Source organism: Roseburia sp. OM02-15 (genome assembly GCF_003481835.1).
Taxonomy (GTDB): domain Bacteria; phylum Bacillota; class Clostridia; order Lachnospirales; family Lachnospiraceae; genus Eubacterium_I; species Eubacterium_I ramulus_A.
Genome location: NZ_QULX01000002.1, coordinates 1 through 57,671, shown reverse-complemented (window position 1 = coordinate 57,671; position 57,671 = coordinate 1). Strand labels below are relative to the sequence as shown.

At 42.0% G+C, this 57,671-nt stretch carries 53 protein-coding genes (1 of these 53 running past the window's edge); 8 read left to right on the top strand and 45 right to left on the bottom strand.

Annotated features, from left to right (window positions below; genetic code table 11):
• The 4 genes from DXB15_RS02445 to DXB15_RS02430 all read right to left on the bottom strand — a co-directional run.
• A protein-coding gene (locus DXB15_RS02445) for a TIGR03943 family putative permease subunit (protein ID WP_118702034.1) crosses the window boundary here: on the bottom strand, nt 1-414 show its 5' portion. Its footprint begins 537 nt before the window's first position; 414 of the gene's 951 nt are visible here — the first part of the coding sequence; it begins with the start codon at nt 412-414; its stop codon lies off the left edge, out of view.
• Between the two features lie 102 nt (nt 415-516).
• Nucleotides 517-1,635 (bottom strand): CobW family GTP-binding protein, encoded by a 1,119-nt coding sequence (locus DXB15_RS02440; protein ID WP_118701924.1) that lies wholly within the window; start codon nt 1,633-1,635, stop codon nt 517-519.
• Nucleotides 1,636-1,698: 63 nt separating this feature from the next.
• A complete protein-coding gene (locus DXB15_RS02435) occupies nt 1,699-2,610 on the bottom strand; it encodes a DUF2156 domain-containing protein (RefSeq protein ID WP_118701923.1) in 912 nt (303 codons plus the stop codon).
• Between the two features lie 138 nt (nt 2,611-2,748).
• Entirely contained in the window at nt 2,749-4,485 is a 1,737-nt protein-coding gene (locus DXB15_RS02430; RefSeq protein WP_118701922.1) for an ABC transporter ATP-binding protein, read from the bottom strand.
• Between the two features lie 242 nt (nt 4,486-4,727).
• Here DXB15_RS02430 and DXB15_RS02425 point away from each other — a divergent pair, with 242 nt between their 5' ends.
• Nucleotides 4,728-5,366 carry a lactate utilization protein gene (locus tag DXB15_RS02425; protein WP_118701921.1) on the top strand — a complete coding sequence of 213 codons (639 nt, stop codon included), beginning with the start codon at nt 4,728-4,730 and terminating at the stop codon, nt 5,364-5,366.
• A 201-nt stretch (nt 5,367-5,567) separates the two neighbouring features.
• Here the strand turns inward: DXB15_RS02425 and DXB15_RS02420 are convergent, their stop codons facing one another.
• The 7 genes from DXB15_RS02420 to DXB15_RS02390 form a co-directional block, all read right to left on the bottom strand.
• Nucleotides 5,568-7,277 carry a lysozyme inhibitor LprI family protein gene (locus DXB15_RS02420; RefSeq protein ID WP_118701920.1) on the bottom strand — a complete coding sequence of 570 codons (1,710 nt, stop codon included), beginning with the start codon at nt 7,275-7,277 and terminating at the stop codon, nt 5,568-5,570.
• A 57-nt stretch (nt 7,278-7,334) separates the two neighbouring features.
• Nucleotides 7,335-8,018, bottom strand: a complete 684-nt coding sequence (locus tag DXB15_RS02415; RefSeq protein ID WP_158582177.1) for a zinc ribbon domain-containing protein — start codon at nt 8,016-8,018, stop codon at nt 7,335-7,337.
• A gap of 77 nt (nt 8,019-8,095) precedes the next feature.
• Complete coding sequence (locus DXB15_RS02410; protein ID WP_118702033.1) at nt 8,096-8,806, bottom strand: YARHG domain-containing protein; 711 nt, start codon at nt 8,804-8,806, stop codon at nt 8,096-8,098.
• A 14-nt stretch (nt 8,807-8,820) separates the two neighbouring features.
• Nucleotides 8,821-9,570: a zinc ribbon domain-containing protein gene (locus DXB15_RS02405; protein ID WP_158582176.1), complete on the bottom strand. Its 750-nt coding sequence runs from the start codon at nt 9,568-9,570 to the stop codon at nt 8,821-8,823.
• A gap of 1 nt (nt 9,571) precedes the next feature.
• Nucleotides 9,572-10,309: a zinc ribbon domain-containing protein gene (locus DXB15_RS02400; protein ID WP_118701917.1), complete on the bottom strand. Its 738-nt coding sequence runs from the start codon at nt 10,307-10,309 to the stop codon at nt 9,572-9,574.
• A gap of 19 nt (nt 10,310-10,328) precedes the next feature.
• Nucleotides 10,329-10,832 (bottom strand): zinc ribbon domain-containing protein, encoded by a 504-nt coding sequence (locus DXB15_RS02395; RefSeq protein WP_158582175.1) that lies wholly within the window; start codon nt 10,830-10,832, stop codon nt 10,329-10,331.
• Nucleotides 10,833-10,869: 37 nt separating this feature from the next.
• Nucleotides 10,870-11,553 (bottom strand): zinc ribbon domain-containing protein, encoded by a 684-nt coding sequence (locus DXB15_RS02390; protein WP_118701915.1) that lies wholly within the window; start codon nt 11,551-11,553, stop codon nt 10,870-10,872.
• Between the two features lie 228 nt (nt 11,554-11,781).
• Here DXB15_RS02390 and DXB15_RS02385 point away from each other — a divergent pair, with 228 nt between their 5' ends.
• On the top strand, nt 11,782-12,033 hold the full coding sequence (locus DXB15_RS02385) for a helix-turn-helix domain-containing protein (RefSeq protein WP_118701914.1): 252 nt from the start codon (nt 11,782-11,784) through the stop codon (nt 12,031-12,033).
• A 97-nt stretch (nt 12,034-12,130) separates the two neighbouring features.
• Here the strand turns inward: DXB15_RS02385 and DXB15_RS02380 are convergent, their stop codons facing one another.
• Both DXB15_RS02380 and argS read right to left on the bottom strand, forming a co-directional pair.
• Nucleotides 12,131-13,501 (bottom strand): diguanylate cyclase domain-containing protein, encoded by a 1,371-nt coding sequence (locus DXB15_RS02380; protein ID WP_118701913.1) that lies wholly within the window; start codon nt 13,499-13,501, stop codon nt 12,131-12,133.
• A gap of 113 nt (nt 13,502-13,614) precedes the next feature.
• Nucleotides 13,615-15,381 carry an arginine--tRNA ligase gene (gene argS / locus DXB15_RS02375; RefSeq protein WP_118701912.1) on the bottom strand — a complete coding sequence of 589 codons (1,767 nt, stop codon included), beginning with the start codon at nt 15,379-15,381 and terminating at the stop codon, nt 13,615-13,617.
• Between the two features lie 334 nt (nt 15,382-15,715).
• On the opposite strand from argS, the gene sigG reads away from it, so the two are divergent.
• Nucleotides 15,716-16,498 (top strand): RNA polymerase sporulation sigma factor SigG, encoded by a 783-nt coding sequence (gene sigG, locus DXB15_RS02365; protein WP_118701911.1) that lies wholly within the window; start codon nt 15,716-15,718, stop codon nt 16,496-16,498.
• A gap of 163 nt (nt 16,499-16,661) precedes the next feature.
• Here the strand turns inward: sigG and srtB are convergent, their stop codons facing one another.
• The 20 genes from srtB to DXB15_RS02265 form a co-directional block, all read right to left on the bottom strand.
• Nucleotides 16,662-17,456 carry a class B sortase gene (gene srtB, locus DXB15_RS02360; RefSeq protein WP_118701910.1) on the bottom strand — a complete coding sequence of 265 codons (795 nt, stop codon included), beginning with the start codon at nt 17,454-17,456 and terminating at the stop codon, nt 16,662-16,664.
• Nucleotides 17,457-17,805: 349 nt separating this feature from the next.
• Nucleotides 17,806-19,299, bottom strand: a complete 1,494-nt coding sequence (locus tag DXB15_RS02355) for a L,D-transpeptidase family protein (protein ID WP_109215490.1) — start codon at nt 19,297-19,299, stop codon at nt 17,806-17,808.
• 60 nt (nt 19,300-19,359) lie between these two features.
• A complete protein-coding gene (gene sigE, locus DXB15_RS02350) occupies nt 19,360-20,100 on the bottom strand; it encodes an RNA polymerase sporulation sigma factor SigE (RefSeq protein WP_109215489.1) in 741 nt (246 codons plus the stop codon).
• Between the two features lie 176 nt (nt 20,101-20,276).
• A complete protein-coding gene (locus DXB15_RS02345; RefSeq protein ID WP_118701909.1) occupies nt 20,277-21,047 on the bottom strand; it encodes a sigma-E processing peptidase SpoIIGA in 771 nt (256 codons plus the stop codon).
• 91 nt (nt 21,048-21,138) lie between these two features.
• Complete coding sequence (gene ftsZ / locus DXB15_RS02340; protein WP_109215518.1) at nt 21,139-22,293, bottom strand: cell division protein FtsZ; 1,155 nt, start codon at nt 22,291-22,293, stop codon at nt 21,139-21,141.
• Between the two features lie 249 nt (nt 22,294-22,542).
• Nucleotides 22,543-23,358, bottom strand: coding sequence for a cell division protein FtsQ/DivIB (locus DXB15_RS02335; RefSeq protein WP_109215487.1), 816 nt, complete (start codon nt 23,356-23,358; stop codon nt 22,543-22,545).
• A gap of 150 nt (nt 23,359-23,508) precedes the next feature.
• Nucleotides 23,509-24,648 carry a putative lipid II flippase FtsW gene (gene ftsW / locus DXB15_RS02330; RefSeq protein ID WP_109215486.1) on the bottom strand — a complete coding sequence of 380 codons (1,140 nt, stop codon included), beginning with the start codon at nt 24,646-24,648 and terminating at the stop codon, nt 23,509-23,511.
• A gap of 6 nt (nt 24,649-24,654) precedes the next feature.
• Nucleotides 24,655-26,016: a UDP-N-acetylmuramoyl-L-alanine--D-glutamate ligase gene (murD, locus tag DXB15_RS02325; RefSeq protein WP_109215485.1), complete on the bottom strand. Its 1,362-nt coding sequence runs from the start codon at nt 26,014-26,016 to the stop codon at nt 24,655-24,657.
• Nucleotides 26,017-26,061: 45 nt separating this feature from the next.
• Nucleotides 26,062-27,012 (bottom strand): phospho-N-acetylmuramoyl-pentapeptide-transferase, encoded by a 951-nt coding sequence (gene mraY, locus DXB15_RS02320; RefSeq protein ID WP_109215484.1) that lies wholly within the window; start codon nt 27,010-27,012, stop codon nt 26,062-26,064.
• A 116-nt stretch (nt 27,013-27,128) separates the two neighbouring features.
• Nucleotides 27,129-28,886, bottom strand: coding sequence for a peptidoglycan D,D-transpeptidase FtsI family protein (locus DXB15_RS02315; protein WP_118701908.1), 1,758 nt, complete (start codon nt 28,884-28,886; stop codon nt 27,129-27,131).
• 128 nt (nt 28,887-29,014) lie between these two features.
• A complete protein-coding gene (locus DXB15_RS02310) occupies nt 29,015-31,021 on the bottom strand; it encodes a peptidoglycan D,D-transpeptidase FtsI family protein (RefSeq protein WP_243115587.1) in 2,007 nt (668 codons plus the stop codon).
• Nucleotides 31,022-31,123: 102 nt separating this feature from the next.
• On the bottom strand, nt 31,124-31,615 hold the full coding sequence (locus tag DXB15_RS02305) for a hypothetical protein (protein WP_109215482.1): 492 nt from the start codon (nt 31,613-31,615) through the stop codon (nt 31,124-31,126).
• Nucleotides 31,616-31,644: 29 nt separating this feature from the next.
• The gene (gene rsmH / locus DXB15_RS02300; RefSeq protein ID WP_109215481.1) at nt 31,645-32,583 is read right to left on the bottom strand and encodes a 16S rRNA (cytosine(1402)-N(4))-methyltransferase RsmH; all 939 of its coding nucleotides are present in this window, start codon (nt 32,581-32,583) and stop codon (nt 31,645-31,647) included.
• A 25-nt stretch (nt 32,584-32,608) separates the two neighbouring features.
• The gene (gene mraZ, locus DXB15_RS02295) at nt 32,609-33,049 is read right to left on the bottom strand and encodes a division/cell wall cluster transcriptional repressor MraZ (RefSeq protein ID WP_109215480.1); all 441 of its coding nucleotides are present in this window, start codon (nt 33,047-33,049) and stop codon (nt 32,609-32,611) included.
• 263 nt (nt 33,050-33,312) lie between these two features.
• Nucleotides 33,313-33,462 (bottom strand): aspartyl-phosphate phosphatase Spo0E family protein, encoded by a 150-nt coding sequence (locus DXB15_RS02290; protein WP_158582174.1) that lies wholly within the window; start codon nt 33,460-33,462, stop codon nt 33,313-33,315.
• A 137-nt stretch (nt 33,463-33,599) separates the two neighbouring features.
• Nucleotides 33,600-33,914 (bottom strand): DUF1540 domain-containing protein, encoded by a 315-nt coding sequence (locus DXB15_RS02285; RefSeq protein ID WP_109215478.1) that lies wholly within the window; start codon nt 33,912-33,914, stop codon nt 33,600-33,602.
• Nucleotides 33,915-34,134: 220 nt separating this feature from the next.
• The gene (locus tag DXB15_RS02280; RefSeq protein ID WP_118701907.1) at nt 34,135-34,638 is read right to left on the bottom strand and encodes an SEC-C metal-binding domain-containing protein; all 504 of its coding nucleotides are present in this window, start codon (nt 34,636-34,638) and stop codon (nt 34,135-34,137) included.
• A 303-nt stretch (nt 34,639-34,941) separates the two neighbouring features.
• On the bottom strand, nt 34,942-36,441 hold the full coding sequence (gene araA, locus DXB15_RS02275) for an L-arabinose isomerase (RefSeq protein ID WP_118701906.1): 1,500 nt from the start codon (nt 36,439-36,441) through the stop codon (nt 34,942-34,944).
• 51 nt (nt 36,442-36,492) lie between these two features.
• Nucleotides 36,493-37,191 carry an L-ribulose-5-phosphate 4-epimerase gene (locus DXB15_RS02270; RefSeq protein WP_118701905.1) on the bottom strand — a complete coding sequence of 233 codons (699 nt, stop codon included), beginning with the start codon at nt 37,189-37,191 and terminating at the stop codon, nt 36,493-36,495.
• A gap of 300 nt (nt 37,192-37,491) precedes the next feature.
• On the bottom strand, nt 37,492-39,093 hold the full coding sequence (locus tag DXB15_RS02265; protein WP_118701904.1) for a xylulokinase: 1,602 nt from the start codon (nt 39,091-39,093) through the stop codon (nt 37,492-37,494).
• 369 nt (nt 39,094-39,462) lie between these two features.
• Between DXB15_RS02265 and DXB15_RS02260 the strand changes: the two genes are divergently transcribed.
• Both DXB15_RS02260 and DXB15_RS02255 read left to right on the top strand, forming a co-directional pair.
• On the top strand, nt 39,463-40,350 hold the full coding sequence (locus DXB15_RS02260; RefSeq protein ID WP_109214501.1) for a helix-turn-helix transcriptional regulator: 888 nt from the start codon (nt 39,463-39,465) through the stop codon (nt 40,348-40,350).
• A gap of 36 nt (nt 40,351-40,386) precedes the next feature.
• A complete protein-coding gene (locus DXB15_RS02255) occupies nt 40,387-40,611 on the top strand; it encodes a hypothetical protein (protein WP_109214502.1) in 225 nt (74 codons plus the stop codon).
• 243 nt (nt 40,612-40,854) lie between these two features.
• Here the strand turns inward: DXB15_RS02255 and DXB15_RS02250 are convergent, their stop codons facing one another.
• The 6 genes from DXB15_RS02250 to cysK all read right to left on the bottom strand — a co-directional run bounded on the left by DXB15_RS02250 (nt 40,855) and on the right by cysK (nt 47,972).
• Nucleotides 40,855-41,463 carry a DUF4340 domain-containing protein gene (locus DXB15_RS02250; RefSeq protein ID WP_158582173.1) on the bottom strand — a complete coding sequence of 203 codons (609 nt, stop codon included), beginning with the start codon at nt 41,461-41,463 and terminating at the stop codon, nt 40,855-40,857.
• 97 nt (nt 41,464-41,560) lie between these two features.
• A complete protein-coding gene (locus tag DXB15_RS02245; protein ID WP_118701902.1) occupies nt 41,561-43,663 on the bottom strand; it encodes a Gldg family protein in 2,103 nt (700 codons plus the stop codon).
• Nucleotides 43,660-44,808: an ABC transporter ATP-binding protein gene (locus tag DXB15_RS02240; RefSeq protein WP_118701901.1), complete on the bottom strand. Its 1,149-nt coding sequence runs from the start codon at nt 44,806-44,808 to the stop codon at nt 43,660-43,662. Before DXB15_RS02240 ends, DXB15_RS02245 begins: the two co-directional genes overlap by 4 nt.
• Before the next feature lie 154 nt (nt 44,809-44,962).
• The gene (locus DXB15_RS02235) at nt 44,963-45,409 is read right to left on the bottom strand and encodes an RrF2 family transcriptional regulator (protein WP_118701900.1); all 447 of its coding nucleotides are present in this window, start codon (nt 45,407-45,409) and stop codon (nt 44,963-44,965) included.
• 210 nt (nt 45,410-45,619) lie between these two features.
• The gene (locus DXB15_RS02230) at nt 45,620-46,930 is read right to left on the bottom strand and encodes an O-acetylhomoserine aminocarboxypropyltransferase/cysteine synthase family protein (protein ID WP_118701899.1); all 1,311 of its coding nucleotides are present in this window, start codon (nt 46,928-46,930) and stop codon (nt 45,620-45,622) included.
• A gap of 106 nt (nt 46,931-47,036) precedes the next feature.
• On the bottom strand, nt 47,037-47,972 hold the full coding sequence (gene cysK, locus DXB15_RS02225; protein WP_118701898.1) for a cysteine synthase A: 936 nt from the start codon (nt 47,970-47,972) through the stop codon (nt 47,037-47,039).
• Nucleotides 47,973-48,179: 207 nt separating this feature from the next.
• On the opposite strand from cysK, the gene DXB15_RS02220 reads away from it, so the two are divergent.
• Entirely contained in the window at nt 48,180-48,488 is a 309-nt protein-coding gene (locus tag DXB15_RS02220; protein WP_118701897.1) for a hypothetical protein, read from the top strand.
• A gap of 101 nt (nt 48,489-48,589) precedes the next feature.
• Here DXB15_RS02220 and DXB15_RS02215 read toward each other — a convergent pair whose 3' ends face one another.
• The 6 genes from DXB15_RS02215 to glgB all read right to left on the bottom strand — a co-directional run bounded on the left by DXB15_RS02215 (nt 48,590) and on the right by glgB (nt 56,636).
• A complete protein-coding gene (locus tag DXB15_RS02215; protein WP_330427446.1) occupies nt 48,590-49,405 on the bottom strand; it encodes a helix-turn-helix domain-containing protein in 816 nt (271 codons plus the stop codon).
• Between the two features lie 389 nt (nt 49,406-49,794).
• The gene (locus tag DXB15_RS02210) at nt 49,795-50,967 is read right to left on the bottom strand and encodes an ATP-binding protein (RefSeq protein WP_177957001.1); all 1,173 of its coding nucleotides are present in this window, start codon (nt 50,965-50,967) and stop codon (nt 49,795-49,797) included.
• A 90-nt stretch (nt 50,968-51,057) separates the two neighbouring features.
• Nucleotides 51,058-51,819, bottom strand: a complete 762-nt coding sequence (locus DXB15_RS02205) for a tRNA threonylcarbamoyladenosine dehydratase (protein WP_118702031.1) — start codon at nt 51,817-51,819, stop codon at nt 51,058-51,060.
• Nucleotides 51,820-52,190: 371 nt separating this feature from the next.
• On the bottom strand, nt 52,191-54,284 hold the full coding sequence (locus tag DXB15_RS02200; RefSeq protein WP_118701895.1) for a heavy metal translocating P-type ATPase: 2,094 nt from the start codon (nt 54,282-54,284) through the stop codon (nt 52,191-52,193).
• The gene (locus DXB15_RS02195; RefSeq protein WP_109214512.1) at nt 54,284-54,589 is read right to left on the bottom strand and encodes a DUF6110 family protein; all 306 of its coding nucleotides are present in this window, start codon (nt 54,587-54,589) and stop codon (nt 54,284-54,286) included. The genes DXB15_RS02200 and DXB15_RS02195 overlap by 1 nt, the downstream gene beginning before the upstream one ends.
• Nucleotides 54,590-54,842: 253 nt before the next feature.
• Nucleotides 54,843-56,636: a 1,4-alpha-glucan branching protein GlgB gene (gene glgB / locus DXB15_RS02190; protein WP_118701894.1), complete on the bottom strand. Its 1,794-nt coding sequence runs from the start codon at nt 56,634-56,636 to the stop codon at nt 54,843-54,845.
• 217 nt (nt 56,637-56,853) lie between these two features.
• Here glgB and DXB15_RS02185 point away from each other — a divergent pair, with 217 nt between their 5' ends.
• The gene (locus DXB15_RS02185) at nt 56,854-57,384 is read left to right on the top strand and encodes a TetR/AcrR family transcriptional regulator (RefSeq protein WP_109214514.1); all 531 of its coding nucleotides are present in this window, start codon (nt 56,854-56,856) and stop codon (nt 57,382-57,384) included.
• Between the two features lie 99 nt (nt 57,385-57,483).
• The coding region (locus DXB15_RS17660) for a transposase zinc-binding domain-containing protein (RefSeq protein WP_187119636.1) at nt 57,484-57,671 on the top strand (188 nt) is incomplete at its 3' end.

Here is a 57,671-nt window from a genome sequence, read left to right as displayed (position 1 = left end):
CACCTGCTCCATCATCATGGCACGCATGTTTGTCAGGTACAGTTCAAATGTAGAAGCATCTACGGTGGCCAGAGACTGAACGATTTCCCATCCTTTCGGGAGTTTCATTTCCAGAATTTTGGCTGATTCCCAAGTACCGTTATACTCGATAAATACCTGATCCGGCTTAATGGTATCGTCACACTCTTTCAGATATTCCTCGGTAAATTCTTCTTCGGACTCTACTGCCACAACCGTAATTTTGTCTTTTGCCAGTGCTTCTTCATCGTATTCTTCATCGCCGTCTTCGCAGGCAATGATCAGACTGTGGGAGCCGATGCCAAAATCATTCTCCTGAAGGGTTTGAGTGATCAGGGAAGTCTTTCCACTGTCCATAAAACCGGTAAATAAATATACTGGTATATCCATAATTATTCGTTTCTCTCTTTTCTGTAATTTTTGCTTTCTGCGTGGTTTCAAAAGAAAACTTTTTCCGATATAGCAATGCTGACCGCACTGCCATATCGGAATCCGTTTTTAGTTCAGTTCAAATAATTCTTCTAACTTATGCTCGTCGATATCTGTACCGATGACACAGAGACGTCCGGTATAATCCGGCTCACCGTCACGCAGCTCATACTCGCCCGGAACCATATCGAAATAGATCCATGTGCCGTCTTCTGCCGGAACCATTCCTTTTGCACGTAAAATTGTGCCGTAGTCTTCGGTATCGCAGAATGTTTTCAGGATAGACTCAATCTTCTCTTTTGTATATTTATGAGGAGTCTCTTTGCCCCAGCTGATAAATACTTCATCTGCATCATGGTCATGATGGTGATGATCATGGTCGTGGCATCCGCAGGTGCATCCTTCGCCGTGGTCGTGATCATGGTCATGGTGGTGTTCATGCTCGTGGTCATGGTCGTGATGATGCTCATGCTCGTGATCGTGGTCATGATCGTGATGATGCTCATGATCGTGGTCATGGTCGTGATGATGTTCATGCTCGTGATCATGATGATGCTCTTCGTACTCTTTCATCATTTCCTGCATCAAAGAATCCTGCTGCTCGATTACTTTCAGGATCTGCTCTCCGGAAATAGAATCCCAAGGTGTTGTAATAATAGCAGCCTTCGGATTTAATTTCTGAATCTCTTTTACGCAAAGCTCCAGTTTTTCCTCTTTCATATTCTGAGTTCTGCTTAAAACAACAGTTGTTGCATTTTCAATCTGGTTGTTGAAGAACTCACCGAATGCTTTCATCTGTTTGGTTGCTTTCATTGCATTTGCAACCGTTACCAGTGCATTTAATTTTACATCATGATTTTTCTCCATGTCTTTTACAGAAGACATAACATCAGAAAGTTTGCCAACTCCGGACGGCTCGATAAGGATACGATCCGGATGATAAGTCTCGATTACTTCATTTAAGCTGCGGTTGAAATCACCAACCAGAGAGCAGCAGATACAGCCGGAATTCAGCTCTTTGATCTCGATACCGGAATCCTTTAAGAATCCGCCATCGATACCAACTTCACCGTACTCATTCTCAACCAGAACTACTTTCTCACCGGAGAAAACTTCTTCCAGCATTTTTTTAATAAAAGTTGTTTTTCCGGCTCCAAGGAATCCGGAAATAATGTCTATCTTTGTCATTTTATATCATCCTTTCTTAGCTTTTAAATTTCCACCCTTTGACAGATTATTTTAAGTCTGAAATCAGGAATTGTCAAGGTGTGTCACATATCCCTTCAATCCCATAAACGCAGGGTGATAGGACTCTTTTGCCCGGCGCAGACCTTCTACACCGCTGTCATCCTCACGGTTGACATACTGATACCCCTCTGCCGCATGCTCTGCGAACTGCTGGTTGATCATCGGATAAGCCCCCGGCACATCCGCAAAAGCCTTTTCGATATGCACCACATACATATCTTTATTTAATTCTTCGCCAATGGCAAAAGCTACCACATCGCCATCCGGCTCCAACCGCAGCAAACCACCGGTCAGATGAAGTTCTTTCATCAGACGCAACGCATTGAACGTCACACACAGTTCGTCCAGTTTTTCTTCATCCTCTTCACAGTCGTTGATTCTGCGCCATTCCAGTCCCATCTGAAAACAGTCTTCCACATTTTCATCAGTGATCGGCTCATACACCCAGTTCGGATACAGATTTTTAAATTTATTCACATGGTTCTTTTTGCCGTGATATTTCTTGCCGGATAATGCCACAAGTTTTTCCCTCTCATACACATAATCCGCCAGATCACGCTCATACTCCACCTGATATTTTCCCGGAAACCATTCTTCCAACTGCTCCACATCCTTTGGTGTTGTCAGATGCAGTGCAAACGGCTTTCCATCTTCCGCAAAATATTCTTCCAGCGTCAGAATCGCCTGTTTTACTTTTTCCGGATCGCCAAGAGGCATGGATACACTGGTAAAATCCGTCAGATCCGCAAAAATCAGACAGTCATTGACCAGTGCATAACCCGTTTTATATTTTCTGCCCCAGAGATAGATGTTTGCAAAACACATGTCACATCCTTTGTCCTGTTTTGCATCCAGATAAGCATCCATCCACTCCTTATCGGACAGTTGTACCTTTTTCACTTTCAGTCTGCTCATATATAATAACATTTCCTTTCCAGACTTACACAAAATATGATGCTTCCATCTGATTTCATTTATGAAATCATTGAACTATGTTTTCTGAACTTATTGATAAAATCATATCGATACGTGTCTTTTATTATCTTAATCGCCTTATGCCAGATTTGCCATTTCACACAGCTTCTGATAAATACCGCCTTTTGCCACAAGCTCCTCATGAGTACCGCTCTCTTCAATGCCATTTTCTGTCAACACCAGAATACGTTCTGCATTACGGATCGTAGACAGACGATGTGCAATTACAAAAGTAGTACGTCCTTTTGCAAGGATTTCCAGAGATTCCTGCACGACTTTTTCACTTTCATTATCCAATGCAGAAGTCGCCTCATCAAAAATCAGGATCGGCGGATTTTTCAAAAATACACGGGCAATCGACAGACGCTGCTTCTGACCACCGGATAATTTCACGCCTCGCTGTCCGATATCCGTATCATATCCATCCGGGAAACTCATGATAAATTCATGGGCATTGGCTTCTTTTGCCGCTTTGATAACCTCTTCCCTGCTGGCATCCGGTTTTCCATAGCGAATATTTTCCAGAATCGTCCCCGCAAATAAATACACGTCCTGCTGCACGATTCCGATATGGTTGCGCAGATCCGACAATTTGATCTTGCGGATATCCTGACCATCCACCCGGACCGTACCGCCTGTCACATCATAAAATCGCGGAATCAGACTGCACAGCGTACTTTTTCCTGCACCGGAGCTTCCAACCAACGCCACATACTCTCCCGCCGGAACTTCCAGATTTACATGGTTCAGCACCATCTGATCACTGTCTGCATAATGAAAGGACACATTTTCAAAACTGATTTCACCTTTCACTTCCTGCATCGGCTGCGCATCCGGCGCATCTTTGATATCAGGCACCACAGAGATCATCTCCATAAAACGCTCAAATCCGGAATAACCATTCTGGAATTGTTCCGTAAAATCAATCAGCGTTTTTATCGGCTCAGTGAATACATTAATATACAGCAAAAATGTGATCAGATCCGTGATATTTCCTTTTCCACGGGCAATCATCACACCGCCAGACAACATGACAACAACGGTAATTGCTGTTGTAAACGCAGTCAAGCCGGCATTGTAACCGCCCATATACCGATAACTGTTTTTCTTTGCATCCAGAAATCCGTCATTGCCCTTTTTGAACTTTTTATTTTCAATTTCCTCATTGGCAAAGGATTTTACCACACGGATTCCAGACAGATTATCCTCAATCTGACTGTTAATATCTGCAATTTTCACACGGTTCATACGGAAGGCGCGCTTCATTTTTTTGTTGAACACATAAGCGTACACCAGCATAAACGGCACCAGTGCAAATGCTGCCACTGTCAGCCGTGGACTGATATTTACCATAATAATGAAAGCACCGATGATACGGATCAGCGAAATCACGATATTTTCCGGTCCGTGATGCAATAGCTCCGTGATGTCAAACAGATCCGATGTAATGCGTGACATTAACTGGCCGACTTTCTGATCATCATAGAATCGGAAAGACAGTTTCTGATAATGTGAAAAAATCTCCGCACGCATGTCATACTCGATTTTTGCGCCCATGACATGTCCGTAATTCGATATAAAATAGTTGCAGTAACACTGAACAGCGATCAGCACCAGCATGATCACTCCCAGTCGTAAAATTGTGTGCAGCGCCTGACTGCTTTCCCAATGAACAACCTCAGATGTGATATAACGCACCACTAACGGAATCACCAGCGATACCGCCGCTGCGCCAAATGCAAAAAACATATCTGCAATAAAAATTCCCATATACGGCTTGTAATATGAGAACAATTTCTTTAAATTTTTCCTCATTTGCTTTCCCCTTATCATTTAAACTGTAGTCTAATATACTACACCCATACAAAAAAAGTCAAACCGCTGGTGATCACATTACATGACTTTTTGCAAAAAGTTTGGCTTTTCTAACACTTCTCACATCACTTGACTTTCTCTCCTGATTGGTTCACTATACTTTTATACATAATGTAATGTCTCAATGATTTTAAAAATTTTCACTTTCAATCATTGCTACATTTCAGCAAGGAGGTTATTTTATGACACCAAAACAAAAATATTATAAAGTTGCCGCAGAAACGATTTTGAAAAGCATCGAGCGACGCGGTTACGAGGGATGCTACTGCGAAACCAGTGAGGAAGCGGTAAAAAAGGCTCTTTCTTATGTAACACCGGGTTCCAGCGTATCTTTCGGCGGTTCCATGACTATGAACGAATGTGGTCTGATGGATGCTCTGCAAAAAAGAGAGGATATCACCTTACTGGATCGTTCCAAAGCCTGTTCCCCTGAAGAAATCAAAGAGGTTTACCACAAGGCTCTGTCCTGCGATTATTATTTTATGAGTACAAATGCTATCACATTAGATGGTCAGTTAGTTAATACAGACGGCACCGGAAATCGTGTAGCTGCTTTGATCTATGGACCGGAAAATGTAATCATCATCGCCGGTATGAATAAAGTTGCTGCCACACTGGAAGAAGCAGAATCCAGAGTAAAAAATATCGCTTCTCCGCCAAATGCCATCCGTCTGGACCGTAACACACCATGTGCACTGACCGGAAGCTGCCATGACTGTTTTGCAGAAGGATGTATCTGCAGCCATACAGTTATCACACGTAGAAGTGCTATCGAAGGACGTATTAAGCTGATTCTGATTGGCGAAGAACTGGGATACTAATAAATATATCATAAACACTATTTCAAAAAGCTGGAATCATTTTTCTCAACAAGACCTTTCTCGTCTAAAGAAAAATAATTCCAGCTTTTTATTATACACTTAGAATCTTATTTACCGACTTTTCTTCATATTCTATTTTTTACAAATTCATCTTTATCGCCAGCTTAATAAAAACGAATCATTTATATCTAATGTTCTACCTTACAAATAATTTTTTAATACATAAACTCTATCCCGCGTCAAGTCTGCTCCTGTCATATTTTCTTCCATAGGGCGCATTGAACCACCTTCATATTCCTGTCCTACTTTTTCAATTTCACTGTCTTTATATTTTATCCAATCATTTTCCTCATTTTTCAATTGTTCCATCGCATCAGCATCCAGACTTGTTTTCAAACGTGACCAGATAGAGTTCAATTCATCATCCCATAACTTTCGCAGTTCCGCTGAAGTCTGATTCATTGTTGTCTGATCCATCGCATTAGAAAGTCTTTCTTCTATTTCCGCTGCTTTTTCTTCTATCTCGGTCAATTCGCGATCAATGTCTGTCCCGGTCGTTGATGTATCTGTAGAATCTGATACATTCTCCTGCACATTTACTTCTGAAACCTTTACATCTTTTAATCGCTGTATAACATCATCTTCCTTCGTATCCACCTGAATATTCAACCGTTTTCTCAAAGTTTCATAAACATTTTTCAGTTCCTCTATAGATGTGATGATTGACTCTGTGCCGTAATCAGACAGCGCATAGTTTTGAATTTTGTCAGAATCCAGCCATTTCTCGCATGCGCTTGTATAGGTACTCTCACTTACCGTTCTATCATCCACAGAATACACTGCGTCAAATCCGGTAGTTCCTATTGTTTTTAATTTTTCAAAAGAATCATTTTGATATCCATATATAATATCTTTTTCATACAGATCAATAATTTTTCCATCAATCAAATAAAATTGATCATCTTTAGATAAAACAGAGATTTTTGTCGTATCATGAACACCAGCTGTAACAAATCCATCTCCGAATAGCAGTTTATGTACTTCATCTTCTTCATATCCATAAACTTCTTCCACATATTTACTACCATCCGACATTTGATAAGCCACAACTAATTCTTCCTGACCATCATTATTGAAATCTACTAATTTAGCAAAGCACAGACCGGAACAGGAGATAAATGTTCCCATCTCATCTGTTTCTGACGTAAAATCAGCTTCTCCCTGAGATTTTTCCAATTCCTGAAGTTTATTATAATATCCCCAGTTCATCAAGTAAAAATCTCTTAATTGTTCCACTTCATTTTTGTCCTTCGCATCATCTAACATTCCAACTACTTCATCGGCTGCTGTTTTAATCTTTTCCGTATCTCCTGTTTTTCCATAATAATCAATCTTATCTTTATAGACATCCTTTGTCCCATCCAATACTGCTCCTGTATTCTTGTATTCCTGAACAATAATACCAGTTACTGTATCATAGGTTTCTTCAACTGCATCCGAATTTTCTGTTGCAATATAAGCTTTTGCTAACTGACGATATGGTTCGACCTGCTTTGGATCAATAGAAATAGCCTGCTTATATTTTGCAATTGCCTGATCGTAATTTTCTTCTTCCATATATTTTTGAGCTGTTTTTAATGTTTTTTCATATCGTTTTTCAGGATGTGACATTACTGACAGATATGCAGCTATTGCAACTGCTATTAATACACAAACACTCAGCAGTAATATCGCAATCTTTTTCCCCTTTTTCTTTGCAGGCTGCATTGATTCTGTGCTATTTTTTCTTCTGTTTTTTGTTTCTTCTTTTTTCTTTCTTCCTTCAGTATGATTTACCATTAAATCCAATCCACATTTTCCGCAAAATCTTGCTCCTTGTGGATTTTCATAACCACAATTTGTACACTTCATTTTAACTCCTCCATATCCCGTATCTACGATTATGTGCAGATATATAGTGCTTTCTTTTTATAAACGTTGTCCGCACTTTGTACAGAATTTTGCATTCTCCGGTAATTCATTTCCACACTGTGGGCATAAATGTTTCTGATTTTCCAGTTTCTGTTGCTGTACCGGTATCTGAAGTTTGTCCTGATATTGTCTCTGTATTGACTTAACCGGCTGTTCCGAATAAATAATACGAGTATCTTTTTTTCTTTTTTTATCCGGCAATGCAATTGCCAGCAGTGAAACCGCTATATTTACTACAAAAATACCGATCCAGATATACACAAGATTTCTGTTAATTTCAAAACTTTCACCTAAAGTTTTATTTAATTTCAGTACCTGCTCCATCTGACCCATTTTTTGTTTCATAAACAATACAGAAAAAACAATCACGATATTAATCAATACAGACAATATCACTGTTGCAAAATATGGTGCATCTTTTTTCAATAGCACTGACAAAACAGCTCCCACTAACGCTGCAAACATCGCCCCCAGTATCACATATCCCAACAACGACATCTGGCTCTGCGGTAAATTATCAACAATCCGAGAAATCTCCTCTGTTCGTTTATTGCCAAATCCGATCTGAACCAGATCAAACAATCTCAACTGTAACCTCTCCCATCCCATAAATGGGACAAAATACATCACGACAGATGCAAGAAAAAGAATTGCCGTCAGATATTTCGCTTTTGTTTTCATTATCATTCTCCCATTTTTATTCCTTCTAAAAATTGCTTTTTCCTATGAAATATAAACCCTATTACTGACAATATTTATTATGATTTTCTCCAGCCTTTAGAAACTTCATATTTCACGATCAGATCAACATTTGCTTTTTCTATTTTTGAAAGTGTATCATCCGTCGGCTGATATGCAGCATCCGGTTGATACCAGCTTTTAGCCGAAAAATAATTCTGATAATCTTGATTCTGGAATACATACCCATGACGCGCATAGACTTCATTTCTTGCTAGTGCTACTTCTTCCTGCGTCAATCCCCACAAATCAGATTCACTGATATACTGTGTATCTGTCGGTAAAATATATTCATCTGTGGATATCACCTCGTTTTGATCTCCCTGCGTAACATTATCCTGCGGTACATTCTGTTGCTTATTCTGTAATGTTGTATCTGTATCTTGAGTTGATACATCTGTTTTCGTCTTTGTTTCCTTATTTTCAGAATCAGCAGATACTTCTTCCTGACTATTTTTTATTGTTGCTACAGAATTATCATTGTTGTTTTGCTGAAATATCCCTGCTTTCCATATAATTCCTGCTGCAAATGCAATCACAAGAACTACTATTGCTGTCTTAAATTTTTTTCCTTTTTTTGTTTCTCTCATGTACTCATCTGTATCATCCTGATCATCAGTCCAGACAGTTCTATTCTTGAGCTGTTTATTCTGAATCTGTTCTTTTCCACATATTGTACAAAACTTCGCATTTTCCGAAATCTCATGCCCACAATAAATACAAAACTTCATTTTATCCAAGCTCCTTAAAACCGATGTCCACAATTAACGCAGAACAACATATCATACTCTACTGCCGCTCCACACTCCGGACAACACTTCTTTTCTTCCTGTCCGCCTGCAAAATCAGTCGTTTCTTCTTCCCATTCAACGTTCTGTGGCTGCATCACACTTTGTTCCTGCTCTACATTCTGATTTTCCTGTGATTCCACCTTAGTTCCACAACTCATGCAAAATATTGCACCTGCCTGTAATTCTGCTCCACATTCTCTGCAAAACTGTTTTTCCTCAACTGGCATACTCGGTTCCTGTATCTGTAGTTCCATTTTATGACCGCACCGGGTACAAAAAAGCTGCCCCTCATCCACAGGACTTCCACACTCTGAGCACACATTACCAGAATATGTCATCTGTGCTACCGGAATTAACCTGACTCCACAACTTTTACAAAATGCCGCATTTGCATCTACATCCATTCCACAATTCGGGCATGAAACCACACCTTTTAAAATTCTGATTTGTTTTTTATTAGCTTCGATCTGGCGCATACTTTCTTCAATTCGATTAAATAAAACTGCAAACTCTTCGTCAGGAAATGCCTGCGCATATTTTTGGAAATAACTTCTTCCGATTTCTGTATAAATTGCCACAATTCCTTTTTCTAATTCTGTGATTGAAGAATTTAATCTTGTGATTTCTGCAAATTCTTTTGTCTTCTGGATTGCTCCCTGTCCTGTTTTTGAAATTTTCTTTCCTAATTCATCATAAAATGCCATTTTACTTGTACTCCTCATTTGCTATAAAAAGATTTGCATACACACCTATTTGCTTATCCATTGATTTTGGTTTTTCCATCGTAAGACGCCACTCACCATCTATCTGTGCAATATATATCGTTTCATCATAATCCTTTTCATGTGTCTCTCCATCAACCGTCTCATAAGTAATATCCGTATGCACATCTACTTTCACCATCCTCTTGATGTTTATTTCTAATCCATAGTTTTCATATGAATCTTCTACCTCATTAATATCTTCTCTGTCTCCAGTGTTTTCATCATCAATGATTACATCAACGGAACAATCATCTATATTTTCAAACTCTGCTAATACCTTCTTTTTGTTTGTGTGCTCTGATGATCTAAATTCATCTGGATCAGTTTTTCCATCCGAAATATCTTCTGAAAGGACTTCATAATATTCATCTATCCATAAATCTGAAAGGACTTTCCAATCCATTTTTTCTGTACCATTTATATACTGTTTTATAACTTTTTTATATCCAAATTTAATATCGTATACGTGACTTCCAACCAAAAATACTCCGATAACCACCACAATTGCAATTATGGCTTTCCACAACTTTTTCTTTCCTTTATTTTTCACAGCGCCAGTCATTGAATTAATTTCCGTATTGAACGGACTGCCTTTTGTATCCTGTCTGACCGGCGTTCCACATTTGCCACAAAACATAGCATTATTTTCTAGTTCGTTTCCGCAATTTTTACAAAACATATTTTCATACTCTCTCTTTCTATTTCATCATTTTATTTCCACATTTCGGGCAAAAAACAGCATCCTCATCTGCGGGGCTCCCGCACATACCACAAAATATTTTATTATTATTTTTAGAAGAAATACTATCCGACTTTTCTGTATCTATAGAACTGCCACACTGTGGACAATTTTTTGTAGTAGCCATCAGGCGCACTCCACATTTAGGGCAGTTTACAAAACCACCATTCATTGATTCTAAATTCATATTTTGCATTGGGACTTGAACCCCAGCATTTTGATTCATACTATTTTTGACAAAGTTTCCTACCAAACCAATGGCAGAACTGATAATAAAAGCTATTCCGCACCATTTAATTATTAAAATCTTCCACTCATAATCAGTATAAGGCGGACGCCATGTGTACCCCCAAGAACTTGCCCGCTCATCCTGTGCATATAAAATCATAACAATCCCAACTACAATAAAAATCGTTGCCCAACAAATACTTCCCATATTAATTTTACTATTATTGTTGTTCATCTTTCTCTCCTCTGCAAACACACTATAAACGTTATTACTATAAACTTGATAACCCCGGACGGTGAACATACCATCTTGTTCCAATTTTCACACAGGCAATTGTCGCCGAGTATGTAGTCTCACTTTCTGAACCACTGGCATCCATTGATACTTTAATAAGTTTTGCTGCCTTCACTGATTCTCCATCATAACCATATTCATGTTTTAATTCATACTGTACCTGTGCAATCGTATCTGTATCACTCTCTGCCTCTACTTTTGCAGAATATTTTATTTTAAATTTCTTTCCACATTGATTTTCAATATCTTTCCGGTGATCTTTTGCAAAATCTAGCAAATCCTCTTTAAATCCAGCATCCGTGGAATACCAGCCATTAGAGCCTACCATGTAATCAATATAATCCGGTGCCAACACTTTGTAATAAGCATCCATATCACATTCTACTGTCGCTTTGCATGCCTTTATTGCCACTTTTTCAGCTGAATTCCTATTTTTTAATAAAACAATAAGCAATACAATTACAATGACAATGATCAGAATACCTAATATTTTTTTAATACCAACATTTTTGTTTTTTACAATCTGGTTATTCTTTCCATCCCAGGAATAACCACCTTTTCCATAAGAAATACTCGATGTTTTCTTTTCTATTGGTGCTCCACAATTACCACAGAATATAGCACCTTCCTTAACTTCTTTTCCACATTTTCCGCAAAACATATTTCTCCCCTCTCTCGTGTTTATTTCATGATTTTACTCATATTCAGAACAATCATTTTTCTCTTTTGTCTCTCCGAATTACCATTTCATGAATTTATGTACTTAGTTACCCGTGTACGGGTATATTTTATCATTATCTATTTATTTTTTCAACCCGTATACGGGTAAAACATATTTTTATCCCTGTTAACATATCCTTAACAAAAATAAATAATGGGGAACAATTGAATGGAGTACTCAAACTTATATGTAATGCGAATAAAAACTCTTTGTAAACAACGGGGCATCAGCATAAACAAATTAGCTACAATGAGTGGCGTAAAGCAATCTACTTTAGATAATATTATTCGTGGTCAAACACATAATCCCAAAGCCAGAACGCTTCACAAAATTGCCATCGCTTTTAATATGACATTAGCAGAATTTCTCGATTTTCCAGAATTGAATGCCTATTGTTTTGAAGATGATTCTGAAGATTAAAAAATATTTATATGCACAAAAAAAGTTTTACACATCTGTTTTCATAAAACGTTGTGTAAAACTTTTTTCATCTAAAACTATCGTTTTTACTTTTTTATTAATCAACGGACGGCTCATTCAAACCATCATCAATGCAAAAACAAGCTCTTCCATTTGCTTTTGCCTCATACAGCACACGATCCGTCTCTGTAAGTAACGTCTTTATCTCTTCCGGGAATTTGAAATGATAGGCACCGATACTGCTGCTCACTTTGACATTCTCCCAGATTCCGGAAATATCCTGTAAAAACTGTGTCAGCTTCTGTTCCAGCATTTTTCTCGGCATATCCTCTTTCAGTATCATCGCAAATTCATCACCACCGACTCGTCCAACCGCACCATAATCCTGAAATGTACGTTGCAAATGCTGTGCAAATTTTCGCAAGATCTCATCTCCTGCAGAATGTCCCATACTGTCATTGATATGTTTAAAGTAATCCAGATCTAAAAACAGGAACCATCCATATTTTCCCTCTTCTGTTTTCTGGCATTGGGTACAGTAATGCAAAAAGAGACGTCTCCCCATAATTCCAGTCAGAGCATCAATTTCTCCTGTATATTCCCGATACTTCATATAACGATAAACCATAGCAATTACCAGCAGCAAAATGAAGTACAATGCAAGCATAGACATCAAAAACTGCGCCTGTAAATGCATAATATCTGATTGAATGACTGCTGTCACATCGACTTCATGCACATTTAGCATGTATGTCATACGATTTGCAAAATAGACCGTTGACAGCACTGCCATACACAAGACAAAAGCGCCAATAATCCCCAGAATCCGATTCACCTTTGATGACCAGTACGGATTATTTTCCGATTCGTTCACAGCATCTTTGTATTTTCCAACGAAACTGCTGTTATAAAACCGATCCGCCAGTAACACGAGTACCATACATAAAACAGCAACGATACAATCATTTCTCTCAATCTTAAATGTACTGTTTCCTGAAAATACATACTCCCTGAAAAACAATCCCATTGCACTGTATACAATGATTCCATGCATTTTACCCGCAATCAGTGCAGCCACACCTTTCCAGATCATCGGATGTTTTCCGTTTTTTGCCAAATGGAATACGCACCCAATCAGAAATCCAAATAACACTCGCGTTCCCACGCTTAAAATCAGACTTCCCAACGGATTTGTACTCTGAAACGGCGAAAAAATCATATCCATCGGCATGACATAAGACGAGGATGCTTTATACATGCTTCCCAGTCCGAAAACCAGACCTGACACCGTTGACTCCCCGATTCCAAACAGACATGCAATTATCACGATCGGAATATATGCTGTCGTAACAGAAATCGGCTCCACGTGAATATAACCAAGGAACGTAAAGGACATGATAATTTCCAGGGCAATTAATAATCCGAATATGTATCTTTCAAATTTCATATATTTCCAGTTCTTTTTCATTTTCAGTTCCTTACTTTAAGCAAAAATCCCCGTGTTCTCCTAAAAGTCCACGGGGAATATCTACGTAAAAATATAGTAATCACAAGTTTATCAGCTTGTCAGAATGATTGTACTTACATCTTCTCCGGTGCATCGAATCCAAGAACATCGATACATGTCTCAAGAACATCTCTGGTCAGCTCTAACAGACGGATATAACCAGCCTGCACAGCCGCATCCTCTTCTACCATAATCTTTGTTTCATGATAGAAATGGTTCAACGCATTTGCCAGTCCGTAAATATATGCACAGATCTTGTGCGGTGCAAGTTCCTCTGCTGCATTTGTCATTACTTCATTAAAACGTGCCAGCTCCAGCATCAGGTTCTTCTCGCTTGCAGAATGTGCTGCCTGAATGGTGTAATCTGCTGCTGATTTTCCGCTCTCTGCGTATTTTTTCAAAATAGATTTGATACGCACGATGGTATACAGGATATATGGACCTGTATTTCCCTCGAAGGAGATAAATCGGTCAATATCAAAGATATAATCTTTGGAAGCCTGATTGGACAGATCTCCGTATTTGATAGCAGATAATGCAACCTGTTTTGCAGTCTTTTCTGCTTCTTCTTTTTCCATGGTGTTGTTCTCGGCAATTTTCTGATACATCTCATTCTGGATGTCCCCAACCAGTTTTTCCAGACGCATAACGCCACCCTCACGGGTTTTAAACGGTTTGCCGTCTTTGCCATTCATGGTACCAAAGCCGATAAATTTCAGTTCTGTGTTGTCATCTACCAGACCTGTTTTCTTTGCACAGCGGAATACCTGTACAAAATGAAGCTCCTGACGTTTGTCTGCCAGATATACCATCTGATCCGGATGATAATCTTTCATACGCCATACGATAGTTGCAAGGTCTGTGGTTGTATACAGAGATGCTCCGTCTGATTTTAAGATCATACATGGCGGGATCTCTTTTGCATCGGTCTCCTCGCTGACATCAACAACCAGTGCGCCCTCGCTCATATATGCAAAACCATCTTTCTTCATCTGTTCAGCCATTGGTGCGATGTATGGATCTGCATCGGACTCGCCTTTCCAGAGGTCGAAAGAAACGTTTAAGCTGTCATAGTTTTTCTTCAGATCCGCGATGGATACAGACAGAATGTGTTTCCACAGTGCGATGTAACCTCTTCTGCCTTTCTGAAGTTCAAAAGTAGCCTGCATTGCTGCTTCTTTGTAAGCTGCATCTTCTTTTGATTTTCCACTTGCAGTCGGATAAATCTCCTCTAACTCAGAGATGGTAAACGGTGCTTCCTCCGGATATTCTCCTTCGTATGCCTCGTCAAAATAAACCAGCTCCGGTTTACGCTCATGAAGCTCTGTAATGATGAGTCCCATCTGAAGTCCCCAGTCACCAAGGTGAACATCACCGATGACATTGTGACCGATGTAACGGCTCATACGTTTTACGCTCTCACCGATAACTGCGGAACGAAGATGTCCGACATGCAGCGGTTTTGCTACATTTGCTCCACCGTAATCCACGATGATGGTCTTCGGCTCTGCTGTCTTCTCGCAGCCGTAACGCTCATCTGCCTGCATTTCACGCAGATACTCTGCCAGATATTCCTCAGATAATTTCAGGTTCAGGAATCCCGGTTTTACAGACTCTACCGATGCAAACATCTCCACATCCTGCAGACGTGCTGCCACGTCATCTGCAATCATAAACGGTGCTTTTTTATACTGTTTTGCAGCAGCCATGGCTCCGTTACACTGGAACTCACACAGATCCGGTCTGTTAGACAATGTAACTTTGCCGAATTTTTCTTCGTATCCGGCTTCCACAAAAGCTTTTGTTACCTCAGCGGTAATATTATCTAATAATTTTTTCATGTGTACCTCCCGGTTTCAATCTTTCTAATTGACAATTGTTTTTATTCTAACATCATTTTTAATGTTGTGCAACGACCTGAGCCACATTTTTAAACCTGAACCGCATTTTGTAACTAAGATCACATTCCATCCCAAACAACCGTTGCAAATCACTTTTGTACCCATTAGCATTCTCACAAAAAACAACTGTATTCTTTTTCCCAATTTTACCATTCTTTGTTTTTCCATCTTCGGAATAATTTTTCTGTTTTGGTGCAAGCTGTTAATACATCAGATGTAAAATGCCAAGGGCATTCTTGAATTTGCATCAAACAATTCCGGAGGTAACCCATACATGCCAGCATACAAAGTCGAAATCTGTGGTGTCAACACATCCACGCTCCCTGTTTTGAATGAAAACCAGAAAAAAGAACTATTTACCCGCATCCGGCAGGGTGACCAACAGGCTCGGGAAGAATACATCCGCGGTAATCTCCGCCTTGTTTTAAGTGTGATCCGCCGTTTTTCCGTCTCCAACGAAAATGTGGATGATCTGTTTCAAATTGGCTGCATCGGGCTGATCAAATCCATCGACAATTTCGATCCTACTATGGAGGTAAAATTTTCCACCTATGCCGTTCCCATGATCATCGGGGAAATCCGACGCTATCTCAGAGACAACAACAGCCTGCGTGTCAGCCGCTCCCTGCGAGATACCGCCTACAAAGCCATTCATGCCAGAGAGCTTATGACCAAAAAAAACAATCGGGAACCCACACTGGATGAAATCTCCAAAGAAATTGATATTTCCAAAGAGGACATCACCTATGCACTGGATGCCATCCAAACACCGGTCAGTCTCTATGATCCCGTTTATACAGACGGCGGTGAACCACTTTACGTCATGGATCAGATCAGCGACAAGAAAAACAAAGAAGATCGCTGGGTGGAAAATCTCTCACTCAGCGATGCAATGAAACGTTTGAATAAACGCGAAAAACATATTATAGATCTGCGCTTTTTTGAGGGTAAAACCCAGATGGAAGTAGCTAAAGAAATTCATATTTCTCAGGCACAGGTCAGCCGACTCGAAAAATCCGCGTTAAAAACCATGCGAAATTACCTCATGACAACCTAAGTGCTCTATGGTGGCGCAAAAATTTACGAAAAGCTCTGTGTAAAACAAGAACTTCTGCAATTTTTTTCAAGGAGCGATTGTTAGCGACTGAAACAAATTGCAGAAGTTCTTTCAAAAAATTAAATTGTAAATTTTAAGCCACCCTAAAAGTCCCAAAAAACTTTTAATGTGTTTTCACATCGACCAGTGCTCCATGAACCACGAAACGTTTGGTCTCCCCAGCCTTACTACAGGTAGACAGCGTCACCACTTTATCCTCCTTGGTCGGATGAATCCCCGTATCTTTCATAGAGGAAGCAACCATCTTATCGATCATTGCCTGCCAGCTGTCATCTGCACCGTAACCAACAGTATAGATATCACTGTCCTCATCCACATCATAGTAGGAGAAAATCTGATACCGGTACACTTTATCCGCGGTATAAACATTAAAAAACTGATTTTTTTCATAAAATCCTTCATCGTTTTTATAACGCTTAAGGTCACCGAACATCGTGGTATTTCTCATATTATGTCCGTAAATAATGGAATGATAATCGGAAAAATCCGGATTATTCAGTCCCTCCAGGAAAATACAGCCCGCAATATGATAGTTTCCGTAAATATCGCTTCTCAGATATTTGGAATCATCCCCGGAATACAATACCGGATAGCTGATATGTACATCATCGAAATTGTCAAACCGCAGCCATGCCATAATATCCGGATTTTCTTTTTTCAGCGCATCAAACTGGATTCTGGTATCATCATTCCAGTCATCCTCTGTCACGGAGCTTCCATCCGGATTGACCACATAGGTTTCTTCCAGTTTTTCAAATGTCTGCTCGGATTCCTGATAGTCCTTGTAGATCTGAGCAATTTTGAAAAGTGCAAATGCCATGACTGCCAGTGCGATCACAATAATCACCAGTGTCAGCTTTCCACCTTTCTTTTTCTTCGGATTTTCTGCTTTTTTCATACGTTCTCCTTACATTCCAAAACCTCTGTTTATCATACATCAAAGCCCGAAGTCCATATCAGGTAGAAGTTCAAGTCGAACGCACGTGAGACTTGGTGCGTGATTCTGGTCAGCGCAAGCTGACATCTTCTTTTCAGAATCACTGCACTCTACACTCCGTTCCGGTCGGCGCAAAACCATTGTCTCCCAGACAATGTGCGCCCTCGCGGAGCATTTATCTCAGTCGGAGATTGAACTCCCACTGAGAAACACTTGTTACTACTCACCACTTGCAGAAGTGGGAGTCTCAACTCAGACTGAGATGAATCTCTTCCACTGACATAAACTTGTTTTCCACATCTGATGGAAATTAATAAACTACAACCGGATAACCAATTTTGACATTCTCATAAATGGTTTTCATGGCACTGTACGGTGTATTGACACAACCATGAGAACCACGTGTCTTATAAATACTTCCACCAAACTCACTTCTCCATGAAGCATCATGGATTCCGACATCTCCATTAAACGGGAGCCAGAAAGAGACTTCTGAATTATAATCCTGACCCTTAAGAGTATAGTTTGTCATACGCGCATCAATTGCCCATACACCGCCGGACGGTGTGCTGTGTCCGGCTGATACATTTCCGGTTACAACCGGTGTGGATACAATACATTCCCCGTCTTTGTACAGCCACATGGTCTGTGCCGCAATGCTTACCTCAATATAAGTACTGCCAAGGTCATTCGTATCACGGCAGACACCACTATACAGATATACAGGCTCTACCGTCTCTTTTGCCCCCTGCAAAACCAGTTCCTTTAACTGCGCAACCGTTTTCTTTTTATTGATACACCAGCCATAATCACCGCCTTTCAGTGTGATTGTCTGACCATCATGTGTTTTGAACTGTCTGCTCAAACCAAACGTATCATATTTCAATCCAAGCTGATGTACATATTCCGTAATTTTATCCTCATCCAAATCAAAGGTATAATCATCACCAAATGTAATCCAGTCTGCGATTACGGAGCTATCCACCACCTCTGTCCGATCGCCAAAATCATAGGTAATCTCTGCGACAAGCATTTTATTTGCATCATCGCATTCCTGTTTTAATTTTTCATCATCCTTGTATACACTCGGTTTTACATAACAATCCTGGTTATCCAATGAAACCTCAGATGCTCCCTCACTGACAGCGGTCTCGATCACCTGCTCTGCCTTATTGACATCCAGCTGATTTCCATGTGTCTCATCCACGATCTTGAATTCCCCATCGGAATATTCCAGATGTGCATCTGTCGGAGCTGTCATGTTCTCATCCTGCATGCAGGAAAGTTTCTGGATCTCATCATCCAATTTCTGCTCATCTACGGAAATATCCAGATCAATTTCTTCCTCTGAAGTCGCTGCCATCAAAAACCACAAAAATGGTTTTTCTTTTTTAAACAAATCATCCAGTTCCTTTTTGTCATCATATTTCAGTCCGATATCCGATGCATTGATGGTCTCCTCCCCATCTCTGGCGGATACCGTAAGTGTGTAGGCATTCATTTTTTCTTCGATTTTTTCCTTGACAGATGCCACACTTTCATTGCGCAGAGCAATTCCGAACGCTGTTCCCTTTGAATAAAAATGTTTGCTGTAATACACGGTTCCTGCAATGTAGATCACGATTGCAGCCGCAATAATCAGATATAAAATTCTGCGGAAACGTTTCTGACTTGTTCTCTGTCTTTTTAATTCCTGTCTTAATTTTGTCTTTTGCACGATTCTTACTTCCTTTGTATCTAATTTCAATTTACCCTGTCTTTTTGGCTTAATCATCTCATATTGTAACTCATTTTTATTTTTCATCAACCTTTCCGGCAAAACTTAATAAAATTGTAACCTTTTCTTCTTATTTACCCAAGTGGGTTATTCATAACGGGTAATTTCTTTTTTCAACCGCTTCATGATCTTTTTTTCCAGACGTGAGATATAAGACTGGGAAATATTCATCTGATCTGCCACTTCTTTTTGTGTATACTCTCTGCCACCGGGTGTCAGACCATAGCGAAGTTCAATGATATTCTTTTCCCTTGGAGAAAGCTTGTCGATGGCACGTTTTAACAGCTTTTTCTCCACCTCTACTTCCATATCTTTATAAATAATATCATCCTCTGTTCCAAGAATATCAGAAAGCAGCAGCTCATTGCCGTCCCAGTCGACATTTAACGGTTCATCAAAAGAAACTTCCATCTTCATCTTGCTCGTCCGGCGAAGATACATGAGAATCTCATTTTCAATACAGCGTGACGCATAGGTGGCAAGTTTGATATTTTTTCCCGGATTATACGTGTTGATGGATTTGATCAGCCCGATCGTGCCAATGGAGATCAGATCCTCCACCCCGATTCCCGTGTTATCAAACTTCTTTGCTATGTATACAACCAGGCGCAGATTATGCTCAATCAGCCGTTTTCTGGCTTCCTCGCCGCCCTCCTCCGTTCCAAGCAGCATGATACACTCATTCTCATCCTCCCGTTCTAACGGTGCCGGAAGCACATCCGTGCCACCGATATAATGAATATCATTTGACTGCAAAAACAGCAGATTCTGCACAGTTGGTATTAATTTCAGTTGGAATTTTCCAGGTACGGAAACTTTTAAATACATACTTATAGATCCTTTCCATGCTCTTTTCTTTTTCTCCTCTTCTCTTACTTCCAGAGTGCCTCTGCACTCCGGTTGAAAACTATATCCGTTCAAGTCGAACGCACGTAAGACTTAGTGCGTGATTTTGGTCAGCGTAAACTGACATATTCTTCTCAGAATCACTGTAATCTGCCCTCTCATCTGATATAGCCTGCATGTAAAAGCATTTGTACCTTCGGATTCTGCATAATCTCCCCGGTATGCAGACCAATCTCCGGCTCCTTTATCTCCGTTACCGTACCTTTCTGATAAATCTTCATTTTATCCAACATCACAATTTTCAGTTTTTCTTTTTCTGTGCCGATCGTGTGACAGGAAATCTCTTTTTGTATTGTTCGGTCAGCAGCAAATTGCGCTAACACTTCCTGTTGCAAAATACAGACCGGCCTTCCCGTCAGTGGATCTCTCAGCAGATTTCCGGTATCGCAATAAGCATCTACCGTGACATGTTCTGTCCCTGCCCACAGTTCCACCCGACAGATCTGCTGGATGACACGCCGTCGGATCTGATAGATACAAAACAAAAGTGCCGCTGCCATCCCGGACAACAGGATTTCCAATGTACTGCTTCCAAGCAACACCCCAATACTGTTCTGCACCCCACCCATCACAAACAAAATCAGATAAATGGTCAAAAGCGTGCGTAAAAACCGCCCTCGGTCTTTTGCCCCAAATACCCCAAACGTCATCAGCGGATGGATTACCATATGTAAAATGATACTGTAGACCAGATATTTTTTCAGCAGTATCAGCAACACTGTGGAGCCTGTCACCCCTGCCACACAGACTGCCAGACAACGTCCCAACCGTAGTCTGTCGTTGAGCAAAAGCGCCGCGGCAAACATGGCACTCACATCCATCAACAGGTTTGTTAAAAGAAAAACATCTGCATACCATTCATACTCCACTTGTCACCTCCCTGAACAGTATACAAAAAACTCCGCGATTTTTTTGTCGAAATCGCGGAGTTTATTACCATAATATTCTATTTTCGAATGATTAGCGTTTTGTATTTTTCAGGAATTCCGGAATCTTGATGTCACGCGGAGCAACGGTTGGTGTTGGTTTCTGCGGACGCTGGATTCCATTGAACTGTGGCTGAACCGGAGTTGTGCCTGTCTGTGCCGGTTTTACGCTGCCAGCAGTACGTGCCATGTTCAAAGTATTGCCACCATTAAATTTCATGCCCGGTAAAATAGACGGTGCCGGTGCTGCGGCATTCTCCAGACCTGTTGCAATAACAGTGATGGTTGCTGCATCCGGAATAGACTCGTCGTATTTTGCACCAAAGATGATATTTGCATCATCACCGGCAAGATCCTGTACATAGCTTGCTGCATCATTTGCATCCATAAGAGAAATATCACCGGAAATGTTGATGATAACATGGGATGCACCATTGATGGTTGTCTCAAGCAACGGACTTGCAACAGCCATTTTAACTGCCTCGATGGCTTTATCATCACCGGTAGCTCCACCGATACCGATATGTGCCAGACCTTTGTCTTTCATAACAGTCTGAACGTCAGCAAAGTCAAGGTTGATCAGAGCAGGTACATTGATCAGGTCTGTGATTCCCTGTACTGCCTGCTGTAATACTTCATCTGCTTTCTTCAGAGCATCCGGCATCGTGGTTCTTCTGTCAACGATCTCAAGCAGTTTATCATTCGGGATCACGATCAGCGTATCTACGCTCTCTTTCAGATTCTCGATTCCATGTACTGCATTTGTCATACGTGTTTTTGCTTCAAATTTGAAAGGTTTTGTAACAACACCTACGGTAAGGATTCCCATATCTTTTGCAATCTTCGCAACAACTGGTGCTGCACCAGTTCCTGTTCCGCCACCCATACCACAGGTAACAAATACCATATCTGCGCCTTCGATTGCTGCTGTCAGTTCTTCTGCGCTTTCCTCTGCAGCTTTCTGACCGATCTCCGGCTGTGCACCTGCGCCAAGTCCTTTGGTGAGTTTCTCTCCAATCTGAATCAAAGTCGGTGCTTTACATAAAGTAAGTGCCTGCTTGTCTGTATTTACTCCAACAAACTCTACACCACCGATTTTTTCATCTATCATTCGGTTTACGGCATTGTTTCCAGCGCCGCCTACTCCGATTACAATAATTTTTGCGCTGGACTCAGCCCCTATTGACATGATTTCAACCACGATATTCCTCCTTTTATTCCTCCCACGGAATATATTTATACTATCTTTAACGACATTCCTGCCACTATTTTTATTATCTCTTCTATAATATCTGTTTTTGCAAAAATAATCAACCTCTAAATCATATTTAATCTGAATTTTCCAGAATTCATTCCATTATAAGAAGAAGTAATCCATTTTCTGAATTCATTTTCTTATAAAGAAATGTGATTCATCCTCAAAAAAGAGGATACGATCCTACTGACTACCATCCGCAGATCCATCTGACGCTTCCGGAACAGTCTGCACATCATTCGGGATCTCCATCAGTTCCCCGTTTCGGAAATAAATATCCGTATTGTTCTCCGACCAAGTTTCCACATGCAGCGTTCCACTCATTCCGTCAAGCTGTGGCAGAATCTGATCCATTCGAAGGATCTTCTCATTCAGATCCGTTCCTCCACCAAGGTTTACCTGAATCTGACCATAGATCAGATAAACATTGCCATCTTTGATATAGATCATTTCCGGCACTCGGTCATATTTCTTCAAAAGCTGTGTCACATTTAACAGGGTACGAAGCAGTTTGCTGTTATCACCGATGGAAAGTTTTTTGTAAAGTTCTGCACTTTCCACAGATAAACCGTTGATCTTGGTCACACCATCGATCACCTGAGAGGAAAGTTCCACCACAAATCCATCTTTGTCAAAATATGCATTTTTTCCCAGTGACGGAATGTACAGATATCCAAGGATTCCCTTTTCCACCACTGTGATCTCCAGCTTCTGCGGCGATTTCAACCGGATCTGCAGAGAATCCACAAAGGGGATCTCCTCGGTTTTATTCAGTTTGTTTTCAAAATAAACATACAGTGAATTCCAGGAATATTTTTCATCCAAAACCCAGTCCTCAATCTGCTTGTCCGTATAGATCTCATTTCCTTTTACGGAAACATCTTTTACCACAAATACTTTCCATATCAAAACTGCTCCCAATGCAGCTACAAATGCAGCTACAAGAAGAGCAGTCAGAATGATACGTAAATTTTTCTTTTTTCGTCTCTTTCTACGCATACAGTTCTCCACATTTTATCTCAGTCTGAGTTGAGAATCTTACCAAAGTGCTGAATCATATTAACACTTTCCCAATCTAATTTGAGACTTTTTCTTCTGAATCATTCCAATTTTTTCAATGATCCTCTGTCTTTTTACTGTCAGATCACATCACTCGATCGGATGATTGGAATCAAATTTGATCCGACGCGACACATTCAGTACCAAGCCCATCTCCGTGATCAAAATCAGGATCGACGTACCTCCGTAACTGAAAAACGGCAGGATAATACCTGTATTTGGCATCCAGTTTGTAACAACCATGATATTTAACACTACCTGCAATGCGATATGTGACATAACACCCACCACCAGCAGGGAAGAAAACAGATCCGGTGCATTATTTGCGATCACCATGCAGCGCCAGAGCAACAAGACAAATAATAAAATAACACAGATTGCACCAAACAGTCCCAATTCTTCACAGATAATGGTAAAAATAAAGTCGTTTTGCGCCTCCGGTACATAACCAAGTTTCTGTACACTGGCACCAAGTCCCTTTCCGAACAAACCGCCGGAACCGATGGCATACATTCCCTGCAGCGTTTGATACACCTCATCCGGATAGTCTTCCGGATGCAGCCATGCAGCAATACGTGTCACACGATAACCACCCATTTTTACACCGATGGCTCCCAATGCGACCAGACCTGCTCCAAGAACGAAAAATTCCTTTGTCTTCGGACTGACCACAAAGATCATAAGTACGGCAATACCACCGACAATGATTGCGGTACTCAAGTTGCTAACTGCGATCACACCTACCATCGGCAGAACAAAAAGCAGTACCTTGATAATGGATTTCAGATCTTTGACCTGTTTTGGAATCCTGCTTAAAAGCGCTGCCATAAAAATGATCACTGCTATTTTTGCAATCTCAGACGGCTGCAACTGAATCGGTCCGATCTTCAGCCAACGGGTAGAACCGTTCGAACCTTTTCCGACTACAATAACCGCCGCACACATCAGAAATGACAGCACATAACTCGGAAAACTCAGCTTTTTCCACCATTCGCATGGAATCACACTGACGATAAACATACCGATGAATCCAAGAAATGCGCAGCCTGCCTGTCGTTTCAGGTAGTGAAATGGATCATTGAACACATCCTGACCTTCATAAGCACTGACACTGTAGAGCATCACCAGTCCAAACAGCACCAGAAAAATGATAATAAACAGCAGACTGTAATCAAAATATTTGGTTGTTCCCGCATCCGCAGTATTCTTATGATATTTGCGGTTACCCATGTAACATTACTCCTTTAAGGCATGAACCATTTCTTTAAACATTTTTCCCCTTACTTCATAGTTCGGGAACATTCCCCAGCTTGCACAAGCCGGAGAAAGTAATACGGCATCACCATTTTCCGCATTTTCATAGCAGATATCAACTGCCTCCTGAAGACTGTCGGCAAATACATAATCGTAGAAGCCACATTTTTCTGCTTCCTCGGCAATCTTCTCTCTTGTCTGACCGATCAAAACCAGTTTCTTTACTTTACCGTCAAAACTGTTGATCCACTCGGTATACTCAGACTGTTTATCATAACCGCCGCCGATCAGACAGGTCGGACGATCCATCGCCTGAATCCCTTTGATAGCAGCATCCGGGTTGGTTCCCTTGGAATCATTATAGAAACGGACACCGCGTTTCTCTGTCACATACTCAATTCTGTGCTCTACTGCCTGAAATGTACGCAGAGCCTGACGGATATGCTCCACCGGGACATCATAACTCATAGCCATAGCAGTCGCTGCCATCGCATTTTCATGATTGTGGCGTCCAAGGATATTCAACTCATCTGTAGATATAATTTCCTCAATCTGACCGTCATGTGCATACACGATCTTGTCACCTTCCAGATAGAAGCCTTCCTCTAATTTGGAAAGACTGCTGAAGAAAACAACCTTTGCCGAAAGATGTTTTGCCTGCTCTCTGAGCACTTCATCTTCATAATTTAATACACAGGTCTGCTCCGGTCCCTGATTTTTTGCAATGCTCATTTTTGCCGCGATGTAATTATCCATCGTATGGTGGCGGTTCAGATGATCCGGTGTAATATTTAAGATTGCGGATACTTCCGGACAGAAAGTATCAATCGTCTCTAACTGAAAGCTGCTGATCTCTGCTACCGTCACGGTATCATCCGTATCTTCTGCAACCAGACCAGTGTAAGGAATTCCGATATTTCCTACCACATGCACCTGCGGATACGTTGTTTTCATGATCTCTCCAAGCAGTGCAGTGGTCGTTGTCTTTCCGTTTGTTCCGGTAATCGCAAGTACATCGCCTTTTTTACATCGATATGCCAGTTCGATCTCGCCCCAGATTGGAAGTCCCGCATCTCGCAGTTCATTGACAAACGGAAGATCTGTCGGTACACCCGGGCTTAATACAACCAGATCCAGTCCTGCACGAACTTCTTCCGGTAATTCACCTACATATAATTCCGGCATATGATCTGCCTCAAAATTTTCCAGCACATGTTTTTTATCCAGTTCCTGGTTTCCGTCAAATAATACGACTGCGGCACCAACGTTTTCCAGTAATTTTGCCGCTGCAATTCCACTGATTCCTGTTCCGAAAACCAGAACTTTTTTTCCTGCAAATTCCATTGCAACATTCCTCCAGATCCTTGATGTATAGTATAGTAAATCTCTTTATAATCCAATAAATGCAATCAGACACAAAATAGCTGTAACAATGGAAAATACTGCTACAACCCGTGTCTCAGACCATCCGCCAAGCTCAAAATGATGGTGGATCGGTGCCATACGGAAGAACCGCTTACCACCGGTCTTTTTGAAGTATACGACCTGGATCATAACCGATAAGATCTCGATCCAGTAGATCAGTCCCACGATCAGGATAAAGATCGGCATCTGCAGCATATACGCTGTTGCCGCCACAAATCCACCCAATGCCAGGGAACCGGTATCTCCCATAAATACGCTTGCCGGATATACATTAAATAATAAAAATCCAAGTAATGCGCCCACTACCGCACAGGTAACCGGTGCGATGCCGCAGGCATTTCCAACGGCTACAACAGAGAAAAATGTTGCAACCAGAATTGTTACGCTGGAAGCCAGACCATCCAGTCCATCCGTAAAGTTGACACCATTTACGGTTCCGATCACTGCCAGAAACAGTACCGGAAGTGCCAGCCATCCAAGTTCCAGATAACGTCCTCCGCTAAACGGGATCAGCATAGACATCGGAATCTCATTTTTCACTAAGAAAAATGCAAAAACTGCTGTCACAACGATCTCACAAAGCATCTTCTGCCATGCAAGCAGTCCGTCTGATCTGCGCAGAACAACTTTTAAATAGTCATCCAGAAAACCGATGATTCCAAATCCCACGGTTACAAACAGGATCGGAATAATCTTCGGATATCCTTTTACATAAAACAGGGAAGTAATCACAACTGCAATCAGAATCATAATTCCACCCATAGTCGGTGTACCATTTTTCTTCTGATGAGACTGTAATTCTTCTCTCTCTGTATTTCCAATTTTTAATTTCCGCAAAAACGGAATCATGATCGGTCCAAGTACTGCTGTGATCGCAAATGCTACCAGAACCGGAATAATTACCTGATATGTCATTTTCACACCTCTTCTTACTGCGGCATTCTCCCAATGCCGACTGTATCTTTTTTTACAACTTAATTAGTATCATACGTCTTTTCGATTTGTTTGGCAACCGCAAAATAAGTTCGACATCAATTCCCTTCCTCATTTGCATCCGTGGCTTCTGTCTGCACTTTTTCGATTCCCAGATAGGGCAGCACATTTTCGAATATTTCTTTCATCACCGGTGCCGCAACGGTTCCTCCATAATACACTCCCTGTGGATGATCGATCACGACAAGTCCAATGACCTGTGGATCCTCTGCCGGTGCAAATCCAAGAAAAGATGCGATATATTTATGTTCGCTTCTTGGAAGCGTCTGAGAAGTCGCCGTCTTGCCACCGATGGAATACCCTTCAATCGCCGCTTTTTTTCCGGTTCCTTCCGACACGACTTTTTCCAGCAGGCTGCGGAGTGTTTCGGATGTTTCAGTACTCACCGTCCCCTCTGTAGTATCATAGGAAAATGTGTGGATCGTCTCTCCCTGTGCATTCTGCACAGAAACACCGAAATGCGGTGTGACACGTCTGCCGCCGTTGATCAGCGAAGCTACAGTGGTCACAAGCTGAATCGGTGTGATTTGAAACGACTGGCCAAATGATATGGTAGCCAGTTCCACCTGTCCTATGTTGTCTTTCTTATGCATAATCGTTGCTGCCTCACCGGGGAGGTCTATCCCGGTTTTGGACAACAGACCGAATTGCTCAAAATAATGGTAAAAATCATCTGCGCCAAGCCGCAGTCCCAGTTCAATAAAAACCGGGTTGCAGGAATTCATGATTCCCTGGGTAAAATCTTCTGCACCATGTCCGGTTGTCTTATGGCATCGGATCCTGCGATCCTCCACGATCTTGTAACCCGGACAGTAGAAACGGTCACTGACGGATAATACGTGCTGTTCCAGCGCTGCTGCCGTCGTAATGATTTTGAACGTAGATCCCGGTTCATAGGTGTCGTTGATGCTTGGATTGCGCCACATCTGATTTAACAGATTCTGCTTTTCCTTATCCGATATTCCTGAAACATCTGTGTTTAAGGTAAAAGGCTCATTCAGATTGTATTCCGGCTCATTTACCATTGCCAGAATCTCACCATTTTGCGGATTCATCAGGATGATCCGCACACCATCTGCCGCTTTTTCCTGCAATACAGTCTGTGCTGCCTGTTCACAGTAGCTTTGCAAATTGTAATCCAGACTGATGGTCAGCTGGTTTCCGGTCTGCGGTTCCTCCCGGCGTTCCCCTTCCTGCTCCAATTCTCCACCGGAGGCATTGGTCATGGTCAGGATCTTGCCGTCTGTCCCTGCAAGCCATTCATCATAGCGCACTTCCAGTCCCACAATTCCCTGATTGTCTCCACCGGTAAATCCAATGACTTTTGACGCCAGTGAATCATACGGATAATAACGTCGATAGTCTTCGTCAACTTTTACACCTGCAAGATCATATGCCAGTATTGCATCCCCGGTCTCCTTTGGAACATTTGTCTTGATCCGCTCAATGGAACTGTTTTTTTCCACTCTTTTTCGGATCGTCTCCTCCGGAAGTTCCAGTTCCTTTTGCAGCACTTCGATCACGCGCTCCGGATCCTCGATCTGACTGTGGATCACCGATATCGTACATACCGATTTATTATCTGCCAGAACGATCCCGTTACGGTCTACGATTTTTCCCCGGGCAGCTTTGATACTGCGCTCCCGTTCATGGAGATCCTGTGCAATCTTTTCATAATAGACGGACCGAAATACCATAAGATAGATCAGTCTTCCAAACAACGCTGCCATCACAATGGTGATCATCAGCATCAATGCAACAATCTTTTTTCTCTGGAAGGTTTTCAAATGCCGCATAATTGTGTGCCTTAAAGCATACTTATTACACTTTATTCCACACACATACTGCACATTCCCTTTTTCTACTTTTCCACAATAATTCTGACTGTTTCTATTTTTCTAATATAAAAGAAATTCAAAACTTTTTACTGACCGGTGGTATCGGTCGGTGCTTCTGTCGGCACTTCACTGTCCATAGCTTCTGTCTGTTCTACCGGGGTTCCCTCACCGGTAATACCAACACCTTCATTGATACCGGTTTTCTCTTCATTCGGATAGATGCCAAGGTATGGAAGCGCTTCCTTTAAAATTTCTCTGGCAATACTCTGTGCATAATAGCTGTGTGCCTGATCCTCTGAATTTGCCTCATCTACAACGACATAGATAGCAACCTGTGGATTTTCTGCCGGTACAGAGCCGATAAAGGATACCAGATATTTTCTTGCGGATCGCGGTAATTTCTGTGCCGTACCGGTCTTGCCGCCCATGGAATAGCCATCCACTTTTGCTTTCTTACCGGAACCGTTATCTACAACGCCTTTTAAATACTGGCGGATTGTTGCGGAAGTTTCCTCTGACACGGTCTCTTTTACCAGTGTCGGATCAATCGTCTGAACGCTATTGCCATTTGCATCCTGTATTTTGCCAACCACACGCGGCTGATAATATTTTCCGCCATTGATCAGAGAACAGTAACCAGTGATCATCTGGATCATGGTTACGTTATAACTCTGTCCAAAGGAGTTGGTTGCAAGGTTGATGGTACTGAGCTGGTCTTCTGTGTAGATCAGGGAATCAGTACGCGCTTCACCCGGCAGATCAATATTGGTCTTCAGTCCAAAATTAAAGATCTGCTGATATCTGCTGAAATTTGCCGGCCCGATCAGATAAGACATCTGCATCAGGGCATCGTTGCAGGAATTTTCCAGCGCCTGCTGAATGGTTTCCATGCCGTGTCCGGCTTTCTTAATACAGCTGATATGATGTCCGGCAATGGTCTCTGCACCATCACAGTAAAATGTTTCATTTCCGGTCAGCGTTCCACTTTCCAGTCCGGCGGCTACCGTAAATGGTTTTGCGGTAGATCCAGGCTCATAGGTGGAAGATACACAGAAGTTGTTCCACACCTGATTTAATAATGCCAGATGATGGATCTGCTCTAACTGTTCGTCACTGTAATGTTCACTTAACGCAGCACTCCACTGTTCATCTGTCATAGCATCAATTTCATCGGTGCTGTAGTACTTTTTCAGTTCCACACGTTCTGCCTGTTTGATGGTTTTTGCCCGTTCTTCCTCGGTAAAATACTTATCAGTATCCGCATTCCACGGATCCTGCAAACTGAAGGTTCTGTTCGTTGCCATTGCCAGCACTTCACCGGTGTTTGGATCCATCATGATGACACCAATATTTTTGGCACCTTCATGCTCACTGTCCTTCATTGCATCATTAAATTCTGCAATCTTGCTCTCTGCGATGGACTGAAGATTTGCATCAATGGTGGATACGATCGTATTGCCATCCGTTGCATCTTTTGCTTTGATCTCATAATTAGAATCTGAATTGACATATCCATATTCTTTACCGTCAATGCCATTCAATTCATCATTATAATAATCTTCCAGCCCGCCGATACCTTCGTTACCGGATGTGGTAAATCCAAGCAGGGAACAAGCCAGGGTGTCATACGGATAGTTTCGGATATATTCCTTTTCAAACCAGACACCTTTGATATTTTTTCCTGTTTTCTTGTCATTCTGCAGAGACTCAAATTCGGCAATTTCTTCATATGGAAGCTTCTTTGCCAGAACGTAATAACGCTTCTTCGGGTTTGCCTTTACATAAGTTCTGATATCATCTGTATTGAGTTCAAAACACTGTGCCAGTGCTGACAGCGTCGGTTCCATATAATCTTCCTTCGAAGTCAAAACGCTGCAATCTAAAATGACATTGTAAACATCTGTACTCGTCGCTAAGACAGTCCCCTTTCTATCTACAATGTCACCCCTGCGAAACGGTATGGTCTTACTGCTGTATTCCTGCTGGTTCAGAACAATCTTGCCATACTTGTCTCCACTTTTTAATTCAATATAAGCCAAACGTCCCACCAGAGCAATCAGCATTCCAATGATGATCAGAAATACGATCAGCATCTTCGCCTTCATCCTGGTGAGAAATTTGTACGTAACGTTTCTGTTTTTTCCAGCTCTTTTTCTGGACTTTTTTGGTCTTCCGGGTCTCATTCTTTCTCCTCTTTAGTTCGTTGGAATTTCCCCATACTGATTCATGTAATCGCTATTCTCTACTGAATAATAACGAACCTGATCACTCCCCGGCATAACCAGTCCAAGACCGATTGCTGCATCCTTGATCTGGTCAAGATTCATTGTGGTCTCCAGACGCTTCTCTGCTGCCACATTATCTGATTTCATATCAGCGATCTCGCTCTCAATGGTTGCAATGTTCGCAAGTCTGGTAGTTACATCAGACTGCAAATATAAAAATACGCCACATACCAGGCAACAGACAATGGTTGCACACGCAAGAAAAGCAACATATCCACGATTCATAGACAATGCTCTCTGTTGATTCTGTCTTGCTGCATTACGGCGCATCCGCTCTTTTCTCAGCTGCTCCGGGGATTTCTCCTCATATTGTCTGCGGCGCTCCGGTGCACGTTCCGGCTGGCGTACCACATTTCCATCGATATAAGATTCACGACGATATTGTCTGTTTCTGTTCTCCATCTTCTACACGCTTTCTTTCTAATTTCCTATTATCTTCGTTCAAATACACGCAGCTTTGCGCTCTTAGAACGTTTATTGTATTCCATTTCTTCTTCTGTCGGTAAAATTGGCTTTCGTGTCAGCATCTTACCAAGGGATTTCTTTCCACATACACAAACCGGAAAATCCGGTGGACAAGTACATGGATTCTCATTCCGCTTGAAATTCGTCTTGACAATCCGGTCTTCTAAGGAATGGAAGGTAATAATGCAAAGTCTCCCACCCGGTTTCAGCATCTGGATCATCTCATCTAAAGAATCCTGAAGCACGTCCAACTCGTGATTTAACTCAATTCGGATTGCCTGATATGTACGCTTCGCCGGATGACCTCCGGTCGCCCGTACCTTTGCCGGGATTGCTGCCCGGATGATCTCATTTAGCTGCCCTGTCGTCTCGATGGGTGCCACCTGACGCGCCTGCACGATATGTTTTGCAATATTTTTTGCAAATTTATCTTCACCATAATCGCGGATCATACGATAAAGATCCTGCTCACTGTATTCTGCCAAAATGTCCTTTGCCGTCATACTCTGACGCTGATCCATACGCATATCCAGAGGAGCATTTTCTTCCTTATAAGTAAAACCTCGCATTGGCTCGTCCAACTGATAGGACGAAACTCCAAGATCCAGCATAATGCCGTCCACCTGCTCAATACCAATCTCTCTGAGTCGCTGCGGCATCTCACAGTAATTACTTCTTATGATCGTCACCTTATCTTCAAATGGCTTCAACCGCTCTGTTGCTGCCGCGATTGCATCTGCATCCTGATCAATTCCGATCAGTCTGCCTTTATCTGACAGTCTGCTGCAGATCTCATAACTGTGTCCTGCACCACCTAAAGTACCGTCCACATAAATTCCATCCGGATCTGTAATGAGATTCCCGACTGTTTCTTCCAGTAAAACTGATATATGAGAAAACTCCATCGTTTCGCCTTTCTATTGCTTTCTGTTAAAATCTCAGACCGATCTCTGACATGTGTTTTGCGATCTGATTTACATCCGAATAGTCTTTTGTCTTGAGCCAGCGTTCCTTGCTCCAGATCTCTACCCGGTTAAGTACACCTGCCAGTACGGCCTCTTTCTCGATTCCCGCATGTTCACGCAGAACTGCCGGAAGCAGCACTCTGCCCTGCTTGTCTACTTCACAGTCTGCTGCTCCTGAGAAAAAGAATCTTGTAAACTGACGTGCATCTTCATCTGTCAGTGGTAATTCGCTGAATTTGTCTTCGATTTTCTCCCACTCCTCATCCGAGTAAACGTATAAGCATCCATCCAGACCTTTTGTTACTACGAATGTTTCGCCGAGTTTTTCGCGGAATTTTGCCGGGATGATCAATCTGCCTTTTGCATCTACAGTATGATTGTATTCGCCCTTAAATCCGCGCGCCATCGAAAACACCTTCTTTCTGGTTCGTATTCGGTGTCTTAGTTATCCACAAAGTTATCAACCTTATCCACTTTCCACCCTTTTACACCACTTTCATCCACTTTTATATAAATATTAATGCATCTATTCGCAAAAATCAATAGCATTTTCATAATCCGGGCACAAAAAAACACCGGAATCTCGCGTGATTCCAGTGTTTTTTAAGGAAATCTACATTTTTTCCAAAAAGTGGGGCGTTTTCCCACAAAAAAGTACGTTTTTGTACTTTAATCCTCATAGTAACGTGTGATCAGATCATCCAGTTTTTTACTCTGGTCATAGGCATCCTCATGGTCTACCCCACATTCCGCCACTACCTTATCCAGCATTTTTCGTTCCTGTTTGATCATCTCTTTTAATTCCATCGCTTCTTGCATCCTGTGTTTCCTCCAACATGTGCAATTCTTAACCTTCGTCCTGCAACAACATCTTACCATCATGTTCCCTGCTTGCAAAGACTACATGTGTGGTTACTGTTTACACAGGATAGTTACAGCGGCTTTCCCATCTTATCTTATTTACAGCAGAAATCACCACATTCTGTGTCCTGACACTGACAGGCATCTGCTCCACCACCGATCCCCACACTGTCGGCACAGCATTTGCATCCGCGGTTGTGAACACAGTCTTTTGCTTCACAATCAATGTTTACCGTACTGGTCGCATATCCGGTGGAATTGCTCGGCGCACCACTTCTCTCTTTGAAGCTTTCGCAGCAAGTATCGCTTGCCTTTTTCGCATTTGATCCACCCACGGTAATATCCTCTTTTGCGCAGTAATGATCCTGATTATACAGGCAGCTTGTTACAGAACAATCTAATTGTGTCATTGTAAGATCCTCCTTTTGATTTCATACAAAAAGAGTATCTTCCTTTTTTCAAAAAATATACAAACTAAAAAAAGAAAAAGCATAACAATTCACATATAACACTCATAAATCGAAAAACATATAAGCAATATGCAGACATATCACACATAAATATGTAACTATATAAAAAAGATATCCATGCAAAATCATTCACATGGATATCGATATGTTTCTTATATTATTATTTTCTGCCGCAGCATTTTTTATATTTTTTGCCGCTTCCGCATGGACACGGATCGTTCGGATATACTTTTGCAGCTTTTACAACAGTACCGGATTTCTTCTGCTCTGTGTATAACTGTTTTAATTTCTCCTCAGAGAAGATTTCTTTCCACTGTGGAAGTTCGTATAACCAGTCAGCTTTTGCATCTACCATGTTTTTGTAAAGTTTCTCTTTATCAAAAGCAAGACTTACATGGCTGTCTTCGCTTAAATCCTCAAGGTCATTCTCCTCTACAAGACTCTCATTGATTCCATCTAAGAAACCAACCATAGCCATCAGTTCAATATCGAAACGCTCTGCCAGCTCTTTAACAGTTCCTTCTACAACCTCATCCGGGTTGGAAAGAAGTTTCTCATATACGCTTTTTTCAATTGCAAAGTAACGGCTCCAGAAGTTCTGAAGCTGACCTCTGTCTGCATTTTCATTAAAGGCAACTGCCTGCCAATCCTGTAATAATCCCATTATGTTTACCACCTTTTATTTATTTTATTCATCATTGCGCTTTACTGCATGTTTTAGTATAACTCATACACGCCATGTTTGTAAACTGTATTTTTTCGAATCCGCTTCTATTTTCATGAATATATTTTCCCAATCCGGTTATAATGAAAATGAACACAAAAGACAAGTTTTTTTAACTTATCCTCCCCTATTTATGAAGGGAAAGCTCTCACTTTCCTAACCCAGAAAAATACCGCCGCAGCGTTGTTGGGAACCTGTAGCGGTATTTTCCTGTTATTTTATCATTACTTTTTCAAATTCGTTTTATTTTCTGTAAGCAAGTGCATTCCAGCGCAGCTCGTTTTTCAGCTGACGGATGTTGGTATCTTTATCAATATAAACAGCTTCGATACCCATTGCATCTGCCCAGTCTCCCATCTGCTCCGCAGTCAGATCATAAGAGAATGCGGTATGGTGTGCGCCGCCGGCGAGAATCCACGCTTCAGCACCTGTGATCAGGTTTGGCTGTGGTGTCCAGAATGCAGTAGCAACCGGAAGTTTCGGCATCGGTTTCTCTGTCTTTTTGCAGTCTACATCGTTGATAATCAGACGAAAGCGGTCGCCAAGATCGATCAGGGAAGTTGCGATTGCCGGACCTGTCTTTGCAGTAAATACCAGACGTGCCGGATCTTCTCTGTCACCCATGGATAACGGCTGCTCTTTGATGCTGATTGGACCATCTGCGATACTTGGGCAAACCTCCAGCATATGAGCTTCCAGAACGCCTTCTTTTCCCGGAACCAGATTGTATGTATAATCTTCCATGAAAGAAGTTCCTTTTGCATCTTTTATGCCCTGAGTCATAATCTTCATAACACGTACCATGGCTGCTGTTTTCCAGTCACCTTCGCCACCGAAACCGTATCCTTTTTCCATCAGACGCTGGATTGCCAGTCCCGGAAGCTGCTGCAGAGCACCCAGATCCCCGAAATGTGTTACGATCGCCTGATAATTTTTCTCCTCCAAGAAACGCTCAAATCCGATCTCAATGCCTGCCTGGACTGCGACATGTTTGCGGAACTCTTTTTCATCTCTGCCCTCTAACAGAATCTGATATCTGCTGTAATATTCCTCTACTAAAGTATCAATATCTGCCTGAGAAACAGCGGCAACTGCCTCTGCGATCTCGTTTACCGGATAAGCATCTACTTCCCATCCGAATTTGATCTGTGCTTCTACTTTGTCACCCTCGGTAACGGCTACGTTTCTCATGTTGTCAGCGATTCTCATAACACGGATGTGGCTGCTCTCTACCACACCAACTGCGGTACGCATCCAGGAACCGATTTTTTTCTGAACAGCTTCATCTTCCCAGTAACCAACTACGATCTTGCGCTCCATACCAAGACGGCTGAAAATATGACCAAACTCACGGTCGCCGTGTGCAGACTGGTTCTCATTCATGAAATCCATGTCGATGGTATCATACGGAATCTCACGGTTGAACTGTGTATGCAGGTGCAGTAACGGTTTTCTGTACTCTTGCAGACCAAGGATCCATGATTTTGCCGGTGAAAATGTATGCATCCATGTGATAACTCCGGCACAGTTCTCATCATTGTTTGCCTCGTTAAAAGTCTGACGGATCAGTGCGTTTGTGATCAGGGTTGGTTTCCAGACTACTTCATATGGAAGGTTTCCGGAAGCATTTAATGCATTTACGATAATTTTGGCATGTTCTGCCACATGTGCAAGACATTCATCTCCGTATAAGTCCTGGGAACCGGTGCAAAACCAAAATTTGTAATCTTTCTGCTGAATCATAGTATGTTTCCTCCTCATAAATATTGTTTATGTTTCATAGTTTCACTTTTGTTAATTATTCTGTCCGTAATATGCGTTCGCACCATGTTTTCTGTAATAGTGCTTGTCCTGTAATTCCTGCGGTGCCGGCTGATTCTGCGGATTGATCATCTCACAGCGTGCTGCCATTTTTGCAACTTCTTCTAATACTACGGCATTGTGAACCGCTTCGTTTGCATCTTTGCCCCAGGTAAACGGACCATGGTTTTTGCATAATACAGCAGGTACTGCAATGTAATCTTTTTTGCGGCGTTCAAACTCATCTGCAATCAGGACGCCGGTATTATGCTCATAACCTTCGTCAATTTCTTCTTTTGTCAGATTCCGCACACATGGAACTTCTCCGTAAATATAATCTGCATGTGTCGTTCCATAACACGGAATATCGCGTCCTGCCTGTGCCCAGCTTGTTGCCCAGGAAGAATGGGTATGTACGATTCCGCCGATATTCGGGAAACGATTATAAAGAACCACATGGGTTGCGGTATCAGAAGATGGATTGTAACGTCCTTCCACCTTATTTCCCTGCAAATCCACAACAACCATATCTTCCGGTGTCAGAAGGTCATATTCCACACCACTTGGTTTGATGACAAATAATCCGGATTCCCGGTCAATGCCGCTGACATTTCCCCAGGTAAATGTAACCAGACCATATTTTGGAAGCAGCATATTTGCTTCGTACACCTGTTTTTTTAATTCTTCCAACATGTCAAAATTCCTCCATTCTTCCGATATACATGAAAATCTTCTTTATATAACATCGCGTGGAAATTCAAGAATGCTCCGGCATTCTTGTTGCGAGGTGCGCGTCATGCAATTGCATGACATACTTCAACTGCGCACCTCTGTAATCCTGCCGGAGGCTATATCAGATGGGGGATTGGCTCCCACCACTGATACTAGCTTGTTTCTCACCACCTATAGAGGTGGGAGTCATCTCCCATCTGATATAACAAAAAATTTTCATGTATATCCGTTATGATTTATTATTTCTATTACAATTCCAGATTAGCGCAGCTGCTCTACCGCTGCACGTTCAATGGCAAGACCAGCTTTGTAATCTTTCATAAATGTCTCAAAACCTTCCACATCTGCGGCATCCGGTTGCATTACGCTACCTTCTTCCCCGTGGAAAATAACAGTATTCAGATAATCTGGTAACGTCTGTCCCTCTGCTTTTCCGATCATATACGCTGCCAGAAGTGCGATTCCCCAGGCTCCGCCTTCTCCGGCTGTCTCCATGACAAAGACCGGTGTCTGCATTGCAGCTGCCATCACACGCTGTCCTACGCCTTTGGTCAGGAAAAATCCACCGTGACCAAGCATTTTGTCAATCTGCACTTTTTCTTCTTTTACCAGAATATCCATACCGGCTTTTAATGCGCCAAGTGAAGTCAGCAGATGTACACGCATGAAGTTTGCAAGATTAAATTTGCTGTCCGGTCTGCGCACAAACAGTGGTCTGCCTTCTTCAAAACCGGTAATACTCTCGCCGGAAAAATAATTATAAGCCAGCAGACCGCCACAGTCTGCATCGCCCTCCAGCGCCTTGCGGTACAACGTGCCATACAATGTATCCATGTCCGGCTTCACACCAAAAGCCTCCAGTGCTTCTCCGAACAAGCCTACCCATGCATTCAGATCTGAAGTACAGTTGTTGCAATGTACCATTGCCACCGGTTTACCATCCGGAGTGGTTACCATATCGATTTCTTCATAATATTTAGAAAGTGCCTGCTCCAGTACAATCATGGCAAACACGCTGGTTCCTGCGGATACGTTTCCGGTACGGACTGCCACACTGTTTGTCGCTGTCATACCGGTTCCGGCATCGCCCTCCGGCGGGCAAAGTAAAATGCCTGCTTCCAGATCTCCTGCCGGATCTAACAGTTTTGCACCTGTTTCAGAAAGAACACCTGCTTTTTCTCCGGCTGCCAGTACTTTCGGGAAAATATCGGTCAGATGATAATTCAGACCTTTTTCCAGTAATAATGTGTCAAATTTTGCTGCCATTGCCGCATCGTAATCGTTTGTATTGGAATCAATCGGAAACATACCTGCCGCTTCACCGACACCAACCACTTTCTCGCCGGTAAGTTGCCAGTGAATATAGCCTGCCAGCGTCGTCACAAAGCTAATCTGGCTTACATGAGACTCCCCATTTAAAATTGCCTGATACAGATGTGCCACGCTCCAACGCTGCGGTATATTAAAGGAAAATGTCTCGGAAAGTTCTTTTGCCGCCTGCTCTGTCATCGTATTTCTCCAGGTACGAAACGGCACCAGAAGCTGATCCTGCGCGTCAAATGCCATATAACCATGCATCATTCCGCTAAATCCCATGGCAGCTACCCGTTTTAACGTCTCACCGTATTTTTCCTGTACATCCTGTTTCAGTTTTGCATAACAATCCTGCAAGCCTTCCTTGATATCAGTCAGGTTGTAAGTCCAGATCTGATTTTCCAGACGGTTCTCCCATCCATGACTTCCTGAAGCCAGCGGATTTCCTGCCGCATCGATCAGAACCGCTTTGATTCTGGTAGAGCCAAATTCCATTCCAAGTACTGTCTCACCGTTGCGGATCAGTTCTGCAATTTTCACATTCTCCATTGTATTGCCCCCTTTTCTTTTTCAATTATATCATCTTGTAATATCACGTTTTCTGACTAAAATTTCCTGTCTGAACTTCTCTTATCTTTCAGTACTTCTATCATAAATCATTTCTGAAAAAATCAAAAGAATTTTATTATGCATTTTCTGGACATTTATTAACCTGGCGTATAAAATAAGGATAACGCAATACAAAAAATATTGAATTGATGTTTTTCAATCATACTAAAAAACGTTTTTCACCTATCAGTATCTGCAATAACTGTATCAACATTTTTTTCAATAATACAATTTGTAATCCGATCAGATTAAGCTGACAAACTGATATTTCAAAACGTTTTCATTCATCAACATAATTTGGAGACTTTTATGCTTGCTAACTTTGAACAACGGGATACCAGTGGTGCCGAACGCGTGTGGACCGGGCGTTACCGCAACCTGCACAATCTCCCACACTGGCATCTGGAAAACGAACTGATCTGTGTGGAGCAGGGAACCGTCACGGTCTCCCACAACCATCAGGAATATACCCTGACTGCCGGAGAATCGATTTTTCTTGCCAGCGGTGAGATCCATTATATCAAAAGTGATCCAGACAGTATCACTGCCATTACCTTATTTGACGTAGCGCTGACGGCAGATCTGACGAGCCATTATCAACTCTGCTGTGCCAAGCTTTCCGGCAGTTATCCGATCCTGGATACTTTTTCGAAAATTCAGAAAGAACGAACTTTGAAAAAACCATTTTTTGAGCAGCAGACCTGTGTCCTAATCACGGAGCTGATGATCCACATTTTCCGGGAAGAGGCTTATACGCCGCTGATCAGCCGCCCGGAACATTCTTCTATCGACAATTACAAACATCTGCTGGACGAAATTGATGCCAATTACAGCTACATTACCTTTTCGGATGCCGCTGCTTTCATGGGATTGTCAGAACCGTATTTTTCCCGGTTTTTCCGGAAAATCTCAGGCATGACGTTTTCCAAATATCTGAACACCGTACGGTTAGAACATGCTATCCATATGCTGCAGGAGCATCCGCGACGATTGTCTGTGACAGAAATCGCCTCCCGCTGCGGCTTTGAAACGATCCGACATTTTAACCGGGTGTTTCGTGACATTACCGGCATGTCCCCGCGGGAACTGCCGTCAAATTATGTCCCGGATTTCAAACCGATCCGCCGGATTGAAGATGCCTTTAATCCGACGCTGCAAAGTTCCGAACTATTGACGGAACCAGATACACAGGAGTAAGATAAGAAAATAAACAGAAATGGAGAATTTATTTATATGAAAAAATTAAAACAGATTACCGCACTCATTGGTGTGATCGCACTGGTCGGATTATATGTGTCTACACTGGTGCTGGCGTTGATTGGCAGTGCGGAAGCGATTAACTTGTTAAAGGTTGCCGTGTATGCGACCATCGTGCTGCCGGTACTGCTTTGGGCGTATTCCTTCATATACCGTTTGCTGAAAGGGAAACAAAATGATGATACGTCTGATAAAAAATAAAATTTAAATAAGACGAAATCAAAGACTCCTTCCGCAACCGCTAACCGTTCGTTACCTTCGTTTTGCTTCAGTTTTATCGCGCTCACTTCCAACTCCTATAAAAGCTGGTCGTTTCTCGTTCGCGCAAAATTCGCAAAACTCAGTCACTTACTGAATCGCTTGTCGCAGAAGGAGTCTTTGATTTCGTCATTTACACAGTGATTTTTTCACTTTTCAGTTACAATACCACATTGTATCACATTATTATTCCGTTGTAGCCGAAGTATCAGAAGACGTATCTGTTTCGGAAGATGACGAAGTCGTATCGTCAGTATCATCCACTTTTAGATCATCCACACCTTTATTCAGTGTCGTATTCACATAACTGCTGCCAACCAGATAAACATTATCATCACCGCTGACCTGTACATAAGTACCGCCCACAATTTCATTTTCCGTTCCGAAAGTCAATGTTTTTTCACTGCCATCCGAAAAGTTCAATGTTACCTGCTGTGTCGGCTGATCAATCCCGTACTCTGATACATCTTCAGGGTTCTCTACGGTACTGTCAGCAGTCATGCTTCCAAGGGAGGAAAGCATGGTTTTCATTTTATCTGCATCAATCTGCACTGTTGGATCTGCATTGCAGCTCCATGTATCATCCGTTTTGGTAAATTCCAGTGTTTCACCAGAATACTCATAAGAGATTCCGGTTACATCATCTGATGTAAACTGCAATGCATAGACTTTTTCATCTTCTTCCTGCTGCGCTGCTTTCTGATCCTGTTTTTTCTGATACCCGTTCAAACCTGCGGACGCAGCTACAATTGCTGCCAATGCAATCACCAAAATAATCCATTGTTTTTTTCTCATATACAAATTCCTTTCCTGTAAAGGATACTCTATACGCAATTCGATCCTTAAAAAATGACCTTTTACCTGAATTGCGTACATCTCCACAGAATATTTCCTACACGCGGCGTCTGCGATACCAGATCACAATGCCGATCACGATCAGTGCCACCGGAAGTACCATGACAAGCAAGGTCTCACTCATGATGGCTACAGACTGATTTACAGATAACGTTGTATATGTGTATGGTTTTGCATCAATGGATACTGCTGAATCAGAGCTTGCAAATGTGCTTGCAATTCCTTTGAACAGCGCAAGGTTCTGTCCGGATACAATGGAATCCGCATCATTGGAAAATGCCAGAACGGATGCCACTACTGTAATATCCGCACCGCTCTTACTGTCGGTTACATTTGCTGCCAGTGTAAATTTACCGGACTGATCTCCAGATTCTTTCTCAAACGTTGTAATATTTGAAATATCCGTTTTCACATAAGCATTATCAGATGTTGTCAACAGATCCGTCCATGTTATGGTATCCGTATGTACACCTGCATTTGTCAGTGCCTGTGCATACGGCATAAATACATAATTGCTTACCTTGGAAGTCTGTGTTGCAGAAGCAACGTCCGGTAACAGATAGAATGGATACTGATAATAATGGGAACTGTCAGAATCCATAACCAGTCCATTTGTCACCTGAATATCATAAGCAGACAGGATACCGTCAAAATTCGGTGTATCTTCGGTTTTGTTGTATGCAGTCGTAACGATCAGTTTTCCGCCACCGGCAAGATAGGTACTGATTTTTGTAGCATCGTCTGCGGAGAAATCAGAAGTCGGTCCGTTGATAATTACTGCTGCTGCATCCTCTGGAATAGCTTCCTCCTGTAATAAGGTCAGATCCTCTACGGAAATGTTCATTTTTTCCAATGCTGACTTGAAGGTATCATCCAAAGCTGTCTCACCATGACCGGTAATTGTGTATACCTTTGGCAGATCTTCGCTGGTTACATAGCTGATGGCACTGGTCAGCTGACCTTCGCCGTCGTATGCAGATTTTGTCTGTGTATAAGTAGAATAATCAATATCATACTGATACAGGTCACTGGAAGATACCACCTTGGAAGTATTGCCGCTGACTACAATAATACTGCCGTCAGACGGTGCGGTATCCGTATAGCTTGCATAGAAATTCGGTGAAACTGCCGGATCAATATATTCTACTTTGATATGAGAAGAAGCATCCTCATAATTGCTCAGTGTCCGCGCCACTGTATCATCTGCACTCTTTTCGGATGATAATACATACAGCGTAACGTCCTGTTTCAAATCTTTGACCAGATTTACACTGTCATCGGTCAGTGTATACAGATTCTGAGAAGTCAGATCCACGCTTTTTGCTTTCTCTGGCAGCTCATTTGCAAATACATTTACTGCTACAACAATGGCAAGACCAATCACTACAAAGCTGGAGTTAAACACACCTCTGCGGATTTTCTTTGCACTTACGGACCAGCGATGTTTCTGTACAAGCTGGCAGGTCAGGAATAAAAATAATACCGTACCGCTGACATAATAAACAATACCTGTCACATCCAAAATACCGTTGCAGAAATTTGTCAGATGCGTCTGTGTACATAATGCATTCAGTACCTTCGTTACTACATTGTCACTGCTGGAGATCAGTCCTGTAATCTGCTGCATCATAAATCCGATAAAAAGCAGAGCGAAGGACAGTACCGCTGCGATCACCTGACTCTCTGTCAATGCAGAAACAAAAACACAAATGGCAATGGAAAGGCAGCCATACAGCCAAATTCCAAAAATTGCTGCATAAGATTCTGTCATTGGCACGTTGCCAAACCGTGACAGTAACAACGGGCAGAGGCAGATTGCTCCGACTACAATAGAAAAGATTGCTACCAATGCCAAAAATTTACCAATAATAACCTTTGGAATCGACACTGGTGCGGTATACAACAGCTGATCCGTCTTTGTTCTGCGATCTTCTGCCATACTACGCATTGCAAGGATCGGTATGATTATAACCAGAACAAATGCCACATTTGAAAGTGAATAGGACAGATATGGTGTACCATAAATCAGGTTATTTGCTACAAAATATAAATTAAATACGAAGAAAAATGCTGCAAGGAAAATCCATCCGATCACGGAGGTGAAATATGCCTTCAGCTCTCTTTTTAATACTGCTTTCATGCTTTATGCACCTCCTCAGATCCGGTCAATTCAAGGAATACATCCTCCAGCGTCTTTGTATTTACTTTCAGTTCCAGTAAAACAAGCTCATGTGCGACACAATAACGAAATACTGCTTCCCTGATGTCCTGATTTTCTTTTGCCAGGATAGAGAGATGATATTCTCCATTCTGTTTTTCCGTTTTCTGAGCCGATGTTTCTTCTGGATTTTCATTTCCTGAAACATCTGTCTCAGACTGAGTGGTCTCCTCTGCATCCACACGTTGTGTTTCACTGTTATCGGCTTCCGTTGCTTTTTCTTCTGACTGCAACGTTATCTGCTCAGTATCTGTGCCTGGTGTTTCGTCATTATCAGACTCCGTTACTTCTTCTGAAATCTCTCTGGTAATCTCGCAGGATTTCACACCCGGAATTTCTTTCATCTGTTCCACATCACTGCGCGCACCGCTGACCGTCACTTCCAACTGCTGTGCACCGCTCATACGGCTTTCCAGATGCTCCATGGAATCACTGGCAACCAGGTTTCCTTTGGAAATGATAAATACATGATCACATACCGCACTGATTTCCTGCAAAATATGAGAACTTAAGATCACCGTATGTTTATCTTTTAACGAAAGGATCAAATCACGGATCTCAATGATCTGCTTCGGATCAAGTCCTACCGTTGGCTCATCCAGAATAATGATCTCCGGCATACCGATCAGTGCCTGAGCCAGTCCGACTCTCTGTCGATAACCTTTGGACAGATTTTTGATCAGTCGATCCTTCACATCATGCAATTTCGTCAGGTCCATCACCTGTTTGATGTCTGCTTTTCTGTTATGCTTGTCGATTTTTTTCAATTCTGCCACAAACTGCAGGTATTCCTGCACTTTCATATCACCATATACTGGTGGAATTTCCGGCAAATAACCGATGCATTTCTTTGCCTCCTCGGGATTTTTATTAATATCGAACCCGTTGATTTTTACCTCACCAGAAGAAGCGCCAATGTAGCCGGTAATGATGTTCATCGTCGTGGATTTTCCTGCCCCGTTTGGTCCAAGAAATCCGTAGATATTGCCTGACTCAAGTGTCAGGTTCAGATCATTTACCGCCACATTGGCGCCGTATTTTTTCGTAAGATGACTGATTTCTATCAAAGCACTTCCTCCTTCAACTTCAATAAAATTACTTATAGAACTATCTTATAGAGGAAATGTGTTAAATATTAGGAAAAATTGTGTCAATTATGTGTCCTTTTCCCACTCACGATCCGTATTTTTCACAGAGTTTGATCGCTCAAATCTGATCTTTTTAAATGTAATACATACTCTCGTCGTATTTTTCAAATTCCTGATAATCTTTTACCAAATCTGCCAGTGTCAGATTCCGCAAAAGGTCGTCTAACCGATGATTGACTTCATCAATGACTCTTGTCTGAATTGCCACTGCAATGCCTTTACAGGCACTTTCTTCTGTCGTATCTTCATCCGCAATATGATAAGTTCCATCCAGAGCTTCCAAAATCTCTGCCACCGTGATTTTTTCTGCCGGATGATTCAGCAGATAACCACCCTGTGGTCCTTTGATACTTTTTACAATTCCTGCTCTGCGCAATGCAGCAAAAACCTGCTCCAAATACTGCGGAGAAATATCATTCCGCTCTGCGATGCTGTTCAATGCCACATGCCCATTTTTGGAATGAACTGTCAGATCAATCAGAGAGGTCAGACCATATCGGCTTTTTTTTGAAAACTTCATTTTTTATAATACCTCCCATACTCCAATATTTTTCACTTTATACAAAAATCTTACTGCTGTTTCTCATGTTTGGATCACAGTAACATTTAATTTTCTCATTTAATTTAACAGGCGGATTGCAGTGATACAACCCGCCTGAATTTCTATACTTTTATAAATTTTAAAGTCCGTATATTGATATTCAATTTGCGGCTTTACACACGAATCTGATTACTGAATTGCTTTGAAAGCCTCGTCCAGATCCTGAATGATATCGTCAATATTCTCTGTACCGATAGAAAGACGAATTGTGTTTGGTTTGATTCCCTGATCAGCAAGTTCTTCCGGTGTGCACTGGCTGTGTGTAGTTGTTGCCGGATGGATAACCAGGGATTTTACATCTGCAACGTTTGCAAGCAGGGAGAATAACTCCAGATTGTCGATGAAATCTTTTGCTTTCTTCTCATCACCTTTGATCTCAAATGTGAAGATAGAACCACCGCCGTTCGGGAAGTATTTTTTGTATAATGCCTGCTGGCTTGGATCTTCAGATACAGACGGATGATGTACACGCTCTACCTGTGGATGGTTGTTTAAGTACTGAACTACTTTCAGTGCGTTCTCTACGTGACGCTCTACACGTAAGGACAGAGTCTCAAGTCCCTGTAAGAACAGGAATGAGTTGAACGGAGAAATGGTTGCTCCTGTATCACGCAGTAAGATTGCACGGATCTTTGTAACAAAAGCTGCCGGTCCAACTGCTTTTGTGAAGCTGATTCCGTGGTAGCTTGGGTTCGGCTCTGTTAAAGAAGCGAATTTTCCAGATGCTTCCCAGTCAAATTTTCCGCTGTCTACGATAACACCACCGATGCTTGTTCCATGTCCGCCAATGAATTTTGTTGCAGAATGAACAACGATATCTGCACCGTATTCAATCGGACGAACCAGATATGGTGTTGCGAATGTATTGTCGATTACCAGCGGGATTTTATGCTCATGAGCAATGTTTGCCAGTGTCTCGATATCTACTACATCAGAGTTCGGGTTACCAAGTGTCTCGATGTAAAGTGCTTTTGTATTGTCCTGAATAGCTGCTTTTACTTCGTCAATGTTGAACGGATCTACGAATGTAGTTTCAATGCCATACTGCGGAAGTGTGTGCTCCAGTAAGTTGAAGGAACCACCGTAAATATTTTTTGCTGCTACAATGTGATCGCCTGCCTGAGCAAGGTTCTCGATAGTGTATGTGATAGCTGCTGCTCCGGAAGCTACTGCTAATGCTGCAACGCCGCCTTCCAGTGCTGCCATTCTCTGCTCAAATACGTCCTCTGTCGGGTTTGTCAGACGTCCGTAAATGTTACCTGCATCGGAAAGTCCGAAACGTGCTGCTGCATGATCGCAGTTGCGGAATACATAAGAAGATGTCTGATAGATTGGTACTGCTCTTGCATCTGTAACCGGATCCGGATTCTCCTGTCCTACGTGTAACTGTAATGTCTCAAATTTGAATTTTCTGTCTTTTCTTGCGATTTTCTCTGCCATTGTTCTCTACCTTTTGTCTTTCAATAATTCGTTGTGTTCAGGATCTGCAAATGCCTCTCCTGTTTGTTGTCTTTGTTTCACAGATCCTGATTTGGATTTCCTTTTCTTATGCCTCTGTGAATAATGGTGTTGAATAATATCTGTCACCTGTATCCGGTAATAATGCTACGATAGTTTTTCCTGCAAATTCCGGACGTTTTGCTACCTGAATTGCTGCGGATAATGCTGCTCCGGAAGAAATTCCAACTAAAACGCCTTCTTTCTTTGCCAGAAGTTTTGCTTTTTCGAATGCATCATCATTTTCAATTGTGATAATTTCATCATATACCTGTGTATTTAATACGTCCGGTACGAAACCAGCGCCAATACCCTGAATCTTATGAGCTCCGCTCTTGCCTTCGGAAAGTACCGGAGATGTTGCAGGCTCTACTGCGATGATCTTAACATCCGGATTCTGGGATTTCAGATATTCGCCTGTACCTGTTAATGTTCCGCCTGTACCTACACCTGCGATAAATACATCTACATTTCCATCTGTATCGTTCCAGATCTCCGGACCGGTTGTTGCTTTGTGTGCTGCCGGGTTTGCCGGGTTTACAAACTGTCCTGGAATGTAGCTGTTTGGAATCTCTTTTGCAAGTTCATCAGCTTTCTCAATGGCTCCTTTCATTCCTTTGGAACCTTCTGTTAAAACGATCTCAGCACCATATGCTTTTAAGATGTTTCTTCTCTCAACACTCATGGTCTCCGGCATGGTAAGGATGATTCTGTATCCTTTTGCTGCTGCGATTGATGCAAGACCGATACCTGTGTTTCCGGAAGTCGGCTCAATGATAACGGATCCTTCTTTTAATAATCCTTTTGCTTCCGCGTCATCGATCATTGCTTTTGCGATTCTGTCCTTGACACTTCCTGCCGGATTGAAGTATTCTAATTTTACAAGGATCTGTGCGTTGAGATCCAGATCTTTCTCTACGTTTGCAACCTCAACAAGTGGTGTGTTACCGATTAAACCAAGTGTTCCTTTATAAATGTTTGCCATTGTTTCGTCCTCCTATAAATCATATCTGTTTTCTATGTTTTATTTGTTGAGTGTATTATATTCCCCTTATTCCTATTTGTCAACTAGGTTTTTGAAGATTTTTTATATTTTTTATTCTCCCAGTTCACTCGTACCACTCATAAAGATAACGATTATGCTCGCATAAGGAGTTATCTTTATGACTGGGGACGAAAGAAGCGCCGTTTTATGAGCAAAAATAGCGGCAACGCAGCGGAGAAGCCCTGTAAGGGGCGTTTTGCGAATGGCGCGGGTGAACTGTACGCAAAAAAACACCTTCTTCAGACACTTTTTTGTCCAAAGAAGGCCTTTCCTTGCTTAACCAACTTATCAGGTATGTTTTGTATTTTTATATCATTTTATCTTCTCGATAAAGACATTATAGCAGAAACCGCGCCACATAGCACTCCTGCACAAGCCCAGATGATCCATGTCAAGTCCCATCGGTTCGTCAAAAAGCTGACCGCCAGAAAGATTGCCGTCACAGAACACCAGTAAATCCTGGAAATCTGCGTTCTTCTGCCACTGTTCTGTTTATTTTTCAGGCTGTAATCATCTTCCTCCAGTAAAATCCTGTAACTTCCCGCAATGGTTCCGGATCATACAAAGAAAAACGTTGCGATTGCCACAAAAATCAGCAAAACGCCAAGACTGTATATATAATAAATGTCCGGCATGGAAAAGGCCGCCATCAGCATCATAGGAACCACGCTGAGAATGGAAAGAACCACTCCCGTCACAACGCATTTGCGACTCAGCAGTGCAAATTCCTGTTTTTCTTCCAGAATCATAGCCCGAACTTCCTCATCCGCTATAAGATGCTGTGTTTCAAAGAACTGAAAACGTTCCTGGGGCGTGCCCTTAATGATAAAAATTGCGACTGCCACAGCCACCATACATAGAAGAATCGCAATGCCCATTCCGCCTGCCATATCCTCTGTGATTGGAAGCACCTTATATTCTGCCGTTCCGCCAAGCAGTAAAAGCCATACAGGAGACAATACACACAGAAATGTTCCTAATGCGATCCACGGAGCTTTGTGCTTTGCCCATTCAATATAATCCTTTGCTTCCTGCATGGAAACATGATGCGTCGGAATTTCTTCGTTTCGTGTATCTTCTCCAAATTGCTGCTGTGTGTCATTTTGATTATTCACAAAATTTCCCCTATCAGGTGGTTCCATTTTCATCCGTTCATTCTGTAAATCTTCAAATACTGTGTTTCTCTCGTTCAGATCCATTTCTTCTTTTAAAAGAGCATCCGTAGACACATCAAAAATCTCACTCATCTTTAAGATTTTATCCAGATCCGGCACGGACGCTCCGCTCTCCCATTTCGATACGGACTGTCTGGATACCGAAAGCTGCTGCGCCAGTTCTTCCTGCGACCAGCCGCGCTGCTTTCTCATTGCCATAATTTTTTCCGCAAGTTTCATAACTCTTGATACCTTTCTTATTATAAATAAATTGTTTCCATCTGATAGAAGGAAATATGCTATCACATACTTACCCGCTATTATCAATAGAACATTTTTCCATTCAGCGTATTACCTATCAAACAAAAAATCCATCAGAATACGTTCTGCTTTTGATGTCCTCAGCAAAACTTCTCCTGATGGATTCATTATACGAAAAATCCCGATTGACAACCACCAATTACCCTTGAAAATCCGTCAACTGCCAGTTGCATCTTCCCGATTTTTTCGCTTTTCTATATTTTTCTTCTTGATTCTAGCATTTTCTGATCTTTTTTACTATCTTTTGATTCTGTATACAAAACACAAATTCCTTTTTTGCTTAGATCCTATGCTTCCTCTTTTTTCTCTACTTTATCGTAATCATCCAGGAAGTGATGTTTCACACCACCCTGCTTATAGGCGATAACCGTACTTAAGTTGACATTCTCCACACTTTTAAAAATATTGGATTCCACGAACGGATTTGTCTCTTTCAACTGACGAATCAGATTTTTCACTTCCACACGTTTAGAAATATTCTCACCGCCGCAGGTGCTGCAGGTATCAGTAAACTTACATGCACACTGGATAAAATGCAGGTCATTGCTGTCACGCCATTTCTTGATATCATCCTCGCGGATCAGATACAGCGGACGGATCAGCTCCATACCTTCAAAATTTGTGCTGTGCAGCTTTGGCATCATGGTCTGCATCTGGGCTCCATAGAGCATGCCCATCAGAATAGTCTCAATGACATCGTCGTAATGATGACCTAAAGCAATCTTGTTGCATCCAAGTTCCTTCGCCTTGCTGTAGAGATGTCCACGGCGCATTCTCGCACACAGATAACACGGTGATTTTTCTATATTGAATACTGCATCGAAAATGTCCGACTCAAAAATCGTGATTGGGATATTCATTCTCTTTGCGTTTGCCTCTATGATCTGTCTGTTTGCCGGACTGTATCCCGGATCCATGACCAGAAATACCACTTCAAAATTAAACTTGTTGTGGCGTTTCAACTCCTGGAAAAGTTTTGCCATCAGCATGGAATCTTTTCCACCAGAGATACAGACTGCGATCTTATCCCCCTCTTTTACCAGCTCGTATTCACGTACCGCACGGGTAAAACGGCACCAGATAGTTTTCCGGAACTTTTTGCGGATACTCTGCTCGATTTCCACATACTCCGGAGTCTCTTCCTCTTTTTGGGCTTCTTCTTTCTGTTTCATGGATTCCATCAGCCATGCTAAGTATCCACCGTTCAGGCTTCGGGCATCCACACCGGCTTCCTGCAGTGCTTCTGCTGCCGGAACGCTCATCTCACCTTTCTGGCAATAAATAACAACTGTTTTATTTTTATCAATTTCCTGTGATTCCGACAGTTCCTCTGCGCTCAGAGCCACACTGCCCGGGATCACGCCGTAGGAACGCGCACGCTCATCCCGGATATCTACTAACTGATAGCTGTCTTCCGGCATTGCAGACAGTTCCTGTACGGATAATTGTATTTCTCCCATATGCTCTCCATTTCTATATCACTTATATGCTTCATTCTCACTGGTAGTTACATTTATATTTCTAACCGATACTATAAAAACAATACTTTTCTACTGCGGCAGTTCTGTCAGATCTTTTGTAATCTCACCTGCAATGATCAGTCCGACTACTGACGGTACAAAAGCCATGCTTCCCGGAATCTGACGGCGCACGGTACATTTTCTTGCTGTTCCCGGCGGGCAGACACAATTATTTTTACAGTTGTTTTCTGTATCTGCGATCGGTGTCAGGGGCTTTTCTTTGGAATAAACCACCTTCAGATGATCAATACCACGTTTTTTCAACTCGCGGCGCATAACTTTTGCCAGCGGGCAAACAGAAGTCTCATAGATATCTGCCACTTCGAAAGCAGATGCATCCATCTTGTTTCCTGCTCCCATGGAACTGATGATCGGCACACCTGCGGCTTTTGCCTGCTCCACAAGCATCAATTTTCCGGTGACGGTATCAATCGCATCCACCACATAATCATACTGAGAAAAATCAAACTGATCTGCGGTATCCGGCATATAAAAAGTCTTATATGTGTTGACAACTGCCTTTGGGTTGATATCCAGAATACGCTCTTTCGCTACATCTACTTTATATTTTCCAATGGTTTTTCTTGTTGCAAAAATCTGACGATTTAAGTTGGTCAGACAGACCCGGTCATCATCGATCAGATCCAACGTTCCAACGCCCACACGCGCCAGTGCTTCTACGGTATATCCGCCAACGCCACCGATTCCGAATACCGCTACTCTGGCACTGAACAGGCGCTGCATGTTGTCTTCTCCCAGAAGCAGTTCCGTTCTGGAAAACTGGTTCAGCACAGCCGGACGCGGCTTATGTGCACATTCTGTATGCAAAGAAGTATTTTCTTCCATTCGTTTCTCCTCTAATGTATTTTTAATATTTTTCGAACATTTCAGAATCCATATATTTTTTAAGATTCTTTATTGTTTACTGTTTCACTATGAATTGCCTGTGATAGTATAGCGGATTTTCGCACAAAAAACAATTACTTCTCTAAAAATAAACAATTTTCCAATAAGCAGAAACGCTCCAAAACCTATATTTCAAGAAAAAACTGACAATGTCCAACTTATTCAAATCAGAAATAGAAAACCCATGGAACCTATCACTTTAAGTTCCACGGGCTTCTTACACGTAAATCCAATCGCGCTTTTATCTCGATGCGCTTTTATTTATTTTTCTCCTGCTCATCCAGCAGATTTTCCATACTCTTCAAACCGATATACAGTGTTGAAGTGTTATGTAACAGAGAAGATGTGGTCGGCTGAATGATTCCGCCAACACCAAGTGCGATCAATCCTGCATTAAACGCTACGATAAAGCGATAATTGCGGTGGATACGTTGCATCAGTCTGTTGCTGATCTTCTTCAATGTCACGATCTCATGCAGATCGTCTGCTGCGATAGTAATGTCTGCGATCTCGCGGGCAATAGCTGCACCATCACTGATGGCTACACCTGCATCTGCGGCAGACAGAGCCGGTGAATCGTTGATTCCGTCACCGATCATGATAACTTTATGACCAAGTGCTTTCTCCTGTTCTACGAAGTTTGCTTTATCTTCCGGCAGAACTTCAGAATAATACTCATCTACACCGACTTTGCGTGCAATTGCTGCTGCAGTACGCTCGCTGTCTCCAGTCATCATAACAATTTTTTGGATACCATTGTCACGCAGATCCTGAATGACATCCATTGCTTCCTCACGTACAGGATCTTCAATACAGATAACGGCTGCAAGCTGCTGATCAACAGCCATGTACAGGCAGGAACACTCTTCCGGCAGGTTATTAAATACAACTTCTTTGCCTTCCGGAATCTGGCACTGTTCATCTTCAAACACAAAATGATAGCTTCCGATCACCACACGTTTTTCTTCGATGAAAGAAGAAATACCATGTGCTACTATGTATTCCACTTTAGAATGCATTTCCTCATGCTCCAGCTTTTTCTGTTTTGCAGCTGTCACAACGGCTTTTGCCATAGAATGTGGAAAATGTTCTTCTAAGCAGGCTGCGATACGAAGCAGCTCATCCGGCTCCGAATCGTTGAACGGAATGACATCGATCACCGTCGGTTTTGCCTTTGTCAGTGTACCAGTTTTATCAAATACGATGGTTGTTGCCTCGGCAACGGCCTCCAGATATTTTCCGCCTTTGACGGTAATGTCACACTGCTGTGCCTCACGGATTGCAGAAAGTACAGAAATCGGCATTGCCAGCTTCAGCGCACATGAGAAGTCTACCATCAGGATAGACAATGCTTTTGTGGCATTTCTTGTGAGTAACCAAGTCAGTAACGTACCACCTAATGTATACGGAACCAGCTTGTCTGCCAGATGCTCTGCTTTTCCTTCCAGATTGGATTTCAGTTTTTCGGAATCCTCGATCATGGTAACGATCTTCTCGTATTTTGTGGCACCTCCGGTTGCTTCTACACGGATGATCAGCTCACCTTCTTCCAGAACAGTACCTGCATAAACATAGGAATCTGTTGTTTTTGCAACCGGTACGGATTCACCTGTCAGAGAAGCCTGATTTACGGTGGCGTCTCCGCCTGTTACCACACCGTCAAACGGGATCACATTTCCGGCATGAATGATGATCGCATCGCCTTTTTCAATGGTAGAAGAAGATACCAGAACTTCCTGGTCTCCAACTTTCTGCCATACTTTCTCTACGTTCAGAGACATGCTTCGTGCCAGATCACCGACGGATTTCTTGTGTGTCCACTCCTCAAGCAGCTCGCCAATTCCAAGCAGGAACATAACAGAACCTGCGGTTCCCATATCCTGACGAAGCAGTGATACCGCAATACCCGTTGCATCCAGAACGGCCACATCCAGTCGGCGGTGACGCAGACTCTGCAGTCCTTTCCATATATAACGGATACCGTTGACGATGGTAATCACATTTCGGATCGGTGCCGGTAAAAATAATTTCTTTCCGTAATGCCATACAACTTTGCAGATTAATTTTTCCTTGTATTCAGAATTTAACTCACGTCCTGTACTCTCCAGATATCCTTCCGGTACTTCTACTAACTGATATTTGAAGGTACACAATAAATGAATAATAGCAGCCCTGTCTCCGTTGTAACTGATCACAACGTCCGCTGTCTGTTCGTATACCTTTGCATCTACTACGAGATCAGACTGCTGCAGATAATATTGCAGGACGTCTGCCTGCTCATATGTCATGCGCTGCTGCGCCATATGTACACGTAGACGTCCTTTTATCTCATGTTTGATTGCAAATTTCATTATTCTGCCTGTGCTTCCTCAGCCTGAGCCTCTGCTGCCTCAGTTACTTCTTCGTCCTCTACATATGCTTCCGCAGCGGCACGGTCAGCATTGATCTGTTTTGCCTCAGCAAGAATATCACCTGCGTTCTCCTGAACAGTTGTTGCTGTTTTTACTACAGTATCTTTTGCACGCAGTACAGCAGCGGTGCAACCTGTATAAACTTTCTTAGCATCTTTGCTTGTAAGGATTTTGATACCTGCTGTTCCAAAAGCAAGACCTGCTACAAAAAGACCAACTTTTCCTGCATTAAATTTTTTGAACATAATATTTTTCCCTCCATTTGCATATGTTTAATGTTTAATTTTTAGTATAGCATCGCAATTGGATATTTCAAACATTATTTCCCTTATTGATATTTTTTTTCATTAATTATCAGTTAATTTCTACTAATTTTTGTATGGTTAGACACATTTCGCAGGCGTTAGTATATTTTTTCGTAGTATAAGAAAACTATCTCAAATGTGTTATCTCAAACTTTTACACTAAAGCGAACATTCGCAATCCGCTTTCCGCTATTTATTCCACTACCTGATAAAAACGTGCACTGTATGCCGGCAAATGTATGGAAACCGCTCCCTTTTTCACAGGCAGATCTTTCTGATACTCCGGATGTGCTTTTTTCATCTCAGAATCATCACTGCTACAGATCAGTTTTAATTTCTTGACCCCGGAAATTTTCATTACATATTCCTGCTCTTTTGTATTTCCAAAATGGAAAACGGCAACGATCCGCTCCTTTTTGCTCTTTCGTTCAAAGGCATATATACATTTTTCTTCCTGATGGCAGTCAATCCACCGGAAGCCATCCTGTGCATAATCTGCCTCCCAAAAAGCAGAATGTTTCTCATACACCTCATTCAGTTCCATCATAAAGCGATGAAATTCTCTGTGTTTCGGGAATTTTAAAATATCCCAGTCCTGCTGCCGCTTCTCATCCCACTCACGAAACTGCGCAATTTCATTTCCCATAAAATTCAGCTTTTTGCCCGGATGTGCATACATATACATGTACATTACCCGTGCCTGCGGGAATTTTTCTTCATAGTCACCACTCATTTTCTGAATAATGGTCGCCTTTCCATGTACCACTTCATCGTGAGACAATGGCAGAACATACGCTTCACTATAATAATACATCATGGAAAAAGTGAGTTTGTGATAGTTCTCAGAACGATACTCCGGTGCTGTCCGAAAATAATTCAACGTGTCGTTCATCCATCCCATATCCCACTTATAGTCAAAACCCAGACCACCATCGTGAACAGATCTGGTCACGCCCGGATAGGAAGAAGAATCCTCTGCCATCAATATAGCCGTCGGAAAACGATCCTTTAATCCCTGATTCATGTTTTGAATAAAGGAAACTGCCAGATTATTCACGCCTCTTGCCTCATTGCCCTGCCAGTAGATCAGATTGCTCACTGCATCCATGCGCAGACCATCAAAATGATATTCTGACAGCCAGTACGCTGCCGCAGATTGCAGGAAGCTTCGCACTTCTCCTCTGGAATGCATGAAATTGCAGCTTCCCCACTCGCTGTATCCTACGTCCTGATTCGGATATTCATACAAGGCAGAACCGTCATAATTCCACAGTGCATAGGCATCCACCGCAAAATGCACCGGTACAAAATCCATCAACACGCCGATTTTATGCTTGTGGCAGGCGTTGACAAAATAGCGCAGATCATCCGGCGTACCGTAACGGGAAGTCGGTGCAAAAAATCCGGTATTCTGATAACCCCAGGATTCATCGCAGGGATGCTCACTCAACGGCATCAACTCCACATAATTGTAACCATTTTCATTCAGATACGGAATCAGCAAATCTGCCATCTCGCGATAAGTGTACCATCCTTCCGCATCTTTATCATCCTTCTTTCTCCAGGAACCAAAATGAATCTCATAAATATTTAACGGCGCATCTTTTTGTACTGACCGTTTTTTCATCCATTCTGAATCTGTAAAATGATAATCTGTCGTATCATAAATAATCGATGCATTGTTCGGACGCAGTTCCGAATAAAAACCATACGGATCGCAGTGATCGATACAGCTGCCGTCTGCTCCGTAAATCTTGTATTTATACATCATGCCCTTCCCGGCATTTTCCACATAACACTCCCAGAAATTGCCATCATATACTTTCTGCATCGGTGTTTCCTGCCATCCGTTAAATTCACCGATCAGCGAAATTCTCTGTGCATTCGGTGCAAATGTCCGAAAAACCGTTCCTCTTTCACAGGCATGTGCGCCCAGAAAACGATAGGCTTCAAATTCTTTTCCCGTATAAAATCCATAAAAATCCATATACTCTCTCCCTCATTAATCAACTGTGGTTGTTTTTCTTTGTCAATTCTATTATAATTATAAATAGAGAAAACATACTTGAACAGAAACAGCTTTTCCAATCCGTTGGAAAACCAACACTTTTTGATAATTGTCGAAAAACTCAACAGCAGAAAGCGGATTGCGAATGTCCGCTTTACTTTGACTAACACCATTAGCAAACATATGAGGTATTATTATGGATATCAGAATAGAAAAAACAAAAACAGCCCTTCACAATACGTTTCTGGAATTACGTTCCAGAAAACCATTAGAAAAAATCACGATCAAAGAATTGTGTGAAAAGGCACAGATTAACAAATCTACCTTTTACTCCCATTATAAAGATATTTACGATCTGAGTGATCAGTTAGAAACAGAAGTTGTCACCTCCGTCATAGAAGCCATTCCGAATCCGGCGAACTGCCTGGAAGATCCGGCGGTCCTGGCAAAAAATCTGTTTCTCGGTTATCTCTCACGTGATAGCATTATCCGCATTTTATTTTCCGGAACCAGAGCCGGCGAACTGGTGCGAAAAGTCGAATATCAATTAAAAAAAATCCTGTTTGAAGCTCACCCGGAGTACAAACAGGATCCATCCGTCAATGTTGTGCTGTCTTACACGGTTTATGGCGGTTATTATGCATTTTTCGAAAACAGACAATACGGAGATGCTGCCGTGGTTGATATCATCAGTCAGATTTCCTCCGGGGCAATGAATCTGCTGTAAGTGTTATAAAAAAGTGTCTTCGACACGTCAACTCCCCTGCCCCTCAATCATGAGGGGTTAGGGCTTTCTTTTTCTTCCATTTTCCTTCATAATAGTTTTATGAATATACTTCAAAAGATTTTTACCGACTATTATGAAGAAATTAAATATACTCTTCATCCCAGAAATTCTGAGATGGAAAATATCGATAAGATGATTAACTGTGGCAATCCCGCTTTCGGCGGTGCTATGTACGGCTGCCCTCATTGTGGAAATCTTAAATTTGTACCTTTCCGATGTCACAGCCG

Excerpts from the sequence above, each read along its gene's own strand:
- murD (WP_109215485.1), bottom strand. The coding sequence starts at position 26,016 with ATGGAATTTGCAGGAAAAAAAGTTCTGGTTTTCGGAACAGGAATCAGT.
- DXB15_RS02210 (WP_177957001.1), bottom strand. The coding sequence starts at position 50,967 with ATGGGAGAAATACAATTATCCGTACAGGAACTGTCTGCAATGCCGGAA.
- DXB15_RS02220 (WP_118701897.1), top strand. The coding sequence starts at position 48,180 with ATGAGCAAAAATAGCGGCAACGCAGCGGAGAAGCCCTGTAAGGGGCGT.
- DXB15_RS02195 (WP_109214512.1), bottom strand. The coding sequence starts at position 54,589 with ATGTTCAAAAAATTTAATGCAGGAAAAGTTGGTCTTTTTGTAGCAGGT.
- DXB15_RS02235 (WP_118701900.1), bottom strand. The coding sequence starts at position 45,409 with ATGAAGTTTTCAAAAAAAAGCCGATATGGTCTGACCTCTCTGATTGAT.
- DXB15_RS02290 (WP_158582174.1), bottom strand. The coding sequence starts at position 33,462 with ATGCAAGAAGCGATGGAATTAAAAGAGATGATCAAACAGGAACGAAAA.
- DXB15_RS02410 (WP_118702033.1), bottom strand. The coding sequence starts at position 8,806 with ATGAAGTTTTGTATTTATTGTGGGCATGAGATTTCGGAAAATGCGAAG.
- argS (WP_118701912.1), bottom strand. The coding sequence starts at position 15,381 with ATGAAAAAATTATTAGATAATATTACCGCTGAGGTAACAAAAGCTTTT.
- DXB15_RS02185 (WP_109214514.1), top strand. The coding sequence starts at position 56,854 with ATGGATATCAGAATAGAAAAAACAAAAACAGCCCTTCACAATACGTTT.
- srtB (WP_118701910.1), bottom strand. The coding sequence starts at position 17,456 with ATGAAAAAAGCAGAAAATCCGAAGAAAAAGAAAGGTGGAAAGCTGACA.
- DXB15_RS02200 (WP_118701895.1), bottom strand. The coding sequence starts at position 54,284 with ATGAAATTTGCAATCAAACATGAGATAAAAGGACGTCTACGTGTACAT.
- DXB15_RS02260 (WP_109214501.1), top strand. The coding sequence starts at position 39,463 with ATGCTTGCTAACTTTGAACAACGGGATACCAGTGGTGCCGAACGCGTG.
- DXB15_RS02380 (WP_118701913.1), bottom strand. The coding sequence starts at position 13,501 with ATGAAAAAGAACTGGAAATATATGAAATTTGAAAGATACATATTCGGA.
- mraY (WP_109215484.1), bottom strand. The coding sequence starts at position 27,012 with ATGACATATCAGGTAATTATTCCGGTTCTGGTAGCATTTGCGATCACA.
- DXB15_RS02440 (WP_118701924.1), bottom strand. The coding sequence starts at position 1,635 with ATGACAAAGATAGACATTATTTCCGGATTCCTTGGAGCCGGAAAAACA.
- DXB15_RS02405 (WP_158582176.1), bottom strand. The coding sequence starts at position 9,570 with ATGGCATTTTATGATGAATTAGGAAAGAAAATTTCAAAAACAGGACAG.
- ftsW (WP_109215486.1), bottom strand. The coding sequence starts at position 24,648 with ATGGGTAACCGCAAATATCATAAGAATACTGCGGATGCGGGAACAACC.
- DXB15_RS02215 (WP_330427446.1), bottom strand. The coding sequence starts at position 49,405 with ATGGCAATGAGAAAGCAGCGCGGCTGGTCGCAGGAAGAACTGGCGCAG.
- DXB15_RS02315 (WP_118701908.1), bottom strand. The coding sequence starts at position 28,886 with ATGCGGCATTTGAAAACCTTCCAGAGAAAAAAGATTGTTGCATTGATG.
- DXB15_RS02390 (WP_118701915.1), bottom strand. The coding sequence starts at position 11,553 with ATGTTTTGCGGAAAATGTGGAAAAGAAGTTAAGGAAGGTGCTATATTC.
- DXB15_RS02385 (WP_118701914.1), top strand. The coding sequence starts at position 11,782 with ATGGAGTACTCAAACTTATATGTAATGCGAATAAAAACTCTTTGTAAA.
- DXB15_RS02265 (WP_118701904.1), bottom strand. The coding sequence starts at position 39,093 with ATGGAGAATGTGAAAATTGCAGAACTGATCCGCAACGGTGAGACAGTA.
- DXB15_RS02400 (WP_118701917.1), bottom strand. The coding sequence starts at position 10,309 with ATGTTTTGTAAAAATTGCGGAAACGAACTAGAAAATAATGCTATGTTT.
- DXB15_RS02415 (WP_158582177.1), bottom strand. The coding sequence starts at position 8,018 with ATGAAAACAAAAGCGAAATATCTGACGGCAATTCTTTTTCTTGCATCT.
- DXB15_RS02255 (WP_109214502.1), top strand. The coding sequence starts at position 40,387 with ATGAAAAAATTAAAACAGATTACCGCACTCATTGGTGTGATCGCACTG.
- DXB15_RS02245 (WP_118701902.1), bottom strand. The coding sequence starts at position 43,663 with ATGAAAGCAGTATTAAAAAGAGAGCTGAAGGCATATTTCACCTCCGTG.
- cysK (WP_118701898.1), bottom strand. The coding sequence starts at position 47,972 with ATGGCAAACATTTATAAAGGAACACTTGGTTTAATCGGTAACACACCA.
- glgB (WP_118701894.1), bottom strand. The coding sequence starts at position 56,636 with ATGGATTTTTATGGATTTTATACGGGAAAAGAATTTGAAGCCTATCGT.
- mraZ (WP_109215480.1), bottom strand. The coding sequence starts at position 33,049 with ATGGCGCGCGGATTTAAGGGCGAATACAATCATACTGTAGATGCAAAA.
- DXB15_RS02425 (WP_118701921.1), top strand. The coding sequence starts at position 4,728 with ATGACACCAAAACAAAAATATTATAAAGTTGCCGCAGAAACGATTTTG.
- DXB15_RS02270 (WP_118701905.1), bottom strand. The coding sequence starts at position 37,191 with ATGTTGGAAGAATTAAAAAAACAGGTGTACGAAGCAAATATGCTGCTT.
- DXB15_RS02335 (WP_109215487.1), bottom strand. The coding sequence starts at position 23,358 with ATGCGTAGAAAGAGACGAAAAAAGAAAAATTTACGTATCATTCTGACT.
- DXB15_RS02355 (WP_109215490.1), bottom strand. The coding sequence starts at position 19,299 with ATGAAAAATAAAAATGAGTTACAATATGAGATGATTAAGCCAAAAAGA.
- DXB15_RS02230 (WP_118701899.1), bottom strand. The coding sequence starts at position 46,930 with ATGGCAGAGAAAATCGCAAGAAAAGACAGAAAATTCAAATTTGAGACA.
- DXB15_RS02435 (WP_118701923.1), bottom strand. The coding sequence starts at position 2,610 with ATGAGCAGACTGAAAGTGAAAAAGGTACAACTGTCCGATAAGGAGTGG.
- DXB15_RS02280 (WP_118701907.1), bottom strand. The coding sequence starts at position 34,638 with ATGGGATTATTACAGGATTGGCAGGCAGTTGCCTTTAATGAAAATGCA.
- DXB15_RS02305 (WP_109215482.1), bottom strand. The coding sequence starts at position 31,615 with ATGGAGAACAGAAACAGACAATATCGTCGTGAATCTTATATCGATGGA.
- araA (WP_118701906.1), bottom strand. The coding sequence starts at position 36,441 with ATGATTCAGCAGAAAGATTACAAATTTTGGTTTTGCACCGGTTCCCAG.
- DXB15_RS02250 (WP_158582173.1), bottom strand. The coding sequence starts at position 41,463 with ATGAGAAAAAAACAATGGATTATTTTGGTGATTGCATTGGCAGCAATT.
- sigG (WP_118701911.1), top strand. The coding sequence starts at position 15,716 with ATGCCAGCATACAAAGTCGAAATCTGTGGTGTCAACACATCCACGCTC.
- sigE (WP_109215489.1), bottom strand. The coding sequence starts at position 20,100 with ATGTATTTAAAAGTTTCCGTACCTGGAAAATTCCAACTGAAATTAATA.
- DXB15_RS02430 (WP_118701922.1), bottom strand. The coding sequence starts at position 4,485 with ATGAGGAAAAATTTAAAGAAATTGTTCTCATATTACAAGCCGTATATG.
- rsmH (WP_109215481.1), bottom strand. The coding sequence starts at position 32,583 with ATGGAGTTTTCTCATATATCAGTTTTACTGGAAGAAACAGTCGGGAAT.
- DXB15_RS02395 (WP_158582175.1), bottom strand. The coding sequence starts at position 10,832 with ATGAACAACAATAATAGTAAAATTAATATGGGAAGTATTTGTTGGGCA.
- DXB15_RS02420 (WP_118701920.1), bottom strand. The coding sequence starts at position 7,277 with ATGAAGTGTACAAATTGTGGTTATGAAAATCCACAAGGAGCAAGATTT.
- ftsZ (WP_109215518.1), bottom strand. The coding sequence starts at position 22,293 with ATGTCAATAGGGGCTGAGTCCAGCGCAAAAATTATTGTAATCGGAGTA.
- DXB15_RS02285 (WP_109215478.1), bottom strand. The coding sequence starts at position 33,914 with ATGACACAATTAGATTGTTCTGTAACAAGCTGCCTGTATAATCAGGAT.
- DXB15_RS02310 (WP_243115587.1), bottom strand. The coding sequence starts at position 31,021 with ATGCTGATCGTATTTCTGATCATCATTGGAATGCTGATTGCTCTGGTG.